Origin of the sequence: Saccharopolyspora elongata (assembly GCF_004348985.1) — a bacterium.
GTDB classification, from domain to species: Bacteria; Actinomycetota; Actinomycetes; order Mycobacteriales; family Pseudonocardiaceae; genus Saccharopolyspora; species Saccharopolyspora elongata.
In genome coordinates this window covers 55979-111493 of the sequence record NZ_SMKW01000010.1, presented here as the reverse complement: position 1 = coordinate 111493, position 55515 = coordinate 55979, and the positions used below count along the sequence as shown (strand labels likewise).

The window sequence follows — 55515 nt, the reverse complement described above, 5'->3', positions numbered from 1 at the left end:
CTGGACGGCCTCGCGCAGAGCCTGGAGGAATCGGCGAAGGAATGCGCGGTCGCCGTGCTGCCGAGTTGCCAGAAGCTCGCGGGGCAGGCCGCGGCGGCGCGGGCGCTAAGCGACGGGGCCGGGCAGCTGCAGCAGGCGAGCCAGGGCGTGGCCGGCGGCCTCGACGCGCTCGCCGGGCGCACGCCGGGCTCCGGCGGCGGCCTTCCGGCGCTGTCCCAGGGAATCGACCAGCTGGCGGGCGGCGCGGCCCAGCTCGACGACGGCGCGACGAAGCTCGCGGACGGGCTTTCGCAGACCCGCGGCGGCGCCGACCAGCTCGCAACCGGCGCCGAGCAGCTCGCCGGCGGGGTGCGGCAGCTCGGTGACGGCGCCCGGCAGCTCGGCGACGGCTCCGGGCAGCTGTCCTCGGGCCTGGGCCAGGCCGTGGACCAGTTGCCCAGCTACCCGGACGGCGACCGGGACAAGCTCGCGCAGGCGGTCGCGAACCCGGTCACGACCGCGAACGGCACGACCCTCGGCTTCGGCTCCTCGGGGCCGTCGCTGTACGCGGTGCTGGCGCTGTGGATCGGCGCGATCGCGACGTTCCTGGTGCTGCGGCCCTTGCCCGAGCGGGTGCTGGGCTCGACCCGGTCGTCGTTGCGGCTCACTGCACGGCAGTTCGCCTTCCCCGCCGGGATCGCGGCGGTGCAGGGGCTGCTGGTGACCGCGGTGTTCGGGATCGCGCAGGACCTGTCGGTCGGGCAGTGGTTCGGCGCCGCCACGCTGCTGGTGCTGATCGCGGTGGCGTTCGCCGCGATCAACCACGCGCTCGCGGCGTTCGGCGGAGCCGGGCGGTTCGGCGCGATGCTGGTGGCCGTGCTGATGCTGGCCAGTGGATTCGTCGCCGCCGTACCGGAAGCACTGCGCGCGGTCTCGGGGGTGCTGCCGACGGCGACCGCGCAGGACGCGTTGCGCGCGGTCGTGGAAGGAGCCGCCCCGAGCGGCGGGCTGATCGCGGCGCTGGTGGCCTGGGCGCTGTGCGGTCTCGTGGTCACCTTCCTGGCCATCGAGCGCGGGCGCACGGCCCGCGCCACCCGGCTGCGCACGGCCCACGCGCTGCGCGGCGACTTCGGGACGGCGTGATCCCAGGGCCGACCGGTCGTGAACGGGCCGGCCGGCCCGTTTCCCGCCGATCAGCCCGGATTGCCCCGAACGTCGCCGGTCGCACCGTCGGTGTCCGCAACCAGCCGCTGGGACCGGCGCACCGCGGGCCCAGTAGCGCGCGTCAGGACTTCCGCTCCTCGGGCTGCCGGACCACGACCACGGGGCAGCGCGCGTGGTGCACGACGTGCTGGGTCACCGAGCCCAGCAGCGCCCCGGTGAATCCGCCGTGCCCGCGATTGCCGACGACGATCAGATCGGCGGCGGCATCCTTGGCCGAGTCCAAGAGGGCACCCGCGGGATGCCCTTGCGCCACTTCCATGCGCACCTCGGCAGCCGCGTCGCCGAGGGCTTCGTTGATCACGCGGTGCAATTCCGCTGCGGTCTGGCGCGCGAAGTTCTGATCACCGGGCGGTTCCCAGTTGTAGATCATCGGCATGTCCCAGACCATGACCGCGGTGACGCTCCCGCCGACCAGGCCCGCGTGCCAGACGGCCCAGCGCAACGCGGCATCCGAGGACGGCGATCCATCCACCCCGACGACGACTGCGTACTGGTGTTCGCTGTTCATGCGGCCTCCCCAGCTGTGCCCCCCCAGGATGTGCCGCGCCCGGACGGCGCGCACGGTCAGCGGGAGCCGGGCGGGTCCGCGGGGCGGTAGACGTGCAGGGCCGCGTCGTGGACGGCGAAGTCGAAGCTGCGCCCGGTGACCATGACCTCGCCGTCGCAGGCGAGCGCCAGCGGCTCGCTGAGCACTTCGAGGTGCAGCACGGTCCGTTCCTCCTGGACGTAGGTGTGGCTGTTGAACAGCGCTCCGGACAGCGCTGCGAAGGCGAACCGGATGCGGGACAGCGACACGTCGGCCCGGATGTACCGGACGTCCAGCACGCCGTCGTGCAGGCACGGGCGCCACGTCGGCGCGAAACCCTTCGGCTGGTATCCGCTGTTGCCGACGAACAGCAGCCAGATCTTGCGGGTCCGGCCGTCGATGCGGACCGTGATCGGCTCGGCCTCGGCCAGGACCCGGGCGAGCGCGGCGGCGGCCGCGGGCCACTTTCCCCAGCGGCGCTCCCACTTCTCGCGCAGCCGGACCATGTCGGGATAGCCGCCGAGGCTGGCGGTGTTGATGAACCACCGGACCGGCCGGCCGTCGACGCGCACCGCGCCGAGGCCGACCTGGACCGCGGACCCGGCCGCCACCGCACGCGCGGTGTCCTGCGGGGCCTCCACGCCGAGATCGCGGGCGAAGTGGTTCAGCGTGCCGGCGGGGACGACGGCGAGCGGGAGCTCGCGGACGGCGGCCACGGATGCCGCGGCGGCGACCGTGCCGTCGCCGCCCGCGACGGCCAGCGCGCGCACCCCGTCGCCGGCCGCGTCGAGCTCGCGGTGGAGCCCCGTGACCAGATCGCCTTCCGGGTGCAGGCGCTTGGCGGCCGGCCACAGCGCGGCCAGCCCGGCGGACGGGTTGTGGTCGGAGTTCCCGGACGCGGAGTTGACCAGCAGCGCCAAGCCGTCTCCCGAGGTCATCTCGGCGACGTGCTCGCTCGGCCGCGCCAGCGCCGGGGTGGACGGGCGCACCGGCCACCACCGCCGGGTGACCAGGCCGACCCCGACGCCGATGGCCGCTCCGACGGCGATATCGGTCGGCCAGTGCACCCCGGTGTGGACGCGGGAGTAGGCGACCGCCGCGGCGACGGGGGCGATGATCGCGCCGGCAGCGGGGGATTCCATGCAGACGGCGGTGGTGAACGCCGCGGCGGAGGCGGTGTGCCCCGACGGGAACGACGAGGAATCCGGTGGTGTCGCGAGACGCCGGTGCCTCGGCAGGAGATCCGTCGCCGGACGGCGGCGCGGCAGCAGCGGCTTGGCGACGGCGTTCGTTACGGCGCTCGACGCGGCGATGGCCGCGACGCCGCGCAGCGCCGCCCGGCGGGTGGGGCCCTTCTTCGTCGCCAGCACCGCCGCGACCGCGAACCACAGCTTGCTGTGGTCGGCGAGCATGGTAAGCGCCTTCAGCGCGGGATCCACAGCTGTCCGGGGAAACCTGGCGGACCACTCGACGAACTTCCGATCAGCGTTCTTCATTCCCTCGCCTTCGCGTGTGCTGCCCCGGATTGTCCATGACCGCCCGCGCGAACGCTGCCATTCGGCGTGAGCGAGAATCTTCGGGTGCTGTTCGGCATCCTGGGCTCGGTCGAGATGCGCGGCCCGGACGGGGTGGCCCGGGGTGTGGACGCGCCGCGAACGCGTGCCCTCCTGACGTTGCTGCTGCTCGACGCGGGCCGGATCGTCCCGTCGGAACGGCTGGTCGACGGCCTCTACGGGCAGCGGCCGCCGAACGACGCGGGCAACGCGCTGCAGGCACAGGTGTCGCGGCTGCGCCGCAAACTCCGCGAGGCCGGATCGACGGCGGCGGTCGAGTTCCATCCGGCGGGCTACCGGCTGGTGGTCGACCCGGACGAGGTCGACGCGCACCGCTTCGCCCGCCTCACCGACGCCGCGCGGCGGGCCGCCGCTCCCGGCGAGCAGGCGGCGCTGCTGGACGAAGCGCTCGCGCTCTGGCGTGGCCCGGCACTGGCGGACGTCGCCGAGGAACCGTTCGCCGCGCAGCAGATCGCGCGGCTGGACGAAGCACGGCTGACCGCGATCGAGGACCGGGCCGAGGCGCGGCTGGAGCTCGGCACCACCGACGTGGCGGAGCTGCGCGTCGAGGCGGACGCGCATCCGTTGCGCGAGCGGCTGCGCGGGCTGCTGATGCGCGCACTGCACGCGGAGGGCCGCAACGCCGAGGCGCTGGCGGAGTTCGCCGCCGTCCGGCAGGTCCTCGCCGACGAGCTCGGCGCCGACCCTTCGGCGGAACTGGCCGAGCTGCACCTCGCACTGCTGCGCGCCGAGGAACCCCCGGCGACGCGGGTTCCGGTGCCACTGACCGGTTTCGTCGGGCGCGGCGCGGAACTCGACCGGATCGGCCGGCTGCTCGCGTCGGCCAGGCTGGTGACCGTGCTCGGGCCGGGCGGTGCGGGCAAGACCCGGATCGCGCTGGAGGCCGCCGCCCGAAATGCCGGCGAGGTCGCGTTCGCCGACCTGAGCCAGCTGCGCGACGGCAGCCAGCTGCCGCGGGCGGTGCTGTCCTCCCTCGGCTTGCGCGAGACCCTGCCGGTGGCGCCGGTGCCGCGGCTGCTCGAAGCGCTCGTCGGCCGCGATGTGCTGCTGCTCCTGGACAACTGCGAACACCTCGTCGCCGATGTCGTCGACCTGGTGCACCGGTTGCTGGCCGGCTGTCCCGGCCTGCGGGTCCTGGCGACCAGCCGGGAGGCGCTGGGCATCACCGGCGAAGCGCTGTGCCCGCTGGGCCCGCTGCCGGTCCCGGAACCGGCCGCCGCGCCGGGCGAGGCGTTGGCGTTCCCGGCGGTGCGCCTGTTCACCGACCGCGCGGCGGCGGTCGACGCCGAGTTCCGGCTCACCGAGGACACCGCCGGCCGAGTGATCCGCATCTGCGCCGCGCTGGACGGGTTGCCGTTGGCGATCGAGCTCGCCGCCGCCCGGCTGCGCTCGTTGCGCCTCGACGACATCGAGGCACGCCTGTCCGACACCGGATTCTCCTTGCTGTCACGGGGGAATCGCGCGGCCGCCCCGAGGCACCGGAGCCTGCGGGCGGTCGTGCAGTGGAGCTGGGACCTCCTCGACGCGGACGAGCAACGCCTGGCCCGCCGCCTGACGGTGTTCGCCGGTGGCGCAACCGCGCGGTCCGCGGCCGAGGTCTGCGGGCTCCCGCCGGACGCCGCCGACGATCTGCTGGCCGGACTTGTCGACAAGTCGCTGATCACCGGGCGCGGGCGCTACCGGATGCTGGACACGATCAGCGCGTTCGGCGCCGAGCGGCTCGACGAGGCCGGGGAGCGTGCGCGGATCTCCCGTGCCCACGCGGAATACTTCCTGGAGCTGGCCCGCGCCGCCGACCCGCACCTTCGGCGCGGCGAGCAGCTCGAATGGCTGGAGACGCTGCGCGACGAGCACGCCAACACGACCGCGGCGCTGCAGTGGGCGGTCCGCAACGACTCCGAGCTGGCCCTGCGGCTGATCGGCGCGCTGTCCGGCTACTGGTACCTGCACGGGGTGCGCAGCGACATCGCCCCGCTGGCCGCGGAACTGCTGGAGCTGGTCGGCACCGATCCGCCGCAGCTGGCCGAGGAATACGTCCTCTGCGTGCTGCACGCGGTGTCCACCGGCGCCGCACCGCAGCTGGAGCGGCACGTCCGGCGCGCGGAGGAGATCATGAACGGCCTGGACGCGCCGGTGCGGCAGCCGTTCGTGCTGTCGGCCTGGGCGGTGTTCGCCGGGCCACCGGGACGGGGCGCGCCGAGCCATCCGGGGGAGGAACAGATCCGCGCGGGCACCGACCCGTGGGTGCGGGCGATCATCGGGTTCGGCGACGGCTTCTCCCGCTGGTTGGTGCACGGCGACCTGGCCGCGGCCGAACGCGAGGTCTCCGGGGCGCTGGCGACGTTCCGCGAGCTGGGCGAGCGGTGGGGGATGGCGCAGGCGCTCGACGGACTGGCGATGCTGGCGGACGCGCGCGGAGCGTCGGCGGAAGCGCTGTCGCTGACCGATGAGGCGCTGGACCTCGTCGACCAGCTCGGCGCTCGCGAGGACTCGGCCGATCTCCGCTGCCGGCGGGCCGACCGCCTGCTGGGCACCGGTGACCTCGCGGCGGCGGAAGCCGACTACGAGCGGGCGATGGCGCTGGCCCGCGCCACCGGCCTCCCGTCCGTGCTGGCGGCGGCGCGGCTCGGCCTCGGCGAGATCGCCCGGCTGCGCGGCGAGTTCGCCACGGCCCGCGAATGGTGCGACCAGGCGTTGGAGGCATGCGCGCGGGATTGGACCAACACCGCCGTCCGCGCGACCGTGCACACCGCGCTGGGCAGGCTCGCGGAGGTCGACGGCGACCTGGCGCGGGCGGCGGAGCACCACCGCACCGCCGTGGCGGCGGCGCTGGCCAACCGGACGATGCCGGTCCTGGCAACGGCGGTGGAGGGGCTCGCCGGTCTGACGGCGCTCGACGGCGATGGCGAGCGCGCCGCGCTGCTGCTCGGGATCGCGAAGGCCCTCCGGGGCCGCGCCTCAGACCACGCCCCGGACGAGGAGTTCGACGCGGCGTTCGACCGGGGCGCGGCGCTCGGGTACGAGCAGGCGATCGAGCTGCTCACCGGAGAAACCGCGAGTAGTCGGCGAGGCGGATCGCATTCGCCGCCTTCGTGGTGATCTTGTTGAACGGCTTCGCCATGCCCGGCAGCGACAACACCCGGTACATGAGGTTGCGCTGCCGGATCTTCGCCGGCGTGGCCGGTGCCATGAACGGCCCGGCATTGCCCGCGATCTTCTGGCAGCCGCGCGCGAAGTCCTTGATCTGGTGCTCGTAGCGGGCGTAGGCGGCCCGGTGATCGCCGCCCGCCGCGGCCAGTTCTCCGGCGAGCACGTATGCGGTGACCAGCGCCTGGCCCGCGCCCAGCCCGCCGAGGGTGGCGCCGTAGCCGGCGTCGCCGAGCAGCGCGATGCGGCCCGCGCTGAAGCGGTCGATGTGGATCTGGGCGATCGGGTCGAAGAAGAAGTCGGGCGCCGCCCACATCGCCTCGAGGATCTCCGGCGCCCGCCAGCCCATCCCGTGGCAGGCGTCGGCGACCAGCTTCTTCTGCTGCGCGACGTCGTGGCGGTCGTAGTCCAGCTCGGGGGAGGCGAACACCGCCAGGCCTGGGCTGATCATCCGCCCCGGCTCGCTGTACATCCGCACCTCGCCCGGCGTTCGCAGCTCGTCGGGCACGCTGAACCCGGCGACGTAGTGGTCCAGGAACCGCCGGAACCTGGTTTCGGGGCCGAAGGCCAGCGCCCGCACGCCGGAGTGCAGGCCGTCGGCGCCCACGACGAGGTCGAAGGTGCGCGGCGGCGCGTCGTTGAACGTCACCCGCACTCCATCGGCGGTCTCGGTCAGCGAGGTGATCCAGTCGCCGAATACGTATTCGGTGTCGTCGCGGGTCAGGTCGTAGAGCATGGCGGCGAGGTCGCCGCGCAGGATCTCGACCTCGCCGCCGGCGAACTCCGCCGGCAGCGTCGCCCGCGGCCGCCCGGCGGCGTCGATCACCACCATCTTGGTGCGCTCGGTCTGCCTGCGGCGCACCTCGTCGAGGATGCCCATGCGCCGCAGGACGGTCAGGTGCGCGGTGCCGCGGAAGTCGACGGCCTGCCCGCCTTCGCGCAGCGCCGGGGCGCGTTCGACGATGGTCGGCCGGAAACCGTAGCGGCGCAGCCAGTGCGCCAGCGCCGGCCCGGCGATACCCGCCCCGGAGATGAGGATGTTCTCGTTGTGCATCGTCGCTCCCTGCTCGGTCGTGGTTGACGGAGCTGAGCTTCGGCGGCGGCGCTGACCGCACGCTGACCGGAGGCTGACGTCCCGGTGCGAGGTGGCGGATGATGGGCGGCATGGCCGAGGAAACGACCGTCGAGCTGCCGCCCCTGAGCCTGCCGCCCATCAGCCGCGCCACGCTCGCGCTGTTCGCGGGGGCCTCCGGCGACCACAACCCGATCCACATCGACCTGGACAACGCGCGCAGCACGGGCTTCGACGACGTCTTCGCCCACGGCATGCTGTCCATGGCCTACCTGGGGCGGCTGCTGACCGACTGGGTGCCGCAGTCGGCGCTGCGGTCGTTCTCGGTGCGCTTCGTCGCGATCACCCCGGTGCACAGCCGGCCGACCTGCACCGGCAAGGTCACCGGGTTCGAGGACGTCGCCGGCGAGCGCCGCGCGCACCTGGACCTGGCGGTAGTGCTGGCCGACGGGACGGTGACCCTGCGGGGCGACGCGGTGGTGGCAGTGCCGCCGGACTTTCCGGCCCGTGCGGCGGATACCGCGCGGTAACCTGACTGTTCGCACGTCCGAGGACGAAGGGACCGCAACGACCATGACCGCGATGCCGATCTGCGCCACCTGCGGCACGCAGTACGCCCGGCCCCGGCCGGACTGCCCGATCTGCGAGGACGAACGCCAGTACGTGCCGCCGGACGGTCAGCAATGGACGGACCTCGCGGGCGTGCGCTCGGACGGTCGCACCGCGCTGATCCGAGAGCAGGGCGAGGTGCTCGGGATCGGCTGCGAGCCGAGGTTCGCCATCGGCCAGCGGGCGCTGCTGCTGCGCACCGAAGCGGGCAACGTGCTCTGGGACTGCGTGTCCTATTTGGACGACGAGATCATCCGCACCGTCAACGACCTCGGCGGCCTGATCGGCATCGCGATCAGCCACCCGCACTACTACACCACGATGGTCGAGTGGGCCCGCACCTTCGACGTGCCGGTGCACCTGCACGCCAACGACCAGCAGTGGATCGGCCGCCCGGACCCGGCGATCCGGCTGTGGGAGGGCACCACCAGCGAGCTCGCTCCCGGGCTCACCCTGATCAACCTCGGCGTGCACTTCGCCGGCGGCACGGTGCTGCACTGGGACCACGGCGACGGGAAGCTGTTCACCGGCGACATCGTGCAGGTCATCCCGGACCGCGAGCACGTGGCCTTCATGTACAGCTACCCGAACCTGATCCCGGAACGCCCGAACGTCGTCCGCCGCGCCGCGAAGATGCTCGAGCCCTACCGCTTCGACGCGCTCTACGGCGCGTGGTGGGACACGGTGATCCCCACCGGTGCGCACGAGATCGTCCAGCGCTCCGCCGCCCGCTACCTCCGCTTCGTCTCCGAGGACTGAGCGCTCAGACGTCGACCGTCGCGGCGCAACGCCAGCCCCGGTCGCCGTGGCCGATGTGCAGGCCATGCAGGGCAACGGCTTTGGGTGTCGCGCCGACGATCTCCGCCCGCGCCACGGCGACAACGCCCAGTTCCAGCGCGATTCCGGCGGGCCGCGGCGCGACGCCGATGTCCAGCGGGACCACGCCCTCGGCGTCCAGCAGGTAGATGATCTCGTCGAGCACCGCGAGCAGGAGCTGCTCGTCGGTGCCGGCGAGCTCGGCGGTCCTGGTGCTTTCCGGCGCGCCCGCGGGGAATTCGGCGAAGGAGGCCACCAGGGCGCGGGCCGCGGCGGCCAGGCAGTCGTCCCGCGTCGAGCCCCACGCCTCGAACCGGATGTCGGCGGTGTGCGGCAGGAAGCGGAAGCCGCCGGTCACCCCTTCACCACGCCCAGCGGCACGAGCCTGGCGATCCGGCGGCACAACCCGGCTCCCTCGGCGACGGCGACGACCGCGTCGACGTCCTTGTAAGCGGTCGGCGCCTCCTCTGCCAACCCGCGAGCGGAGCTGCCGCGCACGACGATGCCGTCGTGCTCCAGCTCGCGGCGCAGCTGATGGGCATCGATGGTGCGGACCGCCTGGTGGCGGCTCTGCGTGCGCCCAGCGCCGTGGCACGTCGAGAAGAACGCGTCGCCGGTCGGCACGCCCGCGAGCACGTACGACGCGGTGCCCATCGAGCCGGGGATCAGCACCGGCTGCCCCGCCTCCCGCAGGCCCGGCGGCAGTTCCGGGTGCCCGGGCGGCAACGCCCGCGTGGCGCCCTTGCGGTGGACGCACAGCGTTCGCCGCTGACCCTCCACCTCGTGCGCCTCGATCTTGGCGAGGTTGTGCGAGATGTCGTAGACGAGGTCGAGACCGCAGCCGGTCACCTTCTCCAGCACCTCGCCGGCGGCCACGCCGAGCACGTGCCGGTTCGCGCGGGCGTAGTTCGCCGCGGCCGCCATCGCGCCGAGGTAGGCGCGGCCGGCCGGCGAATCGACCGGCGTGCAGGCCAGCTGCCGATCGGGCACGACCAGGCCGTGGTCGGCCATGCTCTCGTCCATGCTCCGCAGGTGGTCGGTGCAGATCTGGTGGCCCAGCCCGCGCGACCCGCAGTGGATCATCACGCACAGCTGGTCGAGGCGGAGCCCGAACACCCCGGCGATGCCCTCGTCGTAGATCTCGGCGACGGCCTGGACCTCCAGGAAGTGGTTGCCGGAACCCAGGCTGCCGAGCTGCCCCAGGCCGCGGTCCCGCGCCCGCGCGCTCACCCGCCCCGGCTCCGCGTCGGCCATCGCGCCGCCGTCCTCGCAGCGCTCCAGGTCGCGCGGCGTGCCGCGCCCGCGTGCGACGGCGTAGTGGCAACCCTCTTCCAGCACTCGTTCGAGAGCCTCGCGGGGCAGCTCCCACACCGCGCCGCGACCCGCCCCGCGAGGCGTCGCCCGGCTGAGCCCGTTCATGATCCGCTCCGCTACCCGGCGGAAGTCCGACCGGTCGAGCTCGGCGGCGAGCAGCCGCACCCCGCAGGAGATGTCGAAGCCGACGCCGCCGGGCGAGACGACGCCGCCTGCGCGGACATCGGTGGCGGCGACGCCGCCGATCGGGAACCCGTAGCCCCAGTGCATGTCCGGCATGGCGTAGGACGCGCCGACGATGCCGGGCAGCGTCGCGACGTTCACGACCTGGTCGAGCGCGCCGTCGCCCTTCGGCGGCAGCAGCCGCCGCGAGGCGAAGACGACCCCCGGCACGCGCATGTCGCCGTGCCGTTCGATCCGGAACCGGTACGGCGTCTCCTCGACGAGTTCCATCCGGACCTCCCGCGTCGCTCGCCCCGGCAATACCCACCGGAGCCCACCCCGACACGCGCCCGGCGCGGGCAAGTCAGGCCTTGGCAGGTTCGTCCTCCTCGCGGGGGAGCGGGGGAGCGGACGCCGGGTCGGCGAGGGTGGCGACGGCCCGGTCGCGATCGAACGCTCCGTCCCACTTGGACACGATGAACGTCGCCACGCAGTTGCCCAGCAGGTTCGTCACCACCCGCATGGTGTCCATGATCCGGTCCGCGCCGAGCATCAGGGCGACCGCGGCCACCGGGATGACGCCGACCGCCGAGGCCGTCGCGGACAGCGCGATGAACGCCGAGCCGGGGATGCCTGCCATGCCCTTGGAGGTGAGGATCAGCACCAGCACCACGGTGATCTGCTGCCCGATGGTGAGGTCCACGCCGACGGCCTGGGCCATGAACAGCGTGGCCAGCGACAGGTAGATGGACGCGCCGTCGAGGTTGAACGAATACCCGGTCGGGATGACCAGTCCGACCGCTTCCTTGCGGCAGCCCGCGCGTTCAAGCTTCTCCATGATCCGCGGCATCACGACCTCGCTGGACGCGGTGCCGATGGCCAGCGCGAATTCCTCCCGCGTGTAGCGCAGGAACTTCAGGATGCTCAAGCCGGTGAACGCCTTGAGCAGCGCGCCGAGCACGACGCAGAACAGCAGTGCCGCGCCGTAGCAGGCGCCGATCAGGGTGGCGTAGGTGCTCAGCGAGGACAGCCCGTACTGGCCGATGAGGTAGGCCATCGAACCGAACACCGCGATCGGGGCCAGCCGCATCACGTAGCCGATGATCTTGAAGATGATCTCGCCGGTCTGCTCGATGAAGGCGAACACCTGCGGCGCGCGCCCGATCCCGATGTGCAGCAGCCCGGCGGCGAACAGCACCGCCAGTAGCAGGACCTGCAGCAGCTCGTTGTCGGCGAAGGCCGCCACCGCGCTCTCCGGGATCATGTGCAGCACGAACTCGGCCGGACCGGGCATCTGCTCGCCGTGCGTCTTGGCGGTCACACCGGAGGTGTCCAGCGTTGCCGGGTCGATGTCCAGCCCCGCGCCGGGCTGGACGAGGTTCCCGGCGACGAGGCCGAGGGCGAGGGCGGCGGTGGTGACCACCTCGAAGTAGATCAGCGCCTTGAGCCCGATCCGCCCGACCGAGCGCATGTCGCCGGCCTTGGCGATGCCGACCACGACCACGCAGAAGATCAGTGGCGCGATCACCATCTTGATCAGCCGGATGAACCCGTCGCCGATCGGTTTGAGGGCGCCGCCGAACTCGGGCCAGAAGTGGCCGACGGCGATGCCGATGACGGCTGCGATGAGCACCTGGACGAACAGCGAGGAAAGCACCCTCGACACGCGGCCGCGCCGGACCGGCGACGCTGGCTGACCCACGTCGGCCTCCCAATTCCCCAATGCGGAAGTATACTTCGCAAATTCCTGGGAGTGTGCGTGCCCGGTCGGCCGGAGTCAAGGGGCCGGCTCGCGATCGTCGTCGGCTCCAAGATCACCAGATCGGTCGAATCATGATCCGTGACGGTTCGATCACAATGGGTCACATGCACCGGTGGGCCCGGGAGGGCGGCCGCCGTTCCCAGCGTTCTCCCAGGTTGTTCATGCGTCCCTCCCGCATGGCCGAACTAGCTTGACCGCAGATCTGAACCGTCGCGTTGGAGTGGGGTCGATGAAGGGCGTGGCTGCGCGCGAACCGAAGGCGGTCACCCCTGGTGCGGTCGATCGGGTTCGCCCGGCCAAGCGCGACGACGTCGTTGGCCAGGCCGTGCTGTTCACCGTCGTCGGCGTGCTCGCCACCGCGGCGAACGCGGTGCTCTACGTGCTGCTGCGGGGCATCTTCCCGGTCGGTGCCTCGAACTTCTGCTCCCTGCTGATCACGACCGCGGCCAGCAGCGCCGCGCACCGGCACTTCGCGTTCGCCGCCCGCAACGAGCACCGGGGCCGGATGCACCTGCAGACCCTCGCGGTGTTCGCCTTCTACTGCGTGTCGAACAACATCGCGCTGGGCCTGCTGGGGCTGGCCGTCGAAGATCCCTCCAGCGTCGCGGAGGCCGCCGCTGTCGCCGCGCTGAGCGTCATCGGCGGCACCACCCGCTTCGCCGTGATGCGGCTGTGGGTGTTCAGCCGCTCAGCCGGTCACCGCGCCAGCTGGGAGTAGTGCGAGGCGTCACCGCTGCGGGTGGTGCTGCGGACGCCGTCGATGCTCACCGGGACGTCGCCGGCGAGGGTGACCCGGTGCAGCCGGCGCGGCTGGTCGTCGTAGTCGGCGATCGCGTAGTGCTGCGTCGCCCGGTTGTCCCAGATCGCCAGGTCGCCGTCCGACCAGTCCCAGCGCACCGTGTTCTCCAGCTGGATCACCCGGGCCTGCAGCAGCTGGAACAGGGTGTGCGACTCGGCGCTGGTGAGGCCGACGAGGCGCTTGACGAAATGCCCCAGAAGCAAGGCGCGCTCGCCGGTTTCCGGGTGCACCCGGACCACCGGGTGCTCGGTCTCGTACACGTCGGAGACGAATTCCTTGCGGTACTGCTGGAATTTCACGTCCACCCCGCCGAGGCGCGTCTCGTCGATGCTCGCGGCGTAGTCGTAGGCGTTGGTGTGCACCGCCCACAGCGAATCGACCAGCGCCCGCAGCGAATCGGGCAGTTTCTCGTACGCCGCAACGGTGCTGGCCCAGGTGGTGGTGCCGCCGTAGGACGGGAGCCGGATCGAGCGCAGCAGGCTGATGGCCGGGATCCGGTCCACGAACGTGACGTCCGTGTGCCAGCTGTTGGCCTTGGAGTAGTCGGAGTCGATGGGCAGGATGCTCGCGTGGTCGGTGCCCTTGACCGTGGGGTGGGCCAGGGTCGGCTCGCCCAGCAGCTCGGCGAAGGCGAGCTGGCCGGCGTCGTCGAGGTGGTGCTGGCCGCGGAAGAAGATCACCTTGTGCGCGAGCAGCGCGGCCCGGATCTCGGCCACCGTCGCGGCGTCGAGGTCGCCGCCGAGGCGCACCCCGTCGATGCGGGCGCCGATGTGCGCACCGAGCTTGACGACCTGGACGGTGGTGCGCTCGAGCTGGCTGGTCATGGCGCGGTCCTTTCGGGAATGCAGCGGTTCGAAACTGCGATTGCGGGATTGTTTCCGGTGGGGGAAAGGGAATTCGGCTCGCCGCACCGCACGCTAGGTAGGAATCGCGCGGCCCGGCAAGGCATGTCGTGGCACTGAAATTAATTCGGCCGGTTCGTCCCGCATCGCGGGCGGCTTTGACATCGGCGATCCCGCAACGGATTCTCTCGGCATGGCTCAGTTCACGGCGTTCCGGCACCGGGGTTTTCGGGCGGCGTCCCGCGAATTCGCCGTGCCGTGCTGTCGTCGCGGCTGACCGGTTCTTCGTAGGCCGCATCCGGCCGATTCCCGGTATTTCCCCGCCCGCCGAGCGAAACCCGATCTCGGTGGGGCGACCGTGCACGCCGATTTCCCGAGACGACAAGGCATCTCGTGACGACCATCCTGTCCCCTGGGGGACGAGCAGACCCGCGCCCGACCGGGATCCGCGAGACGAACGCGGCCGCCGTGCTCGGCGCGATCCGGCAGGCCGGGCCGCTTTCCCGGGCGGCCATCGAGCACCGGATCGCGCTGAGCACGCCCACGGTCAGCCGGCAGGTCACCACCCTCATAGACCTCGGCGTCGTCCGCGAGGTCCCGGAGCTCACCCGGTTCGGCGCGGTCGGCCGACCCCGAGTGCCGGTGGACATCGACGAAACGGTGCTCGCCGCGTGCGGGGTGCACGTCGGAGTCAGCACCACCACCATCGGGCTGGCGGACCTGCGTGGCCGGTTGCTGGCCGGCGAGACCATTCCCACGCCCGTAGGCGTGCCCGAGGACGTGCTGGACTTCCTCGCCGACCGGATCCGGGCCTTCCTGCGCCGCCGCCCGGAACGCGGCGTCGTCGTACGACCCGGAGCAGGTCGCCCGGCTGTGGGCCGAGGCCCAACGCGTCTACGATTGAGGAGATCATCTTGGCAACGCAGCCCCTGTTGGCGTTCGACGGGCTGACGATCGGCTTCGACGCCGGTCCGGTCGTGCGTGACGTGAGCCTCGACGTGGCGGCGGGCGAAATCGTCGCTGTCGTCGGCGAATCCGGTTCGGGGAAGTCGGTCAGCGCCCGCGCGGCGCTGGGCCTGCTGTCCCCGAGCGCCTCCGTGTCCGGCAGCATCCGGCTGGGCGGGCGCGAGCTCGTGGGCGCGGACCTCCGGCGATGGCGGGAAATCCGAGGCAACCGCATCGCGATGGTCTTCCAGGAACCGTCGACGGCCCTCAACCCGGTGTTCACCGTCGGCTGGCAGCTCACCGAGGCGCTGCGCGCGCACCGGGAACTCAGCCGCACGCAGGCCTTCGCCGAGGTGGTGGAACTGCTCGACGCGGTCGGCATCCCCGAACCGGCGCGGCGCGCGAAGCAGTACCCGCACCAGCTCTCCGGCGGCCAGCAGCAGCGCGTGGTGATCGCGATGGCGCTGGCGGGCGACCCGGAGGTGCTGATCGCCGACGAGCCGACGACGGCGCTGGACGTCACGGTCCAGGCCGAGATCCTGGACCTGCTGCGGCAGCTCCGCGACCGGCGCGGCACGTCGATCGTGCTGATCACGCACAACATGGGCGTGGTGGCCGACATCGCGGACCGCGTAGTGGTGATGCGCCACGGAGAAGTGGTGGAGGACGGGCCGGCGCGCTCGCTGTTCGCGCGCCCGTCGCACGCCTACACGCGCGAGCTGCTGGCCGCCGTGCCTCGATTCGGTCAGGAGCCCGCGCCGACCACCGCCGAGAACCGGGCCGCGCTGGAGCTGACCGGCGTCGTGGTCGACTACCGCGGATTCCGGGCCGTCGACGGCGTGGACCTGCGCGTCGGCCGCGGCGAGGCGCAGGCGCTGGTCGCGACACCCGCACGAGCTCTCCGGCGGCCAACGCCAGCGGGTGGGCCTCGCGCGAGCGCTCGCCCTGGGCCCGGAACTGCTGATCGCCGACGAGCCAACCAGCGCCCTGGACGTCTCGGTCCAAGCCGCCGTCCTGGACCTGCTGAAATCCCTACAGGAGGAGCTGGGCTTCGCCTGCCTGTTCATCACCCACGACCTGGCCGTGGCGGACAACCTGGCCCACCGGATCACGGTCCTCCACCGCGGCCGGGTGGCCGAACAAGGCCCGACCCGCCAGGTCCTGCGCGCGCCGGAGGCGACCTACACGCGCCGGCTGGTCGCGGCGGTCCCGAAGGCGGACCTGCTGCGGTAGCGCACGGGGCCGTGAGTCTTTTGGGCTGCCAGAGCAACCCAAAAGACTCACGACCCGGAGCGTTCGTGGGTGGCCGTCGGGGGCAGGGCTGCGGCTCGGGGAGAGCCGAGCGCCCGGGAGAGGCCGCGGGCGGCCGCCCGGACCACCGGGACCAGCGCCATCGGGTCGCTGGTCTCGGCCGGGACCACCAGGGACAGCGCCGCGATCACGTTGTCCGCATCGCCGCGGACCGGGGCCGCCACCGAGAGGGTGGACAGCTCGATCTGGCGGTCGCTGATCGCGAAGCCGTTCTTGCGGACGTCGGCCAGCACCCCGCGCAGCCGTCGCGGGTCGGCGAGCGTCAGGTCCGTGAACCGCTTCAGCGGCCCCTCCAGGACAGCCTCCTGCAGCTCGCGGTCGGCGTGCGCGAGCAGGACGAGGCCGACGCCGGTGGCGTTTAGCGGCAGCCTGCCGCCCGGCCGGGACACCACCGGCACGGCATCCCGGCCGGAAATCCGCTCCAGGTAGACGACCTCGTGGCCGTCGAGGACGCCGAGCTGCGCGTTCTGCCGGGTGGCCTCGTAGAGGTCGCCGAGGAACGGCATGGCGACCTCGCGCAGGAACGTGCCGCGCGGCGTCAGCGCGGCGAGCTCGTAGATCCGCAGCCCGATGCGGTAACAGCCGTCGTCGTCTCGTTCCAGCGCGCCCCATCCGGCGAGCTCGCCGACAAGGCGGTGCGTCGTGGTCAGCGACAGGCCGCTCTGGCGGCTGATCGCCGACAGCGTCAGGGACGGCCGCTCCGGCGAGAAGGTCTCCAGGATCCGGAACAGCCTGGACGCCACGCTCGGCGCTCCCGCCCCGCTGCGCTCGCCCACGACATCCCCCCTGGTGCTCCGACCGGCCCATTCTCACCCGGCCGGAGACACGAGGCGAAACCCCCTACCGGGCGATGCGCCGCACGTCGCGCTCCGGGTTCACCAGCAGCGCGAAGCACAGTCCGCCGAAGGCGACGAGACCGCCGAACACCAGGAACGCGAGCGTGTAGCCCGCCTGCGGGGTTTCGGCCACGTCGAGCAGCTTGCCGGTGAAGATCGGACTCAGCACGCCCGCGCTCGTGCCCAGCGCGGTCAGCACGCCGAGGGCCCCGGCGCGCTGACCTGGCGGCACGATCTCGGCGACCACCGGGTTGCTGACCGTCTGCACGGTGGTGGACACGCCGTAGCCGATCATCAGCGTGATCACGGCCAGTACCGGGCTGTGGACCCACGGCAGCAGGCACAGCACCAGCCCGGCGAGCACCAGGCACGCACCACCGAACAAACCGCGCGCGACGCGGGAGCGCACACCCCTGCGCAGCATCCGGTCGCTGACCGCGCCCACCGCCAGCAGCGCCACGATCGCCATCGCGCTCGGCAGGCCGAACAGCGAACCGGAGACCGCCGCGGAGAACCCGAGCCCGTGCTGGAAGTACGACGGCAGCCAGGTGAAGATCACCGCGGCCAGCGCGCCCTGCGTGAAGTAGGCGAGCAGCGCGCCGATGAACGTGCCGCTGAACAGGAAACGACGCCACGGAACGCGTTCGGCGGGCGCCGCGGCGGCGATTTCCGAGGCGGTGGAGTACGGCCCCATCTTGCCGACGGCCAGCCAGGCCGCGCTCCACACCAGCGCGAGCAGCCCGACCGTGACGAACCCGGCGCGCCAGCCGAAGGCGACGATGATCAGCGTGACCACCGGGGCGAAGGCGATCTTGGCGATGGCCGCGCCGCTGGTGATCAGCGACGCGGGCAGGCCGCGCCGGTGGTTGGGGAACCAGGAGTACGCCGTGACGTGCGACATCGGCTGGGCCGGGCCTTCCGCCGCGCCGACCGCCAGCCGGCTCGCGAACAGCACGCCGCCGGTGACCGCGAACAGGGCGGGCACCTGGCCGAGCGCCCACATCAGCCCGCACGCGAGCAGCACCCAGCGCGGCGAGATGCGGTCGGCGAGGAAGCCGACCACCAGGCAGGTGATGCCGAACAGCAGGTAGGACGCGCCGCTGATGGAGCCGAACTCGGCCGACGAAAGGTGCAGCTCCTGCTTCAGCGGCTGCGCCACCAGCCCGAGCAGCGCCTTGTCCAGGAACACGACCACCGAGCAGGCCACCACCACGGCCAGCACGGTCCAGGCGCGCCGCCTGCTCGGTTCGGCGACCGCGGCCGGCCGCTGGTCTTGGGTTGTCGTCACGATTGTTCCTCCACGTTGAGGGTTCGGGTGCTGGATCCGCTCACGGGGCGGGGGCGAGCTGGGCGCCGCCGCAGACGTGCAGCACCTCGCCGGTGATGAAGCCCGCCTGCGGGGAGGCGAGGAAGGCGACCGCGCCGGCCACGTCCTCGGGCGTGGCGAGCCGCCGGATCGGTGTCATCTTCTGGTGGCGCGCGAGGAATTCCGCGAATTCCTCGTCGCTGCGGCCCTGTCTGGTGAACGGGGTGATGACCATGCTCGGGGCGACCGCGTTCACGGTGACGTCCAGTGGCGCCAGCTCCAGCGCGAGCGCGCGGGTCAGGCCGACTACGCCCGCCTTGGACGCCGTGTAGGCCAACGGCCCGCCGGAGAGCCAGGTCCGCGAGGAGATGTTCACGACGCGGCCGGCCCCGGCGGCCCGCCACAGCGGAACGGCGGCCTGGCACAGCGCCGTCGGGCCCCAGAGGTTGACCCGCATCACCGGGTCCCAGTCGCGCGGGCCGACCGAAGCCAGGTCGGCGCGTCGGTTGACCGCGGCGTTGTTGATCAGCTGGTCCAGCCGGCCAAACTCGTCCCGCAGCCGCGCCATCGTGCGCTCCACGGAGTCCACATCGGACACATCGGCGGCCCAGCCCTCGACGCGACGGTCGGTGCCGGACCGCAGCCGTGCGGCCTCGCGCGCGACGCCATCGGCGTCCACGTCGAGCAGCACCACGTCGGAGCCGTCGGCGGCCAGGTGGGCGGCGATCGCGGCGCCGAGCGCGCCGGCGCCACCGGTCACCAGCGCAACGCGCCGGTCAGCTGCATTCATCTCTTCCTAGTCCTCCGGGTCGAACTGGATCAGTGCGCGAAATCGCCGTGGCGGCGCAGGAATTCGGCGTTGTACCGGAGTGCCTCGACCGGCGCCCGGTCGGTGCTGAAGTCCTCGACGGACACCCAGCCGTCGTAGTCCGCGTCGGCGAGCACCCGCAGGAGCGCGGGCACGTCGAGCACTCCGTCGTCGATCGGTGTCCACCGCGGCCGCCAGACCCCGCCACGGTCGGGGCGGGTGAACGCGGCGTTCTTCACATGCACGTGCGCGAGGTGCGGGCCCAGCAGCTCCACGGCCATCCGGTGGTCCTCGTAGCCTTCGAGGACGAGGTTCCCGGCGTCGTAGATGACGCCCACGCAGTCCGGGTCGAAGCGCGACACCAGCCGTTCGGCCAGCGAAGCGCTCGGCGCGATGCTGCGCTGGTGGATCTCCAGCAGCCCGCGGACCCCGGTCCGCCGGGAAAGCCGCTCGACACCCGAGAAGAACTCGACGGCGCGGGCGAACAGGTCGCTGAACGGCTCGTCGTTGCGCCACGGCGTGCGAAGGCGGATCCACGGCGCGCCGCAAGCCCGGGCCAGCGCCATCCCGTGCGCCACGCCGTCGAGGTCGCCGGTGTCCACATAGGTGCCCAGCCCGATGATGTCGAGCTGAGCGGCTTCGCACAGCGCAGCCGCGCGGGCGACGGCGTCGTGCGTCGGTGCGACGCTGCACCGGTTGTTGGTGAAGAAGTCCGGCACCTCGGCGTCGCTGGGCGGAGTGCCGATGCGCCATTCGATTCCCGAATAGGTGGCGGCCTTCGCCTCGTTCACCGCCTGCTCCGGGGTCAGGTCGGGCAGGCAGATCGAGTACACGCCGAGCTTCATCGAAATTCCTCGTCTTGCGCTTGTTCGTGCGGCGCCGGACGGGCGCGCCGACTCATTAGAAGCCATCCCGCTGAGCCTGGTCCAAGTCCCAGTGCGTATCCCCAGTTATGCTCTCGCGCTATAACTGGGAGGCGACATGGATTTTCGGCAGCTGCGCTATTTCCTCGCGATCGCCGAGCATGGCTCGTTCAACAAGGCCGCCGCTCACCTCCTGGTCTCGCAGCCTTCGCTGACCCGGCAGATGGCAGCGCTCGAACGGCAACTCGGGCAGGCGCTGTTTGAACGGACGCCGCGCGGCGTGACGCTCACCGCAGCGGGTTCGGCGCTGCTCGGGCACGCCCGGCAGCTGCTCGCGCTGGAGCGGTCCACCCGGGACGTCGTCGCCGGGGCGCAGCCGCCGCGCGAGATCGTGGTGATCGGCGTGCCGCCGGGCGTCCCGGACGACTGGCTGGTGCGGCTCGTCGGCGAGCTCCAGCGGGAGGTGTCGCGCTGCGACCTGAACTACCGCGAAGCGGGCAGCACCGAGCAGCTCCTGCTGCTGCGGCAGGGCCGGCTCGACATCGGCATCGTGCACCAGGCGCCGCCGGCCGAGTACTACTCCAAGCTGCTGTGGCAGGAACCGCTCGGGGTCGCGGTCCGGCCGACGCACCCGCTGGCCGGCAACGACGACTGGCGGCTCGCCGACCTCGACGGGCTGCGGGTGCTGGTGCACTCCCGCGAGCAGGTGCCGACCCAGCAGGACAGCCTGACGGCCGCGGCCACCGCCGCGGACGTGCGCCCGCAGTGGATGTTCCAGCACTTCGTTGCGCACGCGCGGGCCTGCGCCGAGGCGGTGCGGGCCGACGCGGTGCTGGTGGGCAGGCACACCGCGGCGCAGCAGCTGCCCGACTGGCCGTGGCGGCGGTTGCGGGACCTGTCGCTGGCGATGACCACCTGGCTCGCGCGACCGGTTAACACCCGCACCGTCGTGCAGGACGTCGCCGACGCGTTGATCGGGATGGGCCGGTGATCAGGCCTCGGTGAAGACGATCCGCTCCGGCTCGACCGTCAGGCGGATGTTCTGGCGGCGGACCTCTACAAGGGTTTCCAGTTCGGTGGCGTGACCGTCCGGGACCGTGAACAGGCGGTCGTCGCGGGTGTCGAGGTACTCGGCGAAGCCGCCCAGCGACGCCCCGCCGGACTCCTCCAGTTCGAGGTAGTCGGCCAGTCGCCGGAACAGCTTCGGCAGCAGCACCGCTCCCTCCTGGAGCTGTTCGCGGGAGCGCACCCGCAGCCCTTCCAGCGTCGCGTCCGCCGCCCACACGCCCTGCTTCGCGTCCCGGGCGGCGATCGCGGCCTCGGCCATGCTCTGGCGCAGGTCGGGGAACAGCTTGGAGTAGAAGGTCGGGTACACCAGGCCAACGGTCAGCAGAGCGTGGTTCGCCGACGCCTGCAGGCCCTTCGGGTCCAGGTGGACCTCGCCGCCATCGGTGGAGCGGCCCGGTCGCCGGCCGGGGAAGGCGAAGGCCACCGCCCGGCCGTACTTGTCCGCGAACCGGGTCAGGATGTGGCCGGGCGCCTCTTCGGGGGTGCTCGCCGTGACCGCGCCGTTGTCGTTGCGCTCGAAAGCGGTGAAACCCAGGTGCCGCAGCAGCGCCTCCGAGGCGGCGTTCGCCAGTTCGGCCGGCTGGTGCCACATCTCGCTGCCGCGCGCTTGCGGCCGGTAATGCGTCTCCAGCGCGTCGATGCCCTCTAATCGGAGCTGGGCGCCGCCGCGCGAGTTCAGCCGCACGGACAGGCCCGCCTTGGCGAACGCCTTCGGGTCGGTGGGGTAGAAGCGGATCGAGTCGCCGTCGGGCGAGGCGCCGATGATCCGGAAAGTTCCTTTGATCAACGTGAAAGTCATGCTGATCACGGTATTGAAGGCGTCGTCCGCAGTGGACCTCTTCCACCCGGACAGCCCAGCCCCCGAGAGTCGCCTCACATCCGACGGTGCCGGCGGGAAGATCGCGCTGCGTGCCGGGCCGGGTGCGTAGCGCGATGAGGTTCCGCCGGTTGTCGGCTCGTCGGCGCGCCTCTCTAAGCTCTTCGGGTTGGGACTTTTCGGGAAGCAGAGGTGGCGGTCGCGTGACTGAGCGGTCCGTGCAGGTCACGCGTCGTGGGCTGGCGTCGAAATCGGCGCGCCGCTGGGCGGCTGTGCTGGGCCTGTTCTCCGCGCTGCTGGCGCTGGCGGTGCCGTTCCTGCCCGTCGAGCACGAAATCACGACGCTGCGGTGGCCGACCGCGCGGGGCACCGAACCGGTGTCGGCGCCGCTGGTCGGGCACGCGCCGCTGTGGCTCGCGGCAGAGGTGCCGTGCGCGGCGGCGCGCAGCCTGGACGCGCGCATCGACGGCCCCGGCGTGCTGGTCGCCACGAACGCGCCGTCGTCGGAGTACGGCGGGCTGACCGGGCTCACGCTGCAGGTCGACGGCGGGCAGGTCGCACTGTGGTCCAGGGGGCATCAGGCCGGCACCGCCGCGCTGCCCGCGGGCGACTGCTCGATCTCGGTGCGCTCGGACGCCGCCGGCATGCAGGCCGCGGTGGGCGGGGTCGCGCTGGCCGCCGTGCCCGGCGACATCCGGCCCCAGCTGACCGGCATCTACTCGCAGCTCGACGCGGTGGCCGACGACGTCCGCGGCCTGTCCTTCGAGGCGCGGGTGGACAACCGCTTCGCGACCCAGGCGACGCCGCTGAAGGTCGCCGTGATGGTGCTGGCCGTCCTGGCGTTCCTCGGCTCGATGGTGGCGTTGCGGCGCATGGAGGTCCGCCGCGCGCCCCGCTGGGCGCCCGAGCGGTGGTGGCGGCCGAAGGTCCGCGACGTGGTCGTCCTCGGTGCGCTGGGCGTGTGGTGGTTGATCGGCGCGATGACCGCCGACGACGGCTACATCCTGACCATGCTGCGTGCCTCCGACAGCGCCGGGTACGTCACCAACTACTTCCGCTGGTTCAGCAACCCGGAATCGCCGTTCGGCTGGTTCTACGAGCTCTACGCACTGTGGGTGCAGATCTCGCCCGCGACGCCGTGGGTGCGGTTGCCCGCGTTGTTCCTCGGCGTCGTCAGCTGGCTGCTCGTCAGCCGCGGCGTGCTGCCGCGGCTCGGGCAGCAGGTGCGCCGCAGCGAGTCCGCGGGCTGGGCCGCCGCCGCGGTGTTCCTGGCCTTCTGGCTGCCGTACAACAACGGCCTCCGCCCGGAACCGGTCGTCGTGGCGTTCTTCCTGCTCGCGCTGTGCGCGGTCGAACGCGCCGTGGCCACCCGGCGGCTGACGCCCGCCGCGCTCGGGCTGCTCGCGGCGGCGCTGGGCCTGGGGGCGAACCCGCACGGCATGGTCGCGATCCTGCCGTTCGTCGTGGCCGCCAAGCCGCTGCTCCGGCTGCTGTGGCAGCGGGTGCGGGAACGGGGCGCGCTGCCGGTGCTGGCTCCCGTCGCGGCGGCCGGGCTGGTGATCCTGGTCGGCGTCTTCTTCGACCAGACGCTGCAGTCCGTGCTGGATTCGGTGGCGCTGAAGACCAAGTTCGGGCCGAACGAGCAGTGGTTCGAGGAGCTCAGCCGCTACGACCGGCTGTTCGGGCCGTGGCCGGACGGGTCGCTGACGCGCCGGTTCCCCGTGCTGCTGCTCATCCTGTGCATCGTGGCCAGCGGCGTCGTGTTGCTGCGCCGCGGCAAGATCCGGGGCGCTGCGCTCGGCCCGAGCCGCCGCGTGCTGGCGGTCGCCGCGCTGAGCTTCGTGGTGCTGGCCATGACCCCGACGAAGCACACGCACCACTTCGGGATGCTCGCCGGGATCGGCGCGGTGGTGGCCGCGCTGACGGCGCTGGCGACGAGCGCGGCGGTGCTGCGGTCCCGGCGCAACAGGGCCGGGTTCTTCGCCGGCCTCATGGTCATCTGCGCGTTCTCGGTCACCGGCACGAACTCGTGGTGGTACGTCTCCGGCTGGGGCGTGCCGTGGTTCGACCGGGCGCCGAGCCTCGACGGGCGCAGCGCGAGCACGTACTTCCTGGCGGCCGCGGCGATCGCCGGCATCGTCGCCATGGTCGAGCACCTGCGGCACGACGAACTGCCGGTGATCACGCCGGAGGCGCGGCGGCGGGTGCTCAGCCTCGGCGCCGCCCCGCTGACGTTCACCTGCGCGATCCTGCTGGTCGGCGAGGTGGCGCTGTTCGCGGCGGGCATGCAGCGGCAGCGCGACGGTTACAGCCTCGGCGCGGACAACGTCAAGCAGCTCGCCGGTTCCAGCTGCGGGCTCTCCGACTACGTCGGCGTCGAGACCGATCCGCGCAGCGGCGTGCTGGCGCAGTCGCACATCCAGCCGCGGACCGAGAGCGCGGTGTCGGCGAGCCGCCGCACCGAGCAGAAGCCCGGCGACTACCTCGCCGCCACCGCAACGGGTTTCCACCGCTTCGGCTACCCGGAGGGCAAGCACTGGACCCCGCCGTTCGGGTTCGGCGGCGACGACGCGCCGGTGTGGGGCACCTACGCCGCCGACGGGCCGCTCACCGGCGAGCTGCGCACCCCGTGGTTCGACCTGCCCCCGCAGGCCACCAGCGGCGAGGCCCCGGTGGTGCTGTCCTTCGGCGGCGACGCGACGGGCGTGAACGCGCTCGGCGTCGAATGGGGCCGGGACACCCCGGAGGGCTTCGAGATCCTCGGCCGCGTCGACGTCGCCCAGCTCAGCGGCATGTGGTTCGACCGCCGGTTCGTCGTGAGCGACGCGACCAAGGTCCGGGTGGTGGCCGTGGACCGCAAGATCGATTCCGGCGGCTGGATCGCCGTCAGCGCGCCGCGCGTCCCGCGGCTGACCAGCATGACGCAGGTGGTCGGCGACGCGCCGACCTTCGTGGAGTGGACCGCCGCGCTGGTGCACCCGTGCCTGAACCTGGCGCGCCTGCACAACGGGGTCGCCGAGCTGCCGCGGTTCCGGGTGGCCGGCGGCGGGATCATGCGCGACATGGGCCAGAGCTGGTCGGCGCCGGGCGCCGGCGGTCCGTTCGGCTGGCTCAACGTGGCGGGCAGCGTGCGGACGATGCCGACCTACCTCAAGGGCGACCTGCATCGCGACTGGGGCACGCTGTACCTGGTGGACGCCTACGAGGTGGACGCGCTGCCGGCGGAGGCCGCGATGGAGGTCCACCGCGAAACGCATTGGGGGCTTTGGAGTCCGGGCCCGCTGACGAAGGCGGTGAAGCTGCCCGGCGGCGCGCCCAGCTCGACCGGGCGCACCGACATCCGCCCGCTCGAGGAGATTCCGGCCGGCGACGCCGCGTGAACGGCTGTGAGCATCGCCATTCCGGCGGGATAGCGGCGACCTAGATCGCTTAGGATCGCTAAACAACCAGTCGGAACCAGCCCGGAAGACGAAGCATGCCTCGCGCTCGAGAGCGGGTGGCCCGGCGCCGCCCGGCCGCCGTCATCGTCCACTGTGGAATTCGCGCGCACCGGGGAGCGGAGGCGTCGTGTCCGGTGTGATCCAGGGCTTCGGCGTCATCGCCGCCATCGTGCTGATCGGCTACCTGCTGGGCCGCGGCGAGCTGCTCGGCGAGAACGCGCGCGAGGCGCTGACCCGGTTGTCGTTCTACGTCGGAACTCCCGCGCTGCTGCTGCAAATGCTCTCGGAATCCGATGTCTCGATCATCTTCTCCACCCCGCTGCTGGTCAGCGCGCTGAGCACGTTCGCCGCGGCGGGCCTGTTCGTGCTGGTCGGCCTGCTGCGCAGGTGGAACATCCGGCGCACGACCATCGGCGCGCTGTGCTCCAGCTACGTCAACGCCGGCAACCTCGGCATCCCGATCGCCGTCTACGTGCTCGGCGACGCGAGCCTGATCGCGCCGGTGATGCTGTTCCAGCTGCTGGTCATGACGCCGATCGGGCTGACCGTGATCGACTTCTCGCAGGGCGGGGAGCGTTCCTCGGCCTGGCTGCGGATCCTCGCGCCGTTCCGCAACCCGATCGTCATCTGCTCGCTGATCGGCGTCGCGATCTCGTTGAGCGGCTGGCGGATTCCGCCCCCGGTGCTGGAGCCGATCACCCTGCTCGGGCACCTCTCCGTGCCGACGGTGCTGCTGGCGTTCGGCATCTCGTTGCGCGGCAGCTCGTTGCCCGCAGGCGGCGCGGAGCGCTGGCCGGTTCTGCTGTCGGTGGGCCTGAAGTCGGTGGTGCACCCGGTGATCGCCTGGGCGATCGGTGCGGGCCTGTTCGGGCTGGAGGGTGCGACGCTGTTCGCGGCGGTGGTGATCTCCGCGCTCCCGGCGGCGCAGAACCTCTTCGTCTACGCCTCGCGCTACAACGTGGGCGTGCGGCTGGCGCGCGAATCGATCCTGCTGTCCACGATCCTTTCGGTGCCGGTGCTTTTCGCCGTCACGGCACTGCTGGGCTGACGTGCCCGTGCGCCTCCGGGCGGCACCCCGGAGGCGCAGGGCCCCCTCGCCGGTCAGCCCACGTTGAGGTCGACGCAGGCGTAGAAGGCGTTGGCGGTGTCGGCGATGTTCCAGACGGCGAGCAGCTTCTGCCGGCCGCTCACCCCGCCGAGGTCGACGGTGTGGGAGAAGCGGTCCGGCGGCTGGGCGCCGTGGTCGTTGAACACCGCGACCCGGTTGCCGCCGATGAAGTACTCCCACGTCGAGGTGGAGTGGTTGGCGGTGATCGTCCAGTTGAAGTTCACCGTGTTGCCGACCTGCGTGGCCTTCCAGCCCTTGCTGTCGTCGTCGAGGTCGGCGAACCGGCCGTTCCCGCCGCTGCAGCTGGTCAGGCCCTTCGGGCCCTCGACGCTATGCGGCTCCCACTTGATCTCGCCGCAGGGCACCGTCCCGGCGGCGCACTGGGCCTGGCGGCTCGGCGGCGAGTCGATGTAGCCGTGCGCGCCGGCGGTGCTGGTGGGTATCGCCACCAGGAAGGGCGCGATCGCCGCGCCGACGGCAGCGGCGGCGAGCTTTCGCTTCGAGTTCATCTCGGCTCCTTGTCGATGCGGCCGGTGTTCCCGGCCGGCGGACCCCCCGAAATCCGGATCGGCGGTCGGCGGAGCGGCGCTCGGCGCCGGAGGAGCGGGAGGAGACCGGCCTGTCGACGACCGCCCATCGACTGGGCCTTCCCCGAGTGCAGTGTGGTCTGGACCATACTGAGGCGGTGGAATCCGGTCAACGCCTGCGAAAACAGTCACCGCGATGGACCAGGACCACTCCGAGAAGTGGTCCGCCATCGGGAATCGCGAAAATTGTCAGGGGTGCGCGGGAACATTCGGGTGTTCGCCGAAGTCGGGCCGTCGAGGGGGCGACCGGCATGAACCCGCAGCAGCACATCGCCAACGCCCGCACCGCGCTGGGCGCCGCCGATCTCGGCGCGGCCGGTGATCCGGTCGTCGTCCTCGCAGACCTGGCGGCGATCGCCGAACTCCTCGGCCGCCTGGCCGAACAGGCCCGCCGGGACCTGGCGAGCTGGGCGACCGTCAGCCCGCACCTGGCGCAGGCCGGAGATCACGCCGCCGCGCTGGCGCGCAGCCTGCAGCACGCGGGCGGCACCCTCGCCTACAACACGGCGCCGCCGCGCGCGGCGGCGCTCCTGCGAGGATGGGAGGCATGACAACTTCTGGTGCTACAGCGCGGCGTTTCGCCCAGGTCGACGTGTTCGCAGGCCCCGCCTACACCGGCAACCCGCTCGCGGTCGTGCTGGACGCGGAGGGCCTGAGCGACGACCTGATGCAGAGGTTCGCCAGGTGGACGAACCTCTCCGAAACGACGTTCCTACTGCCGCCGACCGAGTCCGGCGCCGACTACCGGGTGCGGATCTTCACGCCGTCCGGCGAGCTGCCCTTCGCCGGGCATCCCACCCTGGGCAGCTGCCATGCCTGGGCGAGCAGTCGCCCAGGACCCGTTCCGGACCGGATCGTCCAGGAGTGCGCCGCAGGACTCGTCGAGGTCAGCCGGACCGATGCCGGATACGCGTTCGCCGCCCCGCCGCTGCTGCGTTCCGGCCCGGTCGACGAGCGGCTTCATGACGAGCTGGCGAGCGCGCTGAGCCTTGCGCCTGAAGCGATTCGCGACGCGCAGTGGGTCGACAACGGGCCGGGATGGGTTGCCGTCCTGCTCGACAGCGCGAAGTCGGTCCTGGATGTTCCACTGCCCTCGGGAACGCACAAAATCGGCGTTGTCGGGCCGCATCCGCCGGGTGCGCCCTACGACTTCGAGGTGCGCGCCTTCTTCCCGGCGCCGAGCGGGGTGATCGAGGACCCTGTCACCGGCAGCCTGAACGCGGGGATCGCGCAGTGGCTGACCGGCACCGGGCGGGCTCCCGAGCACTACACCGCCCACCAGGGCACCGCGGTGGGCGCGGACGGCCGGGTCGTGATCGATCGCGACCCGGACGGCATCATCTGGGTCGGCGGCGCGGCCGTCACTCGCATCCAGGGCGAAGTGCGGCTCTGATCCCGCTGCGGCAACGGGAACCCCGATTGGCCACTGTGGACATCGATGTGCGTGAGGGGCGAATCCGGATGGCTCACCACGAGTAGTCCGCCCGCCGCGTAGGGTGGCCGGGTGGGTGATTTGTGGGATCCCGCCGGGGCTGGAGTGCTCCGGTTGCCGTCCGGCCGCCTCGTCAGGGGGCGCGGCCTGCGAAATCCACCGCCTTCCGGGGCGGCGCCGTCCTTCGGCGTCTACCTGCTCGGCAAGCCGCCGCCGGAGGTCGAGTGGGAGAGCCGCTGGCTGCGCTGGCCGGACTTCCGCCTGCCCGGCGACCGGGAGCAGGCGCGCGAGGTCCTGCGCGAAGCGTGGGACCGCGCCGATGCCGAGCGGGTGGAGCTCGCGTGTGCCGGCGGGCGCGGGCGGACCGGCACGGCGCTGGCCTGCCTAGCCGTCATCGACCGCGTCCCGGCGGGCGAGGCGGTCGCCTACGTCCGGGAGCACTACGACTCCCGCGCGGTCGAGACGCCCTGGCAGAAGCGCTACGTGGCCCGCTTCTCCGCCTGATCGATCAGCCGGGGTCCTCCTGCCGCGTCTCCGCGATGAGCTTCTCGCACAGTTCGAGGCAGACCCTGAGGACGTCGGCGGGCAGCTGGCCGCGGCCGGCGGCGAGCGCCAGCTCGTCCAGGAAGCCGACCAGCACGTACCTGTCGGCGGGCACGATCGGCGCGCGGCCGACCGCGCTCTCGGCCTGCTGCCTGCGGGCGTGGTGGCGGACCGACTCGGCGGCCCGCGCGATGCGGTCGTGGTCGGCGCGGCGCTGGTAGAGCTGTCGTTGCGTGGTCACCGCCTTCGGCCCCGCCTGGCCGGAGGTGATTGCGCAAGCAAGTACTCGAACACGCGTTCTAGTCTGGCAGGGTCGCCCCTTGATCGCATCTCGCCGCTGACCTGCGGCGAAGCGGGTCAGCGGAAGGTCACCGACGCCTCGGCCACCACCTCGTCCGGCTCGGTCCGCACGGTCATGTTCCCGTCCGGCCCGCCGCAGACCAGCACCGGATCGCCGGCGAACACCGGGCGCCGCAGCCGGTAGGCGATGCTCGCGATCTCCCGTTCCGGCTCCCGCTGCCGGGCCAGCTCGCTCATCAGCAGCACCAGGATCGGGCCGTGCACGACCAGGCCCGGGTACGCCTCGACGTCGCGTGCGTACGGCGCGTCGTAGTGGATGCGGTGCGAGTTCGCGGTCAGCGCGCTGAACCGAAACAGTCGCACCGGGTCGCCGGCGAAGGGCTGCTGCCATGCCGCGTCCGAGGTGGGCAGCGAGGTGGGGCGCGGCGCGCCCGGGCTCTTGGCGGCGCCTTCACCGCTGCGGTAGACGAAATCCTGCTCCTCGACGAACCGGACCTCGCCGTCCTGCCGGTACTCGCCGCGCACCGTCACGAACGCCATCTCGCCGGAACGGCCCTGCTTGACCACTACGTCGGACAACGACGACGTGCGCTCGGCCGGGACGCCCAGCCGCAGCGGGCCGGTGATCGTCAGGCGGCCGCCGGCGAACATCCGGCGCCGGTCGGGGATGGGCGGCAGGAAGTGGCCGCCGGCCGGATGCCCGTCCTGGCCGAGCTCGTCGTGCCGCGGCCAGCTCAGGAAGTGCACCCAATGCCAGAGCGGCGGCAGCGCCTCGGCGTCGGCGAACTCCGCCGGCGTCTCCAGCACCGCGGCCAGCGCCCGCGACGGCTCGGGTGACAGCGCGTCCGCCTCCGTCAGCGGCTCGGGTCGCCAGCCCTGCAGGTAGGTGTCGAGACCGGACACGGGTCCTCCTTCCGGTCCGGGCCTGTGCCGGCCCGGCCGCTGCGCTGATTGGGCCGTACAAACTGTGGGCAAGTCTGTGCCGACCGCCGCGTGGCGTCAACGTCGAGGTTGTGGAGTCGGCGGTGATTCCGCCAACAGGTCGCGGTTTCCGGCGAATGGCGGTAGGTCTTGACCGGGCGATGCATTTGGCCGTACAAAGGTTGGCGTCCGGCTGATCGACGTGGCGACGCCGCAGGGCGTGGCGCGCTGGCGGAAAGGTCCCAATGGCATCCATCGCTGAGTCCCTCGCGCAGTGGGCGGTTGAGCTCGAACCGGGCGCGGAGGATCTCGCGCTCGCCCAGCGCTCCCTCGTCGACACCGCCGCGGTCACCCTGGCCGCCCGGAACCACCCGCTGACCGGGATCGCGGCCGGGCTGCCGGACGCGGCGCGCTGGGCGGCCATCGGTCACGTGCTGGACTTCGACGACCTGCACATCGAGTCGACCACGCACATCAGCGTCGTGACCGTCCCGGTCGTGCTCGCCACCGGCGGCGACGCCCGGGCGTACCTGGCGGGGGCGGGCGTGATGGCGCGCCTGGGCAGCGCACTGGGCTGGTCGCACTACTCGGCCGGCTGGCACGCCACCTGCACGGCAGGCGCACCGGCCGCCGCGGTCGCGGCCGGAATCGCACTGGGCCTATCCACCGAGCAGCTGGCGACCGCGATGGCGCTGGCCGTCCCGGCCGCGGGCGGCGTGCAGAACGCCTTCGGCACCCACGGGAAGTCGCTGCAGGTCGGGTTCGCCGCGCAGGCCGGAGTCCGCGCGGCGGAGCTCGCGCAGGCGGGCGCGACGGCGGACCCGAGCGCGCTGGACGCCTGGTTGGAGCTGGTCGGCGGCACCGGCCGGCTGGACCTGGCGGGCCCGGCGGTGCCCGGCGGCCTGGCCATCAAGGTCTACCCCTGCTGCTACGCGATGCAGCGGCCGATCGCCGCGCTGCGCGACATCCGCCACAACATCCGGGGAGCGGTGCGCGGCGTGCGCGTCTGCACGCCGGAACCGACGGTCAAACCGCTGATCCACGACCGGCCCGGCACCGGCCTGGAGGGCAAGTTCAGCCTGCCCTACGCGGTGGCCACCGCCCTGCTCGACCACTACCCGGACTTCGCCGCGTTCACCGACGATGCCGTCAACCGGGAGAGCGCCCAGAGTCTGCTGCGGCAGGTCGAGGTGTCCTACACGCCGGGAGAGGAGGGCCTGCTCACCGGCGAGGTGGACATCGAGGTCGAACACGACGGGCCGGCCCTGCGAGTGAGCCTGGCGCAGCCGCCGGGCGCGCCGTCGCGGCCGCCGACCGAAGCGGAACTGCGCGAGAAGTTCACCGCGTGCGGCGAGGACGTGCCCGGACTGCTGGCGGCGGCGGACTGGAAGTCCGTCCGCGAGCTGCTGCAGCGGATTTTCCCGCGCACCGGCAACGTCGAGTGAGGATCGAGCACCACAAGGGAGCGATGCATTGAGCACATTGGACATCCTCAGCGCCGACGAGAAGCTCGCCGTGGAAACGGTGCGCGACTTCGTCGACAAGTCCGTCAAGCCCGTGGTGCAGGAGCTGGAGCACTCCAACACCTACCCGGAGGCCCTCATCGAGAAGATGAAGGAACTGGGTATCTTCGGGCTGGCGATCCCCGAGGAGTACGGCGGCACACCGGTTTCCACGCCCTGCTACGTGCTGATCGTCGAGGAGCTGGCCCGCGGCTGGATGAGCCTGGCCGGCGCGATGGGCGGTCACACCGTGGTGTCCAAGCTGCTGCTGAACTTCGGCACCGAGGAGCAGAAGCGCAAGTACCTGCCGAAGATGGCCACCGGCGAGATCCGCGCGACGATGGCGCTGACCGAGCCCGGCGGCGGCTCCGACCTGCAGGCGATGACCACCAACGCCCGGTGGGAGGGCGACGAGTACGCGGTCAACGGCGCCAAGACCTGGATCACCAACTCCCGCCGGTCCCAGCTGATCGCGCTGATGTGCAAGACCGACCCGGCCGCGAAGCCCGGCCACAAGGGCATTTCGATCCTCCTCGTCGAGCACGGCCCGGGCCTGACCGTCTCCCGCGACCTGCCCAAGCTCGGCTACAAGGGCGTGGAGAGCTGCGAGCTGTCCTTCGAGGACTACCGCGCACCGGCCTCGGCGCTGCTGGGCACCGAGGAGGGCCGGGGCTTCGCGCAGATGATGAAGGGCCTGGAGACCGGCCGCATCCAGGTCGCCTCCCGCGCGCTCGGCGTGGGCAAGGCGGCCCTGGAGGACGCGCTGCGCTACGCCCAGGAGAGGGAGAGCTTCGGCAAGCCGATCTGGCAGCACCAGTCGGTGGGCAACTACCTGGCGGACATGGCCACCAAGCTCACCGCCGCCCGCCAGCTCACCCTGCACGCAGCCCGGGAGTACGACGCGGGCCGCCGGGTGGACATGGAGGCGGGCATGGCCAAGCTGTTCGCCTCGGAGGTGGCCATGGAGATCGCGCTGAACGCGGTGCGCATCCACGGCGGCTACGGCTATTCCACGGAATTCGACGTGGAGCGGTACTTCCGCGACGCGCCGCTGATGATCGTCGGCGAGGGCACCAACGAGATCCAGCGCAACGTCATCGCGGCGCAGCTGGTCAAACGCGGCGGCCTCGACGCCTGACGCTGGCGCCCCGCGGGGCTCGTGAGTGCTCGCTCCGGTAAGAACCGGAACGAGCACTCACGAGCTTCCGCTACGGTCATGGGCGACAAGCCGGGAGGTGAAGATGGCACAGCGGACCGATGGCCGGGAGAGCGCGTACCTGCGCCTGGCGCGGGAGCTGCGGGCGGCGATCCTGCAGCACGACTACCCCGAGGGCAAACGGCTGCCCACCGAGGCGGAGCTCGCCGAGACGCACCGCGTCAGCAGGCAGACGGTCCGCCGCGCCTTCCAGGACCTCGTTGCCGAGGGCATGGTCTACCGGATCCCGGGGCGAGGCACCTTCGCGGCGCCGCGGGAAGAGCAGTACCTGCGCCAGTTCGGCTCCATCGACGACCTGATGGGCCTGTCGATCGACACCACGATGGAGCTGATCACCCCACTGCGCCAGCAGGTCGACCTGGACGCGGCGGGCCGCCTGCGGCTGCAGTCCGACCGGGTGCACACCCTGGAGTTCCGGCGGCTGCACGACGACGTGCCGTTCTGCCTGACGACGGTGTTCCTGCCGCCGGCGGTGGGCAAGCTCGTCGAATCGGTGCCGGAGCTGACCGAGCCCGGTGCGCGCAGCGGCGTGACGATCATCGGGCTGCTCGACGACCGGCTGACCGACCCGATCGCGGAGGCCGAGCAGAGCATCACGGTGGGCTTGGCGACCCCGGAGATCGCCGAACACCTCGGCTGCGAGCAGCAGCGGCCGCTGCTGCGGATCGACCGCATGTACCAGTCGACGACGGGCCAGCCCGTCGAGCTGGCGGTCAGCTACTTCCTGCCGGAGCACTACTCCTACCGGGTCCGCCTCCGCCGCAACGTCCGCTGAGTGCCCTCGGCACCCAGCGGACTGCGCGCACCGGGTTCAGCCGCGCGGCGTTCGGCCCGCGGCCGTCATGATCCCGGCGACCGACGGATCATCGCCGAAGGCGTCGGCCGGCAACGTCGTGTTGTCGGCCAGCGCCACGCCTTCCGGGGGTTCGCCGGGGTCGGCGTCCCAGAAGTTGCCGATGAACGCGACGTGCTCCAGCGGCGGCGACATCTCCAGCGCGATCGGGCTGGCGGCCCGGTGGACGACGTTGCCCTGCACGGTGACCCAGGCGGCGCCGTAGTCGGTGTAGAGGCCGAAGTTGTAAGACGTGATCGTGTCGCGCACGACGTTGCCGCGTATCAGCGCCCCGTCGGCGTGCGAACTGCCCTGGCTTCCCGATATGTAGATGCCGCCGCCGTCGGCCAGGACCTTCATCGTGTCGTGCACCAGGTTGTTCAGCACCTGCGTGCCATGCCCCTCGTAGACCACGATGCCCGCGTGCGGTGCGTCGTTGACCTGGTTGTGCGCGATGACCGTGTCCCGGGTGCCCGACAGCAGAACGGCCGGCGAACCGCTGTAGTCCTGTCCGATGTGGTGGATGTGGTTGTTCTCGATCCGGTGGCCGCGGGCGCCCTCGCCGATCACCAGGCCGCCGCCTGCCACCTCGTCGATCACGCTGTCCCGCAACGCGTTTCCGTCGCCGGCACCGCGGAATTCCAGCGCGACCGCGCCCAGCCTCGTGAACCGGCAGCCTTCCAGCACGACCCGCGAGGAGTTCTCGAAGACCACGTTGCCGGGCATGGCCGTGGCGTCGCCGGGGACGACGACCTGCCCTTGACCGTCGGCGAAGACGATCGTGTGGAGTGGGCCGCCGTCGTGGTAGCCGTTGCCGTGGTAGTGCAGGAAGCCCTCCGGCGAGCTCGGGCGCAGCCACGTCGCATCGGCGAAGGTGATGCCGCGGAAGGCGATGTCGTGCACATCTCGGGCGTGCAGCAGGGTTTCCAGCACCGGGGCCACCACGGCGTCGTCGAGTTCCTCGCCGGGCCGCGGCAGGTAGTGCAGGACTCCATCGGCGAGCGCGAAGGAGCCCTCGGTCAGGAACGCGGGGCTGTTCTCGGCCGAGGTCGGGCTGTCGAGCCCGTTCTGCTCGCCGGCGTTCGGGTCGTCCCAGGTGATGACCGAGCGGTACAGCTGCGCCGCCCAAGCGAAAGCGGGCTGTGCCATGGTGATCGTGGTCGATTGCTCGTCACCCGAGATCCGCGACGCCTGGCAGCGGGCTTCGGACCAGGGGTAGGCGCCCCGGTAGACGAACTCGACCTGACCCTGCCAGGAACGGGGCGCGGGATCTGCGATGACGTAGCCGGTCTCGGTCCTGACCAGGCCTTGGTCGATCGCGATGGCCGCCCGCGGCGCGCGGCGCCCGGCCACGTAGAGCTGGCGGGTCGCCAATCCGGGGACCGCTGCCCGGCACACACCGTCATCGTCCTGCCGCCAGCCGTTGATCTGCCGGCCGCCGCTGATCACGACCTCTTCCTGCGCTCCGGTGCCGTATCCGAACGCCTGGTAGACGACCCCAGAATCGGCGGCCGAGAGCGAGAACGTTCCGGTGAGGCGGTAGGTGCCCGCCCGGAGGTTGACCACGGAGCCCGGCTCCGCCGCCGCGCGGGCCCGGTCCAGTGTGGCGAACGGGCGCTCGATCGTGCCCGGGCCGGAGTCGTCACCAGAAGGATCAACGAAGATCATCAACATGCCTCTCTTGTGTATGGCATACACTTCGGTTTGTACCACGAATGGCGAGGAGTAGAGGTGGCGGATCCGGAACGCAGCACCGAGCTGCTGTGGCTGGGCGAGTCGCGGCGAGGTCTCAACCTGGCGCGGATCGTGCGGGCCGCGATCGAGCTGGCCGACGGCGAGGGGCTGGCTGCGGTGTCCATGCGGCGGGTCGCCGAGCGGCTCGGCTTCACCACGATGGCGCTCTACCGGCACGTGCCGGGCAAGGCGGAGCTGGTCGATCTCATGCGCGACGAGGCGATGGCGGGGCAGGCGGCCGCCGGAGTCGGGCCGGCGGCGGGCTGGCGGGCGGAGCTCGAAGCGTGGGCGCGCGACGGATTGGCGCTCTACCAGCGACATCCGTGGTTGGTCGAGGTGGAGGGGGCCAGGCAGGTGCCCGGGCCGAACGCGGTGGCGAGCTTCGAGCGGGCGTTGGGTGCGGCGGCGCGGAGCGGGCTGCCGCCCGCGCGGGTCGTGGCGGTCGTGACGCTCGTCGGCGGGTTCGTGGAGAGCGCGGCCCGGCAGCTGGTGGAGGCGGCGCGCCTGGAGCGGAGCTCCGGTGTCGGGCACGAGGAGTGGTGGGCGGGGCGCACTTCGCTGTTCGACCACCTCGACCGGTATCCGACGTTGAGCCGCCTCTACCGGGACGGCGGTTTCGACGAGCCGCTGGACCCATTCGAGTTCGGCCTGCGGCGCGTGCTCGATGGCATTGAGGCGCTCATTCGTGATGAAATCCGTGATGAAATTACGTGCTCCGTGTGTGGAAAGGCGATCGAGCCCGCCGCGAAGGGGCGGCCACGGGACTACTGCTCCCGCGCCTGCCAGCAACGCGCCTACCGGATGCGCAAGGCCTGACGGCATCGGCGGATCGCCAATGCTGCGCCTGGAGCGTCGCTGCTGAGATGCCGATCACAGCCGGATGATCTCCAGCGCACTCGGAGTTGGACAGTGGTGCGCAGTCAACGGAGTTCTGAGGAGCGGTCATGCGGGTTGTGCGGGTGAGCGAGTTCGGTGGGCCTGAGGTGCTCGTCGCGGGGGAGGCGCCCGATCCGGTCGCCGGGGCCGGGCAGGTCGTGATCGGCGTCGAGGTCGCCGCCATCGACTTCGTCCAAACCCAGCTGCGCCAGGGCTTCTCGCCGGGACCACCACTGCCGGAGCTGCCGTACGTGCCCGGCGCGACGGTGGCCGGAACGGTGCTTTCGGCCGCCGGGTGGTCGCGCACACCGCCGACGGGCTCGGCGGGAACGCCGAGAAGGCGGTCGCCGACGAGGACGCGCTGTTCCCGGTCCCGGACGGGCTGGAGCTCGCGGAGGCGGCGGCGCTGTTCGACGACGGTGCCACGGCGATCGGCCTGGCCGAAAACGCGGCGATCAAGCCGGGGGAGTGGGTGCTCGTCGAGGCCGCCGGTGGCGGCGTCGGCAGCCTGCTGGTGCAGCTGGCGCGCGCCGCCGGCGCACGCGTCATCGGCGCGGCGAGGGGCGAGCGCAAGCGCGAGCTGGTGCTCTCGCTGGGAGCCGAGCTGGCGGTCGACTACTCGGAATCCGGTTGGCGCGAACAGGTCCTGGCGGCGACGGACGGCCGGGGCCCGGACCTGGTCTTCGACGGCATCGGCGGAACCATCGGCCGGGAGGCGTTCGAGCTGACCGCGCGCGGCGGGCGGTTCTCGGTGCACGGCGCCTCCAGCGGCGCGCCGAGCGAGATCGACCAGGCGGAGGCCGAGCGCCGCGGGGTCACCGTGATCGGCCTCGACCAGCTCTTCGGCTTCGCAGCGACCGCGCGCCCGCGCAAGGAACGAGCGCTTTCCCAAGCGGCGGCGGGATTGCTGACCCCGACCATCGGCCAGACCTTCCCGCTGGAGCACGCCGCCGACGCCCACGCGGCGATGCAGAACCGCCAGGTGATCGGCAAGACCCTGCTCCAGGTGCAGCCGGGAGCATGATCAGGGCTCAGCGGAGGTAGACCCGGTCCGGGTCGACGTCCTCGCGGAGCAGGCGGAGTTCCGCCGCCGTGGGTGGCTCGATGGTGGTCAGCTCGTCGGCCACCTGGAGGTCCCAGCCGGTCGCCGCGCGGACCTGGTCCACCGTGACGCCGGGGTGCGTCGCCACCAGCCGCAGCTCCTCGCCGACTCCGTCGCGCGCCAGGATGCCGAGGTCGGTGATCACCCGCGTGACGCCCGCGCCCAGCGGCCGGATCCCGTCCTGCAGCGCCCGGTCCGGGCCCGGCGAGGTGCAGAAGTCCAGTTCGGACATGAAGGAACGCGGGTCGTGGCGGCGCATCACCACGAACACCTCGCGGGAGTTGGCCATCACCTCCATCGCCCCGCCAGAGCCGGGCAGCCGCACCTTCGGCGCGTGCCAGTCACCGATGACCGACGAGTTCAGGTTGCCCCACCTGTCGATCTGCGCCGCGCCGAGGAACCCGACGTCGATCCGGCCGCCCTGCAGGACGTAACCGAACAGCGCCGTCATCGGCAGCACCGCTTCGGAGTCGGTGATCAGCACCGCGTCGGCGATCGTCTCCGGCAGCTGCGACGGGTGCGCCCCGCACACCCCGGACTCGTAGACGATCTCGATGCCAGGCGCGACGGTCAGCTGCGCCAGCGACACCGCCAGCGTCGGCAGCCCGATCCCGGCGAAGACGGTGTTCTTGCCGGCCAGCTCCCGCGACGCGACCGCGGCGAGCAGCTCGGAGGAGGGAACGGCCACAGTGGACCCCGTTGAACTGGTGGACCCCGTTGAACTGGTGGACACAGCGTTCATCACAACAGCCTCTCGTGTTCTGCCCGTCAGAGCCGACGCCCGTAGTTGACCGGTTCGCTCCACGCCTCGCCCACCGCCAGGCTCGCCCAGTGCTCGGCGCCGAGCTTCTCGAGGTACTCGGCGTGGTCGCGGGTGCCGCGGATCCACTCGTCCAGCCAGGCCTGCAGCCTCTCGGGATCCTTGCTGATGTGCGACCAGCTGCGGTAGAAGTCGCCGTCCCGGTCGTAGTAGCCCTGCGCGAAGGCCGGGTGCGCGCCGCGCGGGCACTCCACCACCGCGTCCACCGCGTGCGCCGGGATCACCGTGCGGTTGGGGTCGGAGCGGATCACCTCGTCGGCCACCACCTCCTCAACCACGATGATCGCGTGCTTCGCGGCGTAGACGGCCTCGGCCTGGATGCCGGTCAGGCCCCAGATCTGGGTGTTGCCGGCCCGGTCGGCGCGCTGCGCGTGCACGATCGTGACGTCCGGGTTCAGCGGCGGCACCACGTAGATCTGCTCCGCTTCGCCGTCCGGGCCCGGGAACGGCGAGGTCACCTTGCGGATGCCGGGGTTCACCGCCGGCACGTCGCTGCCGCCGTAGGAGCGCAGCGGGTAGAACGGCAGCCGCTGGGCGCCGGCGAGGTACCGGCAGATCATCCCGTAGTGGCTGTACTCCTCGAACTCCAGCGGCGCGGGCTGCCCGGTCTCGATGCGGCGGCGCAGCTCGCCGAGCGAGCCGGCGGTGGAGTTGCCGACGAACGACGAGACGAGCTTGCGGACGCAGCCGCCGGCGATGAGCTGATCGGTCACGATGTCGGCGGTCATCCGCGCGACGGCGAGGTCCTTGCGGCCCTGCCGGATGATCTCGTGCCCGGCCGCGGTGGGGATCAGGTGGGTGAAGCCCTCCAGCGCCACCGTCGCCCCGTCCTGGACGAACGCGGCGATCGCGTCCCGCATCGTCATGGTCTTGTCGGGCCGGGGGACCGGCGTCGTCGACTCGGCGACCGGGTTCTGCATCGTCGGGGCTCCTCGGTGTGCGCTTCGAATGCACAGCACATTGCCAGGCGGCATTGATAGCTGTCTAATACTGAATTAGTGTCGGATCAAGAGTCATTTCTTATGGATTCCCCGGGTTCCGGGGTGAACAGAGGTCGACCGTGGAGCTGCGCTACCTCACCGCATTCGTCGCCGTCGCCGAGGAACTCCACTTCGGCCGCGCAGCCAAGCGGCTGCAGATGGCGCAGCCGCCGCTGAGCCAGCAGATCCGCCAGCTGGAGAAGGAGCTCGGGGTCCAGCTCTTCGAGCGCAACACCCGCTCGGTCCGGCTCACCAGCGCCGGCGAGTCGTTCCTGGAGCCCGCCCGCACGGCGCTCGACGACGTCGACATCGCGGTGCGCGCCGCGAAAGCCGCCGGCCGCGGCGAGTACGGGCGGGTCACCGTCGGCTTCGCCGGCGCCTCCAGCCACGAGTCGCTGCCCCGGCTGACGCGCGCGGTGCGCGCCGCGCATCCCGGCCTGGAGCTGGTGATGCGCGGCCAGACCTACGCGAACGTGGCGCTGGCGAAGGTCGCCGACGGCTCGCTGGACCTGGGTTTCGTGCGGCTCCCGGTCAACCAGGTCGGCTCGCCGACCCCGGGCGTGCAGACCCGGGTGATCGAGGTGGAGGAGCTGATCTGCGCGCTGCCGACGGACCACCCGCTGGCCGGGCGGGAGCGCATCGCGATCGAGGACCTCGCCGACGAGCCGTTCGTCAGCTTCCCGTCCAACGCCGGGTCCACGGTGCGCGACGCGCTGGTCAAGGCGTGCGTGTCCGCCGGGTTCAACCCGCGCGTGGTCCAGGAGGCGCCGGATTCCTACACCATCCTCGCGTTGGTGGCCGCGGGCGTCGGCGTCACGCTGACGCTGACGTCCTGCCAGCACATCCAGCAGACCGGCACGGTCTACCGGCCGCTGGCGGGCGCGCCGATGCTGCTGCACGCGGCGCTGGCCTGGCGCACCGACAACACCTCCGCGGCCCTGCGCACGGTGCTCGGCATCGCCGAGGAAGCCCTGCCCACGCCCACGGGCGGCTGATCGCCGGCGGGTCGCTCACCTGGGGCGTTCCCGCGAATTAATAAGCCTGACGTCTCACTGTTGCACTGATTCTGTATTGGACACGTCTAGGTTTGGGTGGCACGGTTACCGCCATCACATCGGGACGCGGGCGCCGTTCGAGGACGCCCGCCGGCACCGAGCTTCAAGGGAGAATGCATGGGTGCGGCCAACGCGCGCGAACAGAGCCGAACGGCCAACCGCGCCGGGATCGGGGCCTTCATCGGCTCGACCATCGAGTGGTTCGACTTCTACATCTACGGCACGGCCTCGGCCCTGGTCTTCGACAAGGTCTTCTTCCCGGAGCTCGACGGTGCGCTCGGCACCCTGGTCGCGTTCGCGACCTTCTGGGTCGGCTTCCTGGCCCGCCCGATCGGCGGCATCATCTTCGGCCACATCGGCGACCGGCTGGGCCGCAAGAAGACCCTGGTCATCACGCTGCTGCTGATGGGCATCTCGACGACCCTGATCGGCGTGCTGCCCGGCTACGCCCAGATCGGCGTGTGGGCGCCGATCCTGCTGGTCACCATCCGCATGGTGCAGGGCATCGGCCTCGGCGGCGAGTGGGGCGGCTCGGTGCTGATCGCCTCGGAGCACGCGCCCAAGGGCAAGTCCATCCTCTACGGCGCGTTCGCCCAGCAGGGCTCGCCGGTCGGCAACACCCTGAGCACCGTCAGCTTCCTGGCCATCAGCCAGCTCCCGGACGAGGCGTTCCTGGGCTGGGGCTGGCGGGTCCCGTTCCTGGCCTCGGCGCTGCTGGTGCTGGTCGGCCTGTTCATCAGGATGCGGGTCACCGAGTCGCCGGCGATGGCGAACCTCATCGAGCACAAGAAGGTCGCCAAGCTGCCGGTGTGGGAGGTCGTCCGCTCGCACCCGGCGCTGCTGGCGCTGGGCATCGGGGCCTGCACGATCGGCCTGTCGGCGACGTACTTCAAGTCGACCTTCGCGCTGTCCTGGGCAACCAGCCACCTCAGCTTCGACAAGAGCTCGTTCCTGACGATCATCCTGGTCGCCAACATCACCCAGATCATCGTGCAGCCCTTCGGCGCCGTCATCGCCACCAAGATGCGCAGCTGGTCCCGCGCGGTGACCGTGATGCTGCTGCCTGAGGTCGTGCTGCTGCCGCTGATGTTCGTGCTGATCAGCACCGAGAACTACGGGCTGGCGATGTTCGGCGTGGCGATCGCGACGATCCCGCACTGCCTGTACTACGCGGCCCTGGCGGGCATGCTCGCCAGCCGGTTCCCGGCGCACGTGCGCTACACCGGCATCTCGCTGTGCTACCAGATGTGCGGCACGCTGCTCGGCGGCACGACGCCGATCGTCGGCCAGTTCCTGCTGAACCTTTCCGGTTCGATCACTGCGGTGATCGCCTACGCGATCTTCCAGGTGGTGCTGACGCTCGGCTGCATGCTGTTGCTGCTGCGCCGCCCGAACTACGACGAGCGTGCCGGGGCCGACCAGGCGCCGCGCGCCGAGGCGGTTCCCGCGTAACCGGGCACGACCGGGTGCGGCTTCCCCGTCCGGCGGGGAAGCCGCGCACCTCTAGTCCTCACGAGCCGGGCCGGGCGCGGATGGCGAGGAATCCGCTCGGCTCGCGGTGCAGGCGGTCGTACGCCGCGGCGTTGATGGCGGCTCCTGCCGGGGACGGGCGAGGTTCGAGCAGGCGCTCGATGACGAACCCCGCCTGGAACAGCTCCTCGCAGGTCATCTCCAGGGGAGTCGTCCAGAACCGCACCCGCCAGCCCCGGCTCCAAGTCTCCTCGACGACGCGCGGCTCGAAGTAGTTGCCCCCGTGGCGCAGCCAGTCGCCGGTGGGGTGCATGCGCGACATCACCAGCGCCCCGCCGGGCCGCAGCACGCGGCGGAACTCGCGCAGCGCGGCGACCCGGTCGTCGAGTATTCCACGGCCAGCGCGAAGAGCACCAGGTCGACCGACGAGTCCGGCAGCCAGTCCAGCGGCTCGGCCAGGTCGTGCACCCGGAACTCGCCCGCCGGAACCCGGGCGCCGGCGAGCCCGACCATCCGCTCGCTGATGTCGCAGCCGACCACCTGCGCGCCGCGGGCGGCCAGCTCCCCGGCGTACAAACCCGGGCCGCAGGCGGCATCGAGCACGCGCCTCCCGGCCACCTCGCCGAGCAGCGACAGGCAGGCCGGCCGGTCGTAGTGCGCGTTGTAGAAGCCGTCCTCGGCATGCTCGGCGAATTCATCGGCGAACACCTCGTACTGCGGATCGCGTCCCACGTTCTCGCTCATTCCGCCGATCTTGGCAGCGCGGCCGGCGGCGGAGATCACCCACTCGGCCTGGTCCGGTCCGCCGGAAGCCGGCCGAGGGCTATCCGGCCGGAGCCGAATGACCGTCCACATCGGACCAGCCCGCCAGGGTCCGGCGGGTCTCGAAGCGGCGCCGCCGGCCGCTGATCGGGTCGGTGAACTCCAGTGCCCGGGCGAGGAGTTGGAGGGGCGCGGTGAAGTCGTCGGCGGCGCGGTCGCGGACGACGGGGTAGAGGTCGTCGCCGAGGATCGGGATGCCGAGGCCGTTGAGGTGCACCCGCAGCTGGTGGGTCCGGCCGGTGCGCGGCAGCAGCCGGTACCGGCCGAGGCCGTCGCGGTGCTCGATCAGCTCGATGCGCGTTTCGCTGTTCGGCTCGCCGGGTTCTTCCTGGGCGGCGAGCACGCCGCGGTGCTTGACGATCCGGCTGCGCACCGTGCGCGGCATCGCCAGCCCGGGGTCGAAGCGGGCGACCGCCTCGTACTCCTTGTGCACCAGGCGGTCGTGGAACAGGGTCTGGTAAGCGCCGCGCAGCTCGGGCTTGAGCACGAACATGACCAGCCCCGCGGTCAGGCGGTCCAGCCGGTGCGCCGGGCTGAGCTGCGGCAGGTCCAGGTCGCGCCGCAGCCGCACCAGCGCGGTCTCCACGACGTGCCCGCCGCGCGGCGTGGTGGCCAGGAAGTGCGGCTTGTCCACGACCAGCAGGCCGTCGTCGCGGTGCACGACGTCCAGGGCGAACGGCACCGGCGTCTCGTCGGGCAGGTCGCGGTGGAACCAGACGAACCCACCCGGCGCGTACGGCGCGTCGGGCGCGAGCGGGCCGTCGACGCCGACGATCCGGCCCTCGCGGAGCATGGCGTCGATGCGTTCCGGGGCGAGCTTCGGTATCCGGTCGACGAGGTGGTCCCGGACGGTGGCCCAGCAGCCGTCGGCGGGCAGTCGCAACCGGACGGGGTCCAGGCCGTGCCGCTGGGGCAGCGGCGATCTGAGCTTGCGTCGCATCGCCCCGCCAGCGTAACCGGCGGTCACAGCCGGAGCTTGTAGCCCACGTGCGAGGCCTCGAACCCGAGCCGGTCGTAGAAGCGGTGCGCGTCGGAGCGCTGCCGGTCCGTGGTCAGCTGGACCAGGGCGCAGCCACGTCGGCGGGACTCGGCGATGGCCCAGTCGAACATGACGCGCCCGAGGCCGCGGCTGCGGTGCCGCTCGTGGACGCGGACCGCTTCGATCTGCGCGCGCAGCGCGCCCCGCCGGGCCAGTCCGGGGATGAACGTCAGCTGCATGGTCGCCACGACCTCGCCGTCCGGCGTCGCGGCCACCAGCAGCAGCTGCGCGGGATCGGCCTCGATCGCCTCGAAAGCCCGCTGGTATGGGGTCAGATCGGCGGCGGTCTCCCGGGTCGAGCCGAGCTGGTCGGCGGCCAGCAACCCGACGATCGGCCCGAGATCGTCGCCGGTCGCCCGGCGCAGCAGGTACGTCCCGGACCCGGTGGACAGCTCGACCGGCACGCTCAACTGATCCTCCACTGTGGACTCGGCATCGGGATTCACGCCACCGGACCCTAACGCGGCGCCGGGGGGAGCGCGAAAACCGGCGGCGCGCGCCGGCGGCTCTTGGCATGATCGTCGGGGACGCCGGAGGAAGGACGGGTATGCCCGAGGTCGCGACGGATCGGCGTCCGGTGGCGGCGCGGTTGGCGGTGGCCACGCTGTTCCTTGTCAACGGGGCGAGCTTCGCCAGCGTCGTGCCCCGCTACCCGGAGCTCAAGGACGCCCTGGCCCTGTCCAACGCCGCGCTGGGCACCGCGATCGCGGCACTTCCACTGGGCTCGCTGGTCGCGGGCCTGCTGGCCGGGCCGGTCCTGGCCCGCTGGCGGTCGGCGGTCGTCGCGGTCGGCTGCTCGGTGCTGCTGGCGGCGGATCTCGTGCTGATCGGGTTCGTGGGGCACTGGTGGCAGCTGGCGGCGGCGTTCTTCCTCGCGGGTGCGATGGACGCGATCGTGGACGTGGCGATGAACGCGCACGGGCTGCGGGTGCAGCGCCGCTACGGGCGGTCGATCGTCAACTCCTTCCACGGGATGTGGAGCGTCGGCGCGATCATCGGCGGCGCGGCGGGCTCGCTGGCCGCCGGTGCGGCCCTGCCGCTGCCCGCGCACCTGACGGCGGCCGCCGTCGTCCTGGCCGCCGCTGCGGTCGTCTGCGCCCGGTTCCTGCTGCCCGGCCGGGATGACGCCGAGCGCACGGGCGGACACCGGGGGAGACCGCGCTTCAAGCTGCTGCTCGCGTTGCTGGCGCTGGGCGCGCTGTGCGCCGCGGCGGCGTTGGTCGAGGACACCGCGGCGTCCTGGGGCGCGGTGTACCTGCGTGATTCGCTGGATGCCGCGCCGGTTCTCGCGGGCATGGCGTTCGTCGGGTTGCAAGCGGCGCAGACGGTCGGCCGGCTCTCCGGCGATCGCCTGGTGGACCGGTTCGGCAACCGGGCGGTGGCGCGCATCGGCGGCATCGCGGTGCTCGTCGGCGTCGGCTCGGCGCTCGTGTGGCCGTCGGTCCCGAGCACGCTGGCCGGATTCGCGCTGGCCGGCTGGGGCGTCGCCACGATCATCCCGGCCGGGTTCCACGCGGCCGACGAGCTCCCCGGACTGCCGGGCGGAACCGGGATCGCGGTCGTCGGCTGGGTCTACCGGCTGGGCATTCTGGTCAGCCCGCCGGTCGTCGGGCTGCTCGCGGACGCGACCAGCCTGCGCCTCGGCCTGGTGGTCGTCCCGTTCGCGGGGGTGCTGATCGTGCTGCTGGCGTCGCGCCTGCCGCGCCGGCGCCCTAGAGCGGGCTGACCGGTGGCATGGTGAACTTGCCCGCCAGTGCTCACGTGGTCCCCACGAGGGACCTCTTCGTCGTTCTGACCTCGGTGCCGGGGATTCGCGCGCGGTGGATGGTCGCGGCCCATGAGCTCACCGACGAGTTGCGTCCCGTCCTCGGCGAACGCGCCGGGCTCGACCCGCAGGGCCTCGAAGCCAGGTTGCTGTCGCACACGCTGATCGGTGCCCTGACGGTCGCATTGGAATACTGGGTCACCGCCGAACTCGAACCCGCTGATCGGGGCGACGTCACCGACCTGGCCGCGGCGGCGCTGTCGGTGATCCGGTTCGAAGGTTTGTGACCGCTACGACTTTCGGAGCAGGCCCCGGTCGCGGAATTCCTCGTGCGCGACCGTCCAGGCGCGGGCCTGGTCGCTGATCGTCACGCCGAGCCCGGGGCGGCTGGAGATGTGCATCCGGCCGCCGGAGATCTCGAGGTGCTCGTCGAACAGCGGGTCCAGCCACTCGAAGTGCTCGACCCACGGCTCGCGGGCGTACGCCGCGGCGAGGTGGACGTGGATCTCCATCGCGAAGTGCGGCGCGAGCTGGAGGTTCCGGTCGTCGGCCAGCGCCATCACCTTGAGGAACTGGGTGATGCCGCCGACGCGCGGGGCGTCCGGTTGCACGATGTCGGCGCCGCCGGCGCGGATGAGCTCGCGGTGCTCGGCCGCGCTGGTCAGCATCTCGCCGGTGGCGATCGAGGTGTCGAAGTTCGCGGCCAGCACCGCGTGCCCCTCGAAGTCGTAGGCGTCCAGCGGTTCTTCGATCCACACCAGGTTCAGCGGCTCCAGGGCGCGGCACATGCGGCGCGCGGTGGGCCGGCCCCACTGCTGGTTGGCGTCGACCATCAGCGCGACGTCCGCGCCGATCTTCTCCCGCACCGCGGATACGCGGGCGAGGTCGGTGGCGTTGTCGGGATGCCCGACCTTGATCTTGATGCCGCCGATGCCGTTGGCCACCGATTCCGCGGCGCGGTCTTGGACCTCCTCGATCGGCGCGTGCAGGAAGCCGCCGGAGGTGTTGTAGCAGCGCACCGAATCCCGGTGGGAGCCGAGGAGTTTCGCCAGCGGCAGCCCCGCGCGCTTGGCCTTGAGGTCCCACAGCGCCACGTCGAAGGCGGCGATCGCCTGGACCGACAGGCCGCTGCGGCCGACGGAGGCGCCCGCCCAGACGAGCTTGTCCCAGATCTTGGCGATGTCGCTGGGGTCTTCGCCGAGCAGCACCGGGGCGATCTCGCGGGCGTGCGCGTACTGGCCGGGACCGCCGGCCCGCTTGGAGTAGCTGAAACCGACGCCCTCCAGCCCGCCCGCGGTGGTGATCTCGGCGAACAGCATCGCCACCTCGGTCATCGGCCGCTGCCGCCCGGTCAGCACCTTCGCGTCGCTGTCCGTGCTCGCCGCGGCTCTTTCCCTGTCGCTCGCCGCGTGCGGCGGGAACCTCTCCGGCGGTGGCGGCGGGAAGTTCCCGAGCGGGCCGGTCACCATGACGATCGGCCAGGCCCCGGGCGGCAGCACCGACCTGATCGGCCGCGCGCTGGCCCAGGGCGCGGCCGACGACCTCGGCGTCCCGATGCCCGTGGTCAACACGCCCGGCGCCAACGGCGCCCTGGCCGCCGGGGAACTCGCCGGGAGGCAGCCGGACGGTCAGCACATCATGGTCATCAACGCCTCGCTGGCCGCGATCACGCCGCTGGCGGCCGCGTCGCAGGAAGCCGTCGCGATCGACGATTTCGAGGTGGTCACCGGGATTTCGCAGGACGACTACGTGCTGGTCGCCAACGCCGCCTCCGGCCTGAACTCGGTGCGGAGCCTCGTCGACGCGCACCGGAACCTCAAGTTCGGCACCACCGGCGTCGGCACCGGCAGCCAGCTCTCCCAGGAACTGCTGTTCAAGCAGGCCGGGATCGCCGGCACCGCGGTCCCGTTCGACGGCGGGTCGCCCGCGATGACCGCGGTGCTCGGCGACCAGGTGGACGTCGCCTCCGTCCAGCTCGGCGAGGCGATCGGCCAGATCCGGGCGGGCGAGCTGGTCCCGCTGGTCACCTTCGCCGCGCAGCGCAACCGGTACCTCCCGGGCACCCCGACGGCCGTGGAAGAGGGTTACGACGTACGGGTTTCGCAATTCCGCGCGGTCGTCGCCCCGAAGGGCACGCCCCGTGAGGTCGTGGACCGGCTGCGCCAGGCGTTCCGGACGACGTTCGCCACCGAGCGGTACCGGAAGTTCAACGAGGACAACCTGCTCACCCCGCACGAGGTCGACGGCGCGCAGGTCGCGCAGGAGTGGACCGGCTCGCTGGAGAGCTACCGAACCATGATCCAGCGGTACGGCATCGACCTCGGCGGGCCGAAGTGAGCGATGCCCGCCGCGACGGCCAACCGGCCGGTGCGGCCGCGAACCTGGTGGTGGCGCTGGTGATCGCCGGCATCGGCGGCGGCGGGATGGCCGGTTCGTGGGCGCTGGGTCTGGGCAGTGCGGCCGCGCCGTCCGCCGGAACCTGGCCGTTCCTGGTCAGCACCGCGATCGCGGTGCTCGGCATGGTGCTCGCGCTGCTGGCGCGGCGCACGAACGACGCCGAAGGGCTGTCGTCGTCCGGCCTGCCGGTGCTCGGCGCGGTGGCCGGCATGGCCGGGTTCGCCGCCCTGGTCGGCGTGATCGGGTTCGAGATCCCGGGCGCGCTGCTGGTCTTCGCGTGGCTGCGCTTCCTCGGCCGCGGGTCGTGGCGGCTGTCCGTCCTCGGTGCCGTCGGCATCGTGGCGGTCTTCTACCTGATCTTCGTCGGCGCCCTGAACGTGCCGATTCCCCACCTGTTCTAGGAGCGGCGATGGATCTGACTCCGGTGCTCGACGGGTTCGGCGTCGTCCTCGAACCTACCAACCTGCTCTACTGCCTGATCAGCGTCGTGATCGGGATGTTGGTCGGGGTGCTGCCCGGCCTCGGCCCGGCCGCGACGATCGCGATCCTGCTGCCGCTGACCTTCGACGTCGAACCGGTGACGGCGATCATCATGCTGGCCGGCATCTTCTACGGCGCCCAGTACGGCGGCACCATCACGTCGGTGCTGCTGCGGCTGCCCGGCGAGGCGTCCTCCGTGGTCACGGTCTTCGACGGCCACGCCCTGGCCTGGCAGGGCAAGGCCGGCACCGCGCTCGGGATCGCGGCGATCGGGTCGTTCGTCGGCGGCACCGCCTCTATCGTCGTGCTTTCGGTGCTGGCGCCCCTGATCGCCGGGTTCGCGCTCGACTTCGGCCCGCCCGAGTACACCGCCCTCGCCCTGCTCGGCATCCTGCTGGTCGCCACCGTGAGCAGAGGCGGCCGGCTGAAGGCGGTCGTGGCCGCCTGCATCGGGCTGCTGCTGGCGGTGGTCGGCCGGGACGCGTTCACCGGCGCCGAGCGGTTCACCTTCGGCCTGCTGCCGCTGTCGGACGGGCTCGACTTCGTCCCCATCGCGATGGGCCTCTTCGGGCTCGGCGAGATCCTCCACGGCCTGGAGGAACGACGACAGGGTGCGGCGGCGGTCACCCGGGTCGCCAACGCGTGGCCGTCCCGCGCGGATCTCCGGTGCTCGACGGGGGCGATCGGCCGCGGCTCGGTGCTCGGGTTCGTGCTGGGAGTGCTCCCGGGCGGCGGCGCCACCCTCTCCTCGCTCGCGGCTTACGCGCTGGAGAAGCGCCGGTCGAAGACGCCGGAGCGGTTCGGCCACGGTGCGGTCGAGGGCGTGGCCGCGCCGGAGACGGCGAACAACGCGGCCGCGACGTCGTCGTTCATCCCGCTGCTGACGCTGGGCATCCCGGCGAACGCGACGATGGCGATGATCTTCGGCGCCCTGCTGATCCAGGGCGTGACCCCCGGGCCCCAGCTCGTGGCCGAGCGGCCGGAACTGTTCTGGGGCGTGGTGAACTCGATGTACGTCGGGAACATCCTGCTGCTGGTCATGAGCATCCCGCTGGTCGAGCTGTTCGTGCAGATCCTCCGCGTGCGCGCCACCGTCCTCGCCCCGATCACCGTGCTGATCACGCTGGTGGGCGCGTACACCGTCCGCAACAGCGTCTTCGACATCGGGCTGGTGATCGCCTTCGGCGTCCTCGGCTACCTGATGAAGAAGTTCGGCTTCGAACCCGGGCCGCTGGTGCTGGCCTTCGTGCTCGGCGCGCTGCTCGAAACCTCGCTGCGCCGGTCGCTGCTGCTCTTCGACGGAGACCCGGCCGGCTTCATCACGAGGCCGATCTCCGCCACCCTGTTCGCGCTGCTGCTCCTGGTCGTCCTGCTTCCCCTGCTGCAGAAGCTGATCCGGCCCCGGGTGCGGCAACGACAACCGTCCGCTTACAAGGCGGACGCCTGATTAGCTGTTCTAGGTGTTGGAGTCGCGGGTCGTTGCCTTTGAAGCGTTAGCCCGCCTACACCGCTTGCACCGCCGCGGGTTCTCAGAGGTCTTCTCGCGAGGACAGCCCCGACGCGTCGTATTGGTCATACGTGTGTCGGGGATCCCGGAGTCGAGAAGGCCTCTGAGGTTCCGCCACCCGCACCGCCACGCAAAACGAGTTCTCGAACAATTTCTTCACAGCAGGTCGAGTAGTGCGTGCAGGGCGGGGTTGTCGTTCGTTCGGCGCCAAACCAGGTGCAGTTCAACGGGATTCGGTTCGGGGAGCCGGACCTCGCGGAACGTCACGCCTTCGAAGTGCAGCCGGGCCGCGGTGGCCGGCACCAGGGCGGTGCCGAGGCCGGACCTGGACCAGCGCCAGGGCCGTGTGGATCTGGCTGACGTGCTGCACGTAGGTCGGCTGCACGTCGGCGTTGCCGAAGGTGGTGACGAGCAGTTCGTGGAAGTACCGGGCCTCGGTCGGGGAGTACATCACCATGTCGGTGCCGTGGAATTCGGCGAGCTCCAGGGGTTTCGCGCCGTCGGCGAGCGGATGCCCGGCGGGCAGGGCCGCCAGCAGCGGCTCCGCGCGAAACCGGCGCGACTCCAGCTCGGGCCGCGCGGCGGGCGGGCCAGCCCGAGATCCAGGGAACTGCTGGAGAGGCGGTCGATCTGGTCGCGGGTGACCAGCTCGTGCAGCACGACGTCCACCTGCGGCAGGTGCTCGCGAACGGTCGCCAGCAAGCCGCCCAGCACCCCGTACGCCGAGGTCGCGGTGAAGCCGATCCGGATGATGCCCGCCTGCCCCGAGGTCACCCGCCGCACCGACAACGAGGCGTTCTCGGCCTCGTGCAGCAGGCGCCGCGCGTCCTGCAGGAAGGCACGCCCGGCCGGCGTCAGCCGCACCGTGCGGCTGGTGCGGTCGAACAGCTGGACCTTGAGCTCCTTCTCCAGTTGCTGGATCTGCCGCGTCAGCGGCGGCTGGGTCATGCGCAGGCGCTGCGCGGCGCGGCCGAAGTGCTGCTCCTCGGCCACCGCGACGAAGCCGGTGAGCTGGTTCAGGGTGAACAATGATGCCGTCCCGGTATTGGTGAATGCATTGTTGGACTTGGACGTGCATTGATGGCTCACCTTACTGTCATCCGCAGCCGGTTCCGCCGGGGCGCGGCGCTCCCGCGGAGCCGGGGAAGCGACCGCCGGCGCCCACCGCCGCCAGGGCCGGCGCAGTCAGATGAATCCGCCCGATGAAGGAGATCTGCTGATGTCCGCGTATTCGCCCACCGATGTGGCCCGGCAACTGGCCGGCGGGCTGTCGTCGTTCCCCGTGACGCACTTCCGGCCCGACCACGGCTTCGACGAGGCCGCCTACCGGGAGAACATCGGCTGGCTGGGCGGGTTCGGCGCGGCCGGGCTCTTCGCGGCCGGCGGCACCGGCGAGTTCTTCTCGCTGACCCCCGCCGAAGTCGAGTCGGTGGTCACCGCGGCCGCGCAGGAGGCGCCCTATGGCGTGCCGGTGATCGCCCCGGCCGGTTACGGCACCGCGATGGCCGTCGAAATGGCCCGCTCCGCCGAACGCGCGGGGGCCGACGGCCTGCTCCTGCTGCCGCCGTACCTGACCGAGGCGGACCAGGACGGGCTCGCCGCCCACGTCCGCGCGGTCTGCGCGGCCACCGGCCTCGGCGTGATCCTCTACAGCCGCGCCAACGCGGTCTTCGACGAGACGACCGTCGCCGCGCTGGCCGAGGACTGCCCGAACCTGGTCGGGTTCAAGGACGGGGTCGGCAACATCGAGAAGATGACCCGCCTGTACTCGCGGCTGGGCGAGCGGCTCACCTACATCGGCGGCCTGCCTACCGCGGAGACCTTCGCGCTGCCATACCTGGAGCTGGGCGTCACCACGTACTCGTCGGCGATGTTCAACTTCGTGCCCGAGTTCGCGATGCGCTTCTACCGGGCGGTGCTCGACCACGACCGCGCCGCCGTGTACCGGTACCTCGACGACTTCGTGCTGCCGTACTGCGACATCCGCAACCGGCGCGCCGGGTACGCGGTGAGCATCGTGAAGGCGGGCATGAAGGTCATCGGCCGCCCGGCCGGGCCCGTGCGCCCGCCGCTGGTCGACCTCGACGAGACCGAGCTCGCACTGCTTGCCAGCCTCGTCGAGCGCCTGCCCGAGGAGTCCCGATGACCGAGCAGACCGGTCGCATTCCGGTCTGCGATGGGGGAGAGCGGGCGCGGGCGTGCCGGGCCACCGGAGTCGATGTCGGCCACGCGATGGTCCACGGTGGACCGTTCCCGTCCACATCGGACTTCGGGGTGACCTCGGTCGGGGCGGCCATCGACGGGCTCCTCCGCCCGGTCGCCCACCAGGACGTTCCGGCGTTGCTCCCCGGCGCGCCGGCCGACGACAATCCCGACGGCTCGTGGCGCCGCATGGACGGCGCGCTCGGCGAGCACTGACCGCGGAGGATGCCGATCATGACCGCTCAGCACGGCCCGCTGGTGACCGGAATGCAGGTCGTTCCCGTCGCGGGGCACGACAGCATGCTGCTCAACCTCAGCGGGGCGCACGCCCCGCACTTCACCCGGAACCTGGTGATCCTCACCGATTCCGAAGGCCGCACCGGGGTCGGCGAGGTGCCCGGCGGGGAACCCATCCGCATCACCTTGGAGGAGTCCCGGGACCTGGTGGTCGGGCAGCCGGTCGCGCGATACCACGCCGTGCTGGCCGGCGTGCGCGACCGCTTCGGCGAGCGGGATTCCGGCGGCCGCGGCACGCAGACCTTCGACCTGCGCGTCGCGGTGCACGCCGTGACCGCCCTGGAATCCGCGCTGCTCGATCTGCTCGGCAAGCACCTCGGCGTGCCGGTCGCGGAGCTGCTCGGCGACGGCAAGCAGCGCGACGAGGTGCCGGTGCTGGGCTACCTGTTCTTCGTCGGCGACCGCGCCAAGACCGACCTGGCGTACCGAGCCCCGGCCGACGAGCCTGCCGACGCCGACGACTGGTCGCGGCTGCGCCACGAGGAGGCTCTGACGCCGGATTCCGTCGTCCGGCTGGCCGAAGCGGCGCAGGCACGCTACGGGTTCCGCGACTTCAAGCTCAAGGGCGGCGTGCTACCCGGGCCTGCTGAGATCGAGGTCGTCACGGCGCTGGCCGAACGGTTCCCGGAAGCCCGCATCACGCTCGACCCCAACGGCGGGTGGCTGCTGTCCGAGGCGATCGACCTGTGCCGGGGCCTGCGCGACGTGCTCGCCTACGCCGAGGACCCGTGCGGCGCGGAGCGCGGGTACTCGGGACGGGAGGTGATGGCGGAGTTCCGCCGGGCCACCGGGCTGCCCACGGCGACGAACATGATCGCTACCGACTGGCGCGAGCTCGGCCACGCGATCCGCGCCGACGCCGTCGACATCCCCCTGGCCGACCCGCACTTCTGGACTATGAGCGGCTCGGTGCGCGTCGCTCAGCTCTGCGACGCGTGGGGCCTGACGTGGGGTTCGCACTCGAACAGCCACTTCGACGTGTCGCTGGCAATGTTCACCCACGTCGCCGCGGCGGCGCCCGGCGACATCACGGCCATCGACACGCACTGGATCTGGCAGGACGGCCAGCGGCTCACCCGGCGGCCGCTGGTCATCACCGGCGGCCGGCTACCGGTGCCGACCGCCCCGGGGCTCGGCGTGGAGCTCGACATGACCCGGGTGGCCGAGGCGAACGAGCTCTACCGGGGCGAGGGCCTCGGCGCCCGCGACGACGCGCTGGCGATGCAGTACCTCGTCCCGGGCTGGACCTTCGACAGCAAGCGCCCGGCCCTCGACCGGTAAAACCCGGTCAGCCGAGCAGCTTTGCGAGGAACCAGCCGACCCTGCTCACCTTGCGGATTCGCGGGTTGTCGGCCACACCGTGGATCTCCCACTGCTGGCCGCAGACGTCGCACCGCCACAGGCCGATCCGGCTGGTGTCGGGTTCGCAGGGGTGGCCTCGGCGCCCTCGTCTCATGCACCGATGAGATCACAACGGGTGCCCGGGATGGTCCCGATCGGTTCCGGAAGATCGGGTGAAACCGTGACTTTCGGCCTTACCGAGCGTGCACGGAAACGCCGTAGCGTCATCGGCGGTGTTGCACGTCGGGGAGAGGAGCACCAGGTGACGCTGCGGGAGATGGTCGAGCAGATGGAACAGCGCTGGGAGGAGCTGAACACCCTGCGCGCGAGCCCGGACATGTACGGCAGCGAGAGCCTGGACGGCCAGCTCTCCGAACTGGAGCTGTGGCTGCTGCGGATGCACCGCCTGACCGCTGCGAGCCCCGCCGCATGACGGGCGCGCCGGGGGTGCGGATCAGTTGACCTGCCGGTCGCGGGGGGCGAGCTTGTCGAGCAGGCGGAGCAGCTCGGCGCGCTCGGCCGGGGTGAGCCGGTCGAGCAGTTCGATGTCCACCCGGTCGGCGATCGGTTCGACGACGCGCAGTTCGGCCTCGCCGATTGGGGTGAGGCGCAGGAGGCGGCGGCGCCGGTCGGCGTCGTCGACGGTGCGGTGCACCAGCCCGCGTTGCTCCATCCGGACCAGCAGGGAGGCGAGGGTCGCCTTGTCGATCGCGGCCCGCTGACCGAGCTGCGCCTGCTCGATGCCGGGGTTCGCCCGGATCGCATTGAGCACCGCGTACTGCGGTTTCGTCAGGTGCGGCAGGCGGGACTGCCAGCTCGACGTGTGTTCCTGCATGGCGCGGCGCATGAGGTGGAAGACGGCGTTGTCCAGCTCCACGTGGGCGTCACTTCCGTCGGGTCGGCGAACGGGGTGTGCGAATCCTAGTCCAAACGGCCCAATTCGCGGCCGATATCCGGAACTTCACCGGTCTGGATTCCGGTCGAGGTCGCAGGTGCACGGGTCCTGGCAGGCGTGGTTCAGGCCCGGCAACGGGTACGTCTCGACACGCCGGGAGCGGTCGATGGTCAGCCACGCCAGCACGCCGCCGGCCGCGCACATGACCGCGGAGATCAGCATGGCCTGCCCGAAACCGGGGCCGAGCGGAGCGCCCGCGCCGGTGTGCGACAACCCGGCGATCACCGGGAGCACCGCGACCGCGAGGAGGCCCGCCAGCCGGGACACCGCGTTGTTCACGCCGGAGGCGACACCGGCGTTGTCCGGGCTGACGGAGGCGAGCACCGCCGAGGTCAGCGGCGCCACGGTGATGGACAGGCCGACGCCGAACACCAGGACGCCGGGCAGCACGCCGCTGAGGTAGGTGCTGCCGGGCACCGCCCAGGTCAGCAGCGCCAGGCCGACCCCGCAGACGATAGGGCCGATGCTCATCGGCAGGCGCGGTCCGGTGCGCTGCGCGAGCGCGCCGACGCGCCCGGACACCAGCAGCATGATGATCGTGATTGGCAGCGTCGCGATCCCCGCAGCGAGGGCGGTGTAGCCCATCGACTGCTGCAGCTGCAGCGACAGCAGGAACAACGCGCCGCTCAAGGCCGCGTAAACGGTGAAGGTCGTCAGGTTCGCGCCGGTGAACTGCGCGGAGCGGAACAGCGACAGCGGCAGCAGCGGGTCCGGGTGGCGCGACTCGATCAGCGGGAACGCGACCAGCGCGGCGACACCCACCACGGCCGCCGCCGCGCTGGCGGCGTTCCACCCGTTCGTCGGGATCTCGATCAGGGCGTACACGGCACCGGTCAGCCCGACGGTCACGGTGATCGCGCCGAAGACGTCCAGCCGCCCGGCGGCGGCCGGGCCGCGGGATTCCGGCACGTGCCGCAGCGCCAGCAGTGCGGCCGCCGCGATGGGGACGTTGATGAAGAACACCCACCGCCAGGACGCCGCGTCCACCAGCCACCCGCCCACGAACGGGCCG

55 protein-coding genes and 2 pseudogenes (2 of these 57 only partly in view) are annotated in these 55515 nt (G+C 71.8%); 29 read left to right on the top strand and 28 right to left on the bottom strand.

Features of this window, described 5'->3' with window-relative positions:
* Positions 1–1122, top strand: partial view of a YhgE/Pip domain-containing protein gene (locus E1288_RS10605; protein WP_132483785.1) — the 3' portion only. It extends 834 nt beyond the left edge of the window; only the last 1122 of its 1956 coding nucleotides appear in the window; the start codon falls outside the window, past its left edge; it ends in the stop codon at positions 1120–1122.
* 142 nt (positions 1123–1264) lie between these two features.
* Here E1288_RS10605 and E1288_RS10600 read toward each other — a convergent pair whose 3' ends face one another.
* Positions 1265–1711: a universal stress protein gene (locus E1288_RS10600; RefSeq protein ID WP_132483783.1), complete on the bottom strand. Its 447-nt coding sequence runs from the start codon at positions 1709–1711 to the stop codon at positions 1265–1267.
* A 56-nt stretch (positions 1712–1767) separates the two neighbouring features.
* The gene (locus E1288_RS10595) at positions 1768–3225 is read right to left on the bottom strand and encodes a bifunctional phosphatase PAP2/diacylglycerol kinase family protein (RefSeq protein ID WP_132483781.1); all 1458 of its coding nucleotides are present in this window, start codon (positions 3223–3225) and stop codon (positions 1768–1770) included.
* 66 nt (positions 3226–3291) lie between these two features.
* Between E1288_RS10595 and E1288_RS10590 the strand changes: the two genes are divergently transcribed.
* Positions 3292–6402, top strand: a complete 3111-nt coding sequence (locus E1288_RS10590; protein WP_235883469.1) for a BTAD domain-containing putative transcriptional regulator — start codon at positions 3292–3294, stop codon at positions 6400–6402.
* Here the strand turns inward: E1288_RS10590 and E1288_RS10585 are convergent.
* Positions 6344–7504 carry an FAD-dependent monooxygenase gene (locus E1288_RS10585; RefSeq protein WP_132483779.1) on the bottom strand — a complete coding sequence of 387 codons (1161 nt, stop codon included), beginning with the start codon at positions 7502–7504 and terminating at the stop codon, positions 6344–6346. The two genes, E1288_RS10590 and E1288_RS10585, sit on opposite strands and share 59 nt — an antisense overlap.
* Before the next feature lie 110 nt (positions 7505–7614).
* Here E1288_RS10585 and E1288_RS10580 point away from each other — a divergent pair, with 110 nt between their 5' ends.
* Both E1288_RS10580 and E1288_RS10575 read left to right on the top strand, forming a co-directional pair.
* Positions 7615–8052, top strand: a complete 438-nt coding sequence (locus tag E1288_RS10580; protein ID WP_207954287.1) for a MaoC/PaaZ C-terminal domain-containing protein — start codon at positions 7615–7617, stop codon at positions 8050–8052.
* Between the two features lie 43 nt (positions 8053–8095).
* Positions 8096–8890, top strand: a complete 795-nt coding sequence (locus E1288_RS10575; protein ID WP_132483775.1) for an MBL fold metallo-hydrolase — start codon at positions 8096–8098, stop codon at positions 8888–8890.
* Between the two features lie 4 nt (positions 8891–8894).
* Here the strand turns inward: E1288_RS10575 and E1288_RS10570 are convergent, their stop codons facing one another.
* The 3 genes from E1288_RS10570 to dctA form a co-directional block, all read right to left on the bottom strand.
* Entirely contained in the window at positions 8895–9305 is a 411-nt protein-coding gene (locus E1288_RS10570) for an archease (RefSeq protein WP_132483773.1), read from the bottom strand.
* A complete protein-coding gene (locus E1288_RS10565) occupies positions 9302–10714 on the bottom strand; it encodes an RtcB family protein (protein WP_132483771.1) in 1413 nt (470 codons plus the stop codon). The genes E1288_RS10570 and E1288_RS10565 overlap by 4 nt, the downstream gene beginning before the upstream one ends.
* Positions 10715–10787: 73 nt before the next feature.
* On the bottom strand, positions 10788–12125 hold the full coding sequence (gene dctA, locus E1288_RS10560; protein WP_132483769.1) for a C4-dicarboxylate transporter DctA: 1338 nt from the start codon (positions 12123–12125) through the stop codon (positions 10788–10790).
* Between the two features lie 289 nt (positions 12126–12414).
* Between dctA and E1288_RS10555 the strand changes: the two genes are divergently transcribed.
* Complete coding sequence (locus tag E1288_RS10555) at positions 12415–12903, top strand: GtrA family protein (protein ID WP_132483767.1); 489 nt, start codon at positions 12415–12417, stop codon at positions 12901–12903.
* Here E1288_RS10555 and E1288_RS10550 read toward each other — a convergent pair.
* A complete protein-coding gene (locus E1288_RS10550) occupies positions 12882–13808 on the bottom strand; it encodes a TauD/TfdA dioxygenase family protein (protein ID WP_132483765.1) in 927 nt (308 codons plus the stop codon). The genes E1288_RS10555 and E1288_RS10550 overlap by 22 nt on opposite strands.
* Positions 13809–14219: 411 nt before the next feature.
* On the opposite strand from E1288_RS10550, the gene E1288_RS10545 reads away from it, so the two are divergent.
* Both E1288_RS10545 and E1288_RS10540 read left to right on the top strand, forming a co-directional pair.
* On the top strand, positions 14220–14777 hold the full coding sequence (locus tag E1288_RS10545; protein ID WP_207954286.1) for a MarR family transcriptional regulator: 558 nt from the start codon (positions 14220–14222) through the stop codon (positions 14775–14777).
* Positions 14741–16004: pseudogene (locus E1288_RS10540) on the top strand (ATP-binding cassette domain-containing protein). Before E1288_RS10545 ends, E1288_RS10540 begins: the two are co-directional and overlap by 37 nt.
* A 47-nt stretch (positions 16005–16051) precedes the next feature.
* On the opposite strand, the gene E1288_RS10535 reads toward E1288_RS10540, so the two are convergent.
* From E1288_RS10535 to E1288_RS10520, 4 genes are all read right to left on the bottom strand, one after another.
* Positions 16052–16858 carry an IclR family transcriptional regulator gene (locus E1288_RS10535; RefSeq protein ID WP_132483763.1) on the bottom strand — a complete coding sequence of 269 codons (807 nt, stop codon included), beginning with the start codon at positions 16856–16858 and terminating at the stop codon, positions 16052–16054.
* A gap of 64 nt (positions 16859–16922) precedes the next feature.
* Positions 16923–18206, bottom strand: coding sequence for an MFS transporter (locus E1288_RS10530; protein ID WP_165968065.1), 1284 nt, complete (start codon positions 18204–18206; stop codon positions 16923–16925).
* 40 nt (positions 18207–18246) lie between these two features.
* Positions 18247–19014 carry an SDR family NAD(P)-dependent oxidoreductase gene (locus tag E1288_RS10525; protein ID WP_132483759.1) on the bottom strand — a complete coding sequence of 256 codons (768 nt, stop codon included), beginning with the start codon at positions 19012–19014 and terminating at the stop codon, positions 18247–18249.
* A gap of 29 nt (positions 19015–19043) precedes the next feature.
* Positions 19044–19877, bottom strand: a complete 834-nt coding sequence (locus E1288_RS10520; protein ID WP_132483757.1) for a sugar phosphate isomerase/epimerase family protein — start codon at positions 19875–19877, stop codon at positions 19044–19046.
* Between the two features lie 136 nt (positions 19878–20013).
* Between E1288_RS10520 and E1288_RS10515 the strand changes: the two genes are divergently transcribed.
* A complete protein-coding gene (locus E1288_RS10515) occupies positions 20014–20886 on the top strand; it encodes a LysR family transcriptional regulator (protein WP_132483755.1) in 873 nt (290 codons plus the stop codon).
* Here E1288_RS10515 and E1288_RS10510 read toward each other — a convergent pair whose 3' ends face one another.
* Positions 20887–21762: a nuclease gene (locus E1288_RS10510; RefSeq protein ID WP_132483753.1), complete on the bottom strand. Its 876-nt coding sequence runs from the start codon at positions 21760–21762 to the stop codon at positions 20887–20889.
* Between the two features lie 221 nt (positions 21763–21983).
* On the opposite strand from E1288_RS10510, the gene E1288_RS10505 reads away from it, so the two are divergent.
* Both E1288_RS10505 and E1288_RS10500 read left to right on the top strand, forming a co-directional pair.
* Positions 21984–25160, top strand: a complete 3177-nt coding sequence (locus E1288_RS10505; protein WP_235883468.1) for an arabinosyltransferase domain-containing protein — start codon at positions 21984–21986, stop codon at positions 25158–25160.
* A gap of 187 nt (positions 25161–25347) precedes the next feature.
* Positions 25348–26268 carry an AEC family transporter gene (locus tag E1288_RS10500; protein ID WP_132483749.1) on the top strand — a complete coding sequence of 307 codons (921 nt, stop codon included), beginning with the start codon at positions 25348–25350 and terminating at the stop codon, positions 26266–26268.
* Positions 26269–26321: 53 nt separating this feature from the next.
* Here the strand turns inward: E1288_RS10500 and E1288_RS10495 are convergent, their stop codons facing one another.
* A complete protein-coding gene (locus E1288_RS10495; protein ID WP_132483747.1) occupies positions 26322–26837 on the bottom strand; it encodes a lytic polysaccharide monooxygenase auxiliary activity family 9 protein in 516 nt (171 codons plus the stop codon).
* A 329-nt stretch (positions 26838–27166) separates the two neighbouring features.
* Between E1288_RS10495 and E1288_RS10490 the strand changes: the two genes are divergently transcribed.
* The 3 genes from E1288_RS10490 (at position 27167) to E1288_RS10480 (ending at position 28851) form a co-directional block, all read left to right on the top strand.
* Positions 27167–27466, top strand: a complete 300-nt coding sequence (locus E1288_RS10490) for a hypothetical protein (protein ID WP_207954285.1) — start codon at positions 27167–27169, stop codon at positions 27464–27466.
* Positions 27463–28308 carry a PhzF family phenazine biosynthesis protein gene (locus E1288_RS10485; RefSeq protein WP_132483745.1) on the top strand — a complete coding sequence of 282 codons (846 nt, stop codon included), beginning with the start codon at positions 27463–27465 and terminating at the stop codon, positions 28306–28308. The genes E1288_RS10490 and E1288_RS10485 overlap by 4 nt, the downstream gene beginning before the upstream one ends.
* A gap of 111 nt (positions 28309–28419) precedes the next feature.
* Positions 28420–28851 (top strand): protein-tyrosine phosphatase family protein, encoded by a 432-nt coding sequence (locus E1288_RS10480; RefSeq protein ID WP_132483743.1) that lies wholly within the window; start codon positions 28420–28422, stop codon positions 28849–28851.
* A 4-nt stretch (positions 28852–28855) separates the two neighbouring features.
* Here the strand turns inward: E1288_RS10480 and E1288_RS10475 are convergent, their stop codons facing one another.
* Both E1288_RS10475 and E1288_RS10470 read right to left on the bottom strand, forming a co-directional pair.
* Positions 28856–29131 carry a hypothetical protein gene (locus tag E1288_RS10475; protein ID WP_132483741.1) on the bottom strand — a complete coding sequence of 92 codons (276 nt, stop codon included), beginning with the start codon at positions 29129–29131 and terminating at the stop codon, positions 28856–28858.
* A 116-nt stretch (positions 29132–29247) separates the two neighbouring features.
* Positions 29248–30093: an FAS1-like dehydratase domain-containing protein gene (locus E1288_RS10470; RefSeq protein ID WP_132483739.1), complete on the bottom strand. Its 846-nt coding sequence runs from the start codon at positions 30091–30093 to the stop codon at positions 29248–29250.
* 263 nt (positions 30094–30356) lie between these two features.
* On the opposite strand from E1288_RS10470, the gene E1288_RS10465 reads away from it, so the two are divergent.
* The 3 genes from E1288_RS10465 (at position 30357) to E1288_RS10455 (ending at position 33604) form a co-directional block, all read left to right on the top strand.
* Complete coding sequence (locus E1288_RS10465) at positions 30357–31556, top strand: MmgE/PrpD family protein (protein ID WP_132483737.1); 1200 nt, start codon at positions 30357–30359, stop codon at positions 31554–31556.
* A gap of 28 nt (positions 31557–31584) precedes the next feature.
* On the top strand, positions 31585–32751 hold the full coding sequence (locus E1288_RS10460) for an acyl-CoA dehydrogenase family protein (protein ID WP_132483735.1): 1167 nt from the start codon (positions 31585–31587) through the stop codon (positions 32749–32751).
* Between the two features lie 103 nt (positions 32752–32854).
* Positions 32855–33604, top strand: a complete 750-nt coding sequence (locus E1288_RS10455) for a GntR family transcriptional regulator (protein WP_132483733.1) — start codon at positions 32855–32857, stop codon at positions 33602–33604.
* 36 nt (positions 33605–33640) lie between these two features.
* On the opposite strand, the gene E1288_RS10450 is transcribed toward E1288_RS10455, so the two are convergent.
* Positions 33641–35329, bottom strand: coding sequence for a right-handed parallel beta-helix repeat-containing protein (locus E1288_RS10450; protein WP_235883467.1), 1689 nt, complete (start codon positions 35327–35329; stop codon positions 33641–33643).
* 63 nt (positions 35330–35392) lie between these two features.
* Between E1288_RS10450 and E1288_RS10445 the strand changes: the two genes are divergently transcribed.
* Complete coding sequence (locus tag E1288_RS10445) at positions 35393–36211, top strand: TetR/AcrR family transcriptional regulator (protein ID WP_132483729.1); 819 nt, start codon at positions 35393–35395, stop codon at positions 36209–36211.
* 104 nt (positions 36212–36315) lie between these two features.
* Here E1288_RS10445 and E1288_RS48705 read toward each other — a convergent pair whose 3' ends face one another.
* A complete protein-coding gene (locus tag E1288_RS48705; protein WP_235883475.1) occupies positions 36316–36468 on the bottom strand; it encodes a hypothetical protein in 153 nt (50 codons plus the stop codon).
* A gap of 98 nt (positions 36469–36566) precedes the next feature.
* Between E1288_RS48705 and E1288_RS10440 the strand changes: the two genes are divergently transcribed.
* Positions 36567–37295: a zinc-binding dehydrogenase gene (locus E1288_RS10440; protein WP_328592450.1), complete on the top strand. Its 729-nt coding sequence runs from the start codon at positions 36567–36569 to the stop codon at positions 37293–37295.
* Between the two features lie 7 nt (positions 37296–37302).
* On the opposite strand, the gene E1288_RS10435 is transcribed toward E1288_RS10440, so the two are convergent.
* Positions 37303–38115, bottom strand: a complete 813-nt coding sequence (locus E1288_RS10435) for a CoA-transferase subunit beta (RefSeq protein ID WP_408013218.1) — start codon at positions 38113–38115, stop codon at positions 37303–37305.
* A gap of 26 nt (positions 38116–38141) precedes the next feature.
* Positions 38142–39113, bottom strand: coding sequence for a CoA transferase subunit A (locus tag E1288_RS10430; RefSeq protein ID WP_132483725.1), 972 nt, complete (start codon positions 39111–39113; stop codon positions 38142–38144).
* A gap of 140 nt (positions 39114–39253) precedes the next feature.
* Here E1288_RS10430 and E1288_RS10425 point away from each other — a divergent pair, with 140 nt between their 5' ends.
* Together E1288_RS10425 and E1288_RS10420 are read left to right on the top strand one after the other, a co-directional pair.
* Complete coding sequence (locus E1288_RS10425; protein WP_132483723.1) at positions 39254–40168, top strand: LysR substrate-binding domain-containing protein; 915 nt, start codon at positions 39254–39256, stop codon at positions 40166–40168.
* A gap of 177 nt (positions 40169–40345) precedes the next feature.
* Positions 40346–41680, top strand: coding sequence for an MFS transporter (locus E1288_RS10420; protein WP_132483721.1), 1335 nt, complete (start codon positions 40346–40348; stop codon positions 41678–41680).
* Between the two features lie 58 nt (positions 41681–41738).
* Here the strand turns inward: E1288_RS10420 and E1288_RS48700 are convergent, their stop codons facing one another.
* From E1288_RS48700 to E1288_RS10405, 4 genes are all read right to left on the bottom strand, one after another.
* Positions 41739–42020 (bottom strand): hypothetical protein, encoded by a 282-nt coding sequence (locus E1288_RS48700; RefSeq protein WP_235883466.1) that lies wholly within the window; start codon positions 42018–42020, stop codon positions 41739–41741.
* Positions 42020–42442, bottom strand: a complete 423-nt coding sequence (locus E1288_RS48695; protein WP_235883465.1) for a class I SAM-dependent methyltransferase — start codon at positions 42440–42442, stop codon at positions 42020–42022. The genes E1288_RS48700 and E1288_RS48695 overlap by 1 nt, the downstream gene beginning before the upstream one ends.
* Before the next feature lie 79 nt (positions 42443–42521).
* Entirely contained in the window at positions 42522–43460 is a 939-nt protein-coding gene (locus E1288_RS10410) for a pseudouridine synthase (protein ID WP_132483719.1), read from the bottom strand.
* A gap of 23 nt (positions 43461–43483) precedes the next feature.
* A complete protein-coding gene (locus E1288_RS10405) occupies positions 43484–43951 on the bottom strand; it encodes a GNAT family N-acetyltransferase (RefSeq protein WP_132483862.1) in 468 nt (155 codons plus the stop codon).
* 155 nt (positions 43952–44106) lie between these two features.
* Here E1288_RS10405 and E1288_RS10400 point away from each other — a divergent pair, with 155 nt between their 5' ends.
* Entirely contained in the window at positions 44107–45285 is a 1179-nt protein-coding gene (locus E1288_RS10400; RefSeq protein ID WP_132483717.1) for an MFS transporter, read from the top strand.
* A 17-nt stretch (positions 45286–45302) separates the two neighbouring features.
* Entirely contained in the window at positions 45303–45611 is a 309-nt protein-coding gene (locus E1288_RS10395; protein WP_207954284.1) for an acyl-CoA-like ligand-binding transcription factor, read from the top strand.
* Between the two features lie 3 nt (positions 45612–45614).
* Here E1288_RS10395 and E1288_RS10390 read toward each other — a convergent pair whose 3' ends face one another.
* Complete coding sequence (locus E1288_RS10390) at positions 45615–46658, bottom strand: L-talarate/galactarate dehydratase (protein WP_328592449.1); 1044 nt, start codon at positions 46656–46658, stop codon at positions 45615–45617.
* Here E1288_RS10390 and E1288_RS10385 point away from each other — a divergent pair.
* Genes E1288_RS10385 through E1288_RS10375 form a run of 3 tightly spaced genes read left to right on the top strand, consistent with a single transcriptional unit; the run spans position 46621 to position 49648 of the window.
* Entirely contained in the window at positions 46621–47661 is a 1041-nt protein-coding gene (locus tag E1288_RS10385; RefSeq protein WP_328592448.1) for a tripartite tricarboxylate transporter substrate binding protein, read from the top strand. The genes E1288_RS10390 and E1288_RS10385 overlap by 38 nt on opposite strands.
* Positions 47658–48122, top strand: coding sequence for a tripartite tricarboxylate transporter TctB family protein (locus tag E1288_RS10380; RefSeq protein WP_207954283.1), 465 nt, complete (start codon positions 47658–47660; stop codon positions 48120–48122). The genes E1288_RS10385 and E1288_RS10380 overlap by 4 nt, the downstream gene beginning before the upstream one ends.
* 8 nt (positions 48123–48130) lie before the next feature.
* A complete protein-coding gene (locus tag E1288_RS10375) occupies positions 48131–49648 on the top strand; it encodes a tripartite tricarboxylate transporter permease (RefSeq protein WP_132483713.1) in 1518 nt (505 codons plus the stop codon).
* Positions 49649–49931: 283 nt separating this feature from the next.
* On the opposite strand, the pseudogene E1288_RS10370 reads toward E1288_RS10375, so the two are convergent.
* Positions 49932–50797 (bottom strand): annotated as a pseudogene (locus E1288_RS10370) (LysR family transcriptional regulator).
* A gap of 130 nt (positions 50798–50927) precedes the next feature.
* Here E1288_RS10370 and kdgD point away from each other — a divergent pair.
* Genes kdgD through E1288_RS10355 form a run of 3 tightly spaced genes read left to right on the top strand, consistent with a single transcriptional unit; the run spans position 50928 to position 53488 of the window.
* Positions 50928–51854, top strand: a complete 927-nt coding sequence (gene kdgD / locus E1288_RS10365) for a 5-dehydro-4-deoxyglucarate dehydratase (protein WP_132483711.1) — start codon at positions 50928–50930, stop codon at positions 51852–51854.
* Entirely contained in the window at positions 51851–52126 is a 276-nt protein-coding gene (locus tag E1288_RS10360; RefSeq protein WP_207954282.1) for a hypothetical protein, read from the top strand. Before kdgD ends, E1288_RS10360 begins: the two co-directional genes overlap by 4 nt.
* Positions 52127–52144: 18 nt before the next feature.
* Positions 52145–53488: an enolase C-terminal domain-like protein gene (locus E1288_RS10355; protein ID WP_132483709.1), complete on the top strand. Its 1344-nt coding sequence runs from the start codon at positions 52145–52147 to the stop codon at positions 53486–53488.
* 7 nt (positions 53489–53495) lie between these two features.
* On the opposite strand, the gene E1288_RS46850 is transcribed toward E1288_RS10355, so the two are convergent.
* Positions 53496–53663 (bottom strand): hypothetical protein, encoded by a 168-nt coding sequence (locus E1288_RS46850; protein WP_165968063.1) that lies wholly within the window; start codon positions 53661–53663, stop codon positions 53496–53498.
* A gap of 147 nt (positions 53664–53810) precedes the next feature.
* On the opposite strand from E1288_RS46850, the gene E1288_RS46845 reads away from it, so the two are divergent.
* Positions 53811–53981, top strand: coding sequence for a hypothetical protein (locus E1288_RS46845; RefSeq protein ID WP_165968058.1), 171 nt, complete (start codon positions 53811–53813; stop codon positions 53979–53981).
* A 21-nt stretch (positions 53982–54002) separates the two neighbouring features.
* Here the strand turns inward: E1288_RS46845 and E1288_RS10350 are convergent, their stop codons facing one another.
* Positions 54003–54425, bottom strand: coding sequence for a MarR family winged helix-turn-helix transcriptional regulator (locus E1288_RS10350; RefSeq protein ID WP_165968062.1), 423 nt, complete (start codon positions 54423–54425; stop codon positions 54003–54005).
* An 84-nt stretch (positions 54426–54509) separates the two neighbouring features.
* On the bottom strand, positions 54510–55515 hold the 3' portion of the coding sequence (locus E1288_RS10345; RefSeq protein WP_132483707.1) for an MFS transporter. The gene runs 458 nt beyond the window's last position; only the last 1006 of its 1464 coding nucleotides appear in the window; its start codon lies off the right edge, out of view; it ends in the stop codon at positions 54510–54512.

Excerpts from the sequence above, each read along its gene's own strand:
- E1288_RS10520 (WP_132483757.1), bottom strand. The coding sequence starts at position 19,877 with ATGAAGCTCGGCGTGTACTCGATCTGCCTGCCCGACCTGACCCCGGAG.
- kdgD (WP_132483711.1), top strand. The coding sequence starts at position 50,928 with ATGTCCGCGTATTCGCCCACCGATGTGGCCCGGCAACTGGCCGGCGGG.
- E1288_RS10510 (WP_132483753.1), bottom strand. The coding sequence starts at position 21,762 with ATGACTTTCACGTTGATCAAAGGAACTTTCCGGATCATCGGCGCCTCG.
- E1288_RS10400 (WP_132483717.1), top strand. The coding sequence starts at position 44,107 with ATGCCCGAGGTCGCGACGGATCGGCGTCCGGTGGCGGCGCGGTTGGCG.
- E1288_RS10450 (WP_235883467.1), bottom strand. The coding sequence starts at position 35,329 with ATGATCTTCGTTGATCCTTCTGGTGACGACTCCGGCCCGGGCACGATC.
- E1288_RS10435 (WP_408013218.1), bottom strand. The coding sequence starts at position 38,115 with ATGAACGCTGTGTCCACCAGTTCAACGGGGTCCACCAGTTCAACGGGG.
- E1288_RS46850 (WP_165968063.1), bottom strand. The coding sequence starts at position 53,663 with ATGAGACGAGGGCGCCGAGGCCACCCCTGCGAACCCGACACCAGCCGG.
- E1288_RS10565 (WP_132483771.1), bottom strand. The coding sequence starts at position 10,714 with ATGGAACTCGTCGAGGAGACGCCGTACCGGTTCCGGATCGAACGGCAC.
- E1288_RS10600 (WP_132483783.1), bottom strand. The coding sequence starts at position 1,711 with ATGAACAGCGAACACCAGTACGCAGTCGTCGTCGGGGTGGATGGATCG.
- E1288_RS10410 (WP_132483719.1), bottom strand. The coding sequence starts at position 43,460 with ATGCGACGCAAGCTCAGATCGCCGCTGCCCCAGCGGCACGGCCTGGAC.
- E1288_RS10555 (WP_132483767.1), top strand. The coding sequence starts at position 12,415 with ATGAAGGGCGTGGCTGCGCGCGAACCGAAGGCGGTCACCCCTGGTGCG.
- E1288_RS10490 (WP_207954285.1), top strand. The coding sequence starts at position 27,167 with ATGAACCCGCAGCAGCACATCGCCAACGCCCGCACCGCGCTGGGCGCC.
- E1288_RS48700 (WP_235883466.1), bottom strand. The coding sequence starts at position 42,020 with ATGTCGCGCATGCACCCCACCGGCGACTGGCTGCGCCACGGGGGCAAC.
- E1288_RS10390 (WP_328592449.1), bottom strand. The coding sequence starts at position 46,658 with ATGACCGAGGTGGCGATGCTGTTCGCCGAGATCACCACCGCGGGCGGG.
- E1288_RS10580 (WP_207954287.1), top strand. The coding sequence starts at position 7,615 with ATGGCCGAGGAAACGACCGTCGAGCTGCCGCCCCTGAGCCTGCCGCCC.
- E1288_RS10515 (WP_132483755.1), top strand. The coding sequence starts at position 20,014 with ATGGATTTTCGGCAGCTGCGCTATTTCCTCGCGATCGCCGAGCATGGC.
- E1288_RS10465 (WP_132483737.1), top strand. The coding sequence starts at position 30,357 with ATGGCATCCATCGCTGAGTCCCTCGCGCAGTGGGCGGTTGAGCTCGAA.
- E1288_RS10355 (WP_132483709.1), top strand. The coding sequence starts at position 52,145 with ATGACCGCTCAGCACGGCCCGCTGGTGACCGGAATGCAGGTCGTTCCC.
- E1288_RS10550 (WP_132483765.1), bottom strand. The coding sequence starts at position 13,808 with ATGACCAGCCAGCTCGAGCGCACCACCGTCCAGGTCGTCAAGCTCGGT.
- E1288_RS10375 (WP_132483713.1), top strand. The coding sequence starts at position 48,131 with ATGGATCTGACTCCGGTGCTCGACGGGTTCGGCGTCGTCCTCGAACCT.
- E1288_RS10495 (WP_132483747.1), bottom strand. The coding sequence starts at position 26,837 with ATGAACTCGAAGCGAAAGCTCGCCGCCGCTGCCGTCGGCGCGGCGATC.
- E1288_RS10575 (WP_132483775.1), top strand. The coding sequence starts at position 8,096 with ATGACCGCGATGCCGATCTGCGCCACCTGCGGCACGCAGTACGCCCGG.
- E1288_RS10420 (WP_132483721.1), top strand. The coding sequence starts at position 40,346 with ATGGGTGCGGCCAACGCGCGCGAACAGAGCCGAACGGCCAACCGCGCC.
- E1288_RS10455 (WP_132483733.1), top strand. The coding sequence starts at position 32,855 with ATGGCACAGCGGACCGATGGCCGGGAGAGCGCGTACCTGCGCCTGGCG.
- E1288_RS10595 (WP_132483781.1), bottom strand. The coding sequence starts at position 3,225 with ATGAAGAACGCTGATCGGAAGTTCGTCGAGTGGTCCGCCAGGTTTCCC.
- E1288_RS10430 (WP_132483725.1), bottom strand. The coding sequence starts at position 39,113 with ATGCAGAACCCGGTCGCCGAGTCGACGACGCCGGTCCCCCGGCCCGAC.
- E1288_RS48695 (WP_235883465.1), bottom strand. The coding sequence starts at position 42,442 with ATGAGCGAGAACGTGGGACGCGATCCGCAGTACGAGGTGTTCGCCGAT.
- E1288_RS10360 (WP_207954282.1), top strand. The coding sequence starts at position 51,851 with ATGACCGAGCAGACCGGTCGCATTCCGGTCTGCGATGGGGGAGAGCGG.
- E1288_RS10485 (WP_132483745.1), top strand. The coding sequence starts at position 27,463 with ATGACAACTTCTGGTGCTACAGCGCGGCGTTTCGCCCAGGTCGACGTG.
- E1288_RS10585 (WP_132483779.1), bottom strand. The coding sequence starts at position 7,504 with ATGCACAACGAGAACATCCTCATCTCCGGGGCGGGTATCGCCGGGCCG.
- E1288_RS10525 (WP_132483759.1), bottom strand. The coding sequence starts at position 19,014 with ATGAATGCAGCTGACCGGCGCGTTGCGCTGGTGACCGGTGGCGCCGGC.